52 protein-coding genes and 1 pseudogene (2 of these 53 cut by a window edge) are annotated in these 56904 nt (G+C 72.3%); 20 read left to right on the forward strand and 33 right to left on the reverse strand.

The window, feature by feature from the left end:
- The 3 genes from O7602_RS25545 to O7602_RS25555 all read left to right on the forward strand — a co-directional run.
- Nucleotides 1–376, forward strand: partial view of a sensor histidine kinase gene (locus O7602_RS25545; protein WP_281585149.1) — the end only. 782 nt of this gene lie to the left of the window's left edge; the window shows 376 of its 1158 coding nt (coding positions 783–1158); the start codon falls outside the window, past its left edge; it ends in the stop codon at nucleotides 374–376.
- Nucleotides 373–1041, forward strand: a complete 669-nt coding sequence (locus O7602_RS25550) for a response regulator transcription factor (protein WP_281585150.1) — start codon at nucleotides 373–375, stop codon at nucleotides 1039–1041. Before O7602_RS25545 ends, O7602_RS25550 begins: the two co-directional genes overlap by 4 nt.
- 62 nt (nucleotides 1042–1103) lie before the next feature.
- Nucleotides 1104–1670: a hypothetical protein gene (locus tag O7602_RS25555; RefSeq protein ID WP_281585151.1), complete on the forward strand. Its 567-nt coding sequence runs from the start codon at nucleotides 1104–1106 to the stop codon at nucleotides 1668–1670.
- A 333-nt stretch (nucleotides 1671–2003) separates the two neighbouring features.
- Here O7602_RS25555 and O7602_RS25560 read toward each other — a convergent pair whose 3' ends face one another.
- From O7602_RS25560 to O7602_RS25570, 3 genes are read right to left on the reverse strand one after another with little or no spacing between them, the layout of a single operon-like run.
- The gene (locus O7602_RS25560) at nucleotides 2004–2543 is read right to left on the reverse strand and encodes an SRPBCC domain-containing protein (RefSeq protein WP_281585152.1); all 540 of its coding nucleotides are present in this window, start codon (nucleotides 2541–2543) and stop codon (nucleotides 2004–2006) included.
- Complete coding sequence (locus tag O7602_RS25565; protein ID WP_281585153.1) at nucleotides 2540–2920, reverse strand: metalloregulator ArsR/SmtB family transcription factor; 381 nt, start codon at nucleotides 2918–2920, stop codon at nucleotides 2540–2542. Before O7602_RS25565 ends, O7602_RS25560 begins: the two co-directional genes overlap by 4 nt.
- On the reverse strand, nucleotides 2917–3441 hold the full coding sequence (locus O7602_RS25570; protein WP_281585154.1) for a TIGR03086 family metal-binding protein: 525 nt from the start codon (nucleotides 3439–3441) through the stop codon (nucleotides 2917–2919). The genes O7602_RS25565 and O7602_RS25570 overlap by 4 nt, the downstream gene beginning before the upstream one ends.
- Nucleotides 3442–3616: 175 nt before the next feature.
- Here O7602_RS25570 and O7602_RS31065 point away from each other — a divergent pair.
- The 4 genes and pseudogenes from O7602_RS31065 to O7602_RS25585 form a co-directional block, all read left to right on the forward strand.
- A pseudogene (locus tag O7602_RS31065) lies at nucleotides 3617–3868 on the forward strand (hypothetical protein); the annotation flags it as partial.
- A gap of 203 nt (nucleotides 3869–4071) precedes the next feature.
- Nucleotides 4072–4608 (forward strand): TetR/AcrR family transcriptional regulator, encoded by a 537-nt coding sequence (locus tag O7602_RS25575; RefSeq protein WP_281585155.1) that lies wholly within the window; start codon nucleotides 4072–4074, stop codon nucleotides 4606–4608.
- A 3-nt stretch (nucleotides 4609–4611) separates the two neighbouring features.
- Nucleotides 4612–5805 carry an FAD-dependent oxidoreductase gene (locus O7602_RS25580; RefSeq protein ID WP_281585156.1) on the forward strand — a complete coding sequence of 398 codons (1194 nt, stop codon included), beginning with the start codon at nucleotides 4612–4614 and terminating at the stop codon, nucleotides 5803–5805.
- Nucleotides 5802–6146, forward strand: coding sequence for a nitroreductase family deazaflavin-dependent oxidoreductase (locus tag O7602_RS25585; protein ID WP_281585157.1), 345 nt, complete (start codon nucleotides 5802–5804; stop codon nucleotides 6144–6146). Before O7602_RS25580 ends, O7602_RS25585 begins: the two co-directional genes overlap by 4 nt.
- Before the next feature lie 174 nt (nucleotides 6147–6320).
- Here O7602_RS25585 and O7602_RS25590 read toward each other — a convergent pair whose 3' ends face one another.
- Nucleotides 6321–6623, reverse strand: coding sequence for a hypothetical protein (locus tag O7602_RS25590; protein ID WP_281585158.1), 303 nt, complete (start codon nucleotides 6621–6623; stop codon nucleotides 6321–6323).
- A gap of 130 nt (nucleotides 6624–6753) precedes the next feature.
- Here O7602_RS25590 and O7602_RS25595 point away from each other — a divergent pair, with 130 nt between their 5' ends.
- The 7 genes from O7602_RS25595 to O7602_RS25625 all read left to right on the forward strand — a co-directional run bounded on the left by O7602_RS25595 (nucleotide 6754) and on the right by O7602_RS25625 (nucleotide 18012).
- Nucleotides 6754–7314: a hypothetical protein gene (locus O7602_RS25595; RefSeq protein ID WP_281585159.1), complete on the forward strand. Its 561-nt coding sequence runs from the start codon at nucleotides 6754–6756 to the stop codon at nucleotides 7312–7314.
- A 126-nt stretch (nucleotides 7315–7440) separates the two neighbouring features.
- Nucleotides 7441–9012, forward strand: a complete 1572-nt coding sequence (locus O7602_RS25600; protein WP_281585160.1) for a TIGR02677 family protein — start codon at nucleotides 7441–7443, stop codon at nucleotides 9010–9012.
- Nucleotides 9009–10400 carry a TIGR02678 family protein gene (locus O7602_RS25605; RefSeq protein WP_281585161.1) on the forward strand — a complete coding sequence of 464 codons (1392 nt, stop codon included), beginning with the start codon at nucleotides 9009–9011 and terminating at the stop codon, nucleotides 10398–10400. The genes O7602_RS25600 and O7602_RS25605 overlap by 4 nt, the downstream gene beginning before the upstream one ends.
- Nucleotides 10401–10411: 11 nt before the next feature.
- On the forward strand, nucleotides 10412–14536 hold the full coding sequence (locus O7602_RS25610; protein WP_281585162.1) for a TIGR02680 family protein: 4125 nt from the start codon (nucleotides 10412–10414) through the stop codon (nucleotides 14534–14536).
- A complete protein-coding gene (locus tag O7602_RS25615; RefSeq protein WP_281585163.1) occupies nucleotides 14536–15822 on the forward strand; it encodes a TIGR02679 family protein in 1287 nt (428 codons plus the stop codon). The genes O7602_RS25610 and O7602_RS25615 overlap by 1 nt, the downstream gene beginning before the upstream one ends.
- A 247-nt stretch (nucleotides 15823–16069) precedes the next feature.
- On the forward strand, nucleotides 16070–17569 hold the full coding sequence (locus O7602_RS25620; RefSeq protein WP_281585164.1) for a SulP family inorganic anion transporter: 1500 nt from the start codon (nucleotides 16070–16072) through the stop codon (nucleotides 17567–17569).
- Entirely contained in the window at nucleotides 17569–18012 is a 444-nt protein-coding gene (locus O7602_RS25625) for a MerR family transcriptional regulator (RefSeq protein WP_281585165.1), read from the forward strand. The genes O7602_RS25620 and O7602_RS25625 overlap by 1 nt, the downstream gene beginning before the upstream one ends.
- A 33-nt stretch (nucleotides 18013–18045) precedes the next feature.
- Here O7602_RS25625 and O7602_RS25630 read toward each other — a convergent pair whose 3' ends face one another.
- Nucleotides 18046–18666 (reverse strand): TetR/AcrR family transcriptional regulator, encoded by a 621-nt coding sequence (locus O7602_RS25630; RefSeq protein WP_281585166.1) that lies wholly within the window; start codon nucleotides 18664–18666, stop codon nucleotides 18046–18048.
- 137 nt (nucleotides 18667–18803) lie between these two features.
- Between O7602_RS25630 and O7602_RS25635 the strand changes: the two genes are divergently transcribed.
- A complete protein-coding gene (locus O7602_RS25635) occupies nucleotides 18804–20063 on the forward strand; it encodes a hypothetical protein (RefSeq protein ID WP_281585167.1) in 1260 nt (419 codons plus the stop codon).
- A gap of 66 nt (nucleotides 20064–20129) precedes the next feature.
- On the opposite strand, the gene O7602_RS25640 is transcribed toward O7602_RS25635, so the two are convergent.
- Entirely contained in the window at nucleotides 20130–21029 is a 900-nt protein-coding gene (locus O7602_RS25640; protein WP_281590520.1) for a hydroxymethylglutaryl-CoA lyase, read from the reverse strand.
- A 78-nt stretch (nucleotides 21030–21107) separates the two neighbouring features.
- On the opposite strand from O7602_RS25640, the gene O7602_RS25645 reads away from it, so the two are divergent.
- Complete coding sequence (locus tag O7602_RS25645; RefSeq protein WP_281585168.1) at nucleotides 21108–21764, forward strand: GntR family transcriptional regulator; 657 nt, start codon at nucleotides 21108–21110, stop codon at nucleotides 21762–21764.
- 58 nt (nucleotides 21765–21822) lie between these two features.
- Here O7602_RS25645 and O7602_RS25650 read toward each other — a convergent pair whose 3' ends face one another.
- The 18 genes from O7602_RS25650 to hydA form a co-directional block, all read right to left on the reverse strand.
- Nucleotides 21823–22782 (reverse strand): oligopeptide/dipeptide ABC transporter ATP-binding protein, encoded by a 960-nt coding sequence (locus tag O7602_RS25650; protein WP_281585169.1) that lies wholly within the window; start codon nucleotides 22780–22782, stop codon nucleotides 21823–21825.
- Nucleotides 22779–23780, reverse strand: coding sequence for an ABC transporter ATP-binding protein (locus O7602_RS25655; RefSeq protein ID WP_281585170.1), 1002 nt, complete (start codon nucleotides 23778–23780; stop codon nucleotides 22779–22781). The genes O7602_RS25650 and O7602_RS25655 overlap by 4 nt, the downstream gene beginning before the upstream one ends.
- Nucleotides 23777–24643 (reverse strand): ABC transporter permease, encoded by an 867-nt coding sequence (locus O7602_RS25660; RefSeq protein ID WP_281585171.1) that lies wholly within the window; start codon nucleotides 24641–24643, stop codon nucleotides 23777–23779. The genes O7602_RS25655 and O7602_RS25660 overlap by 4 nt, the downstream gene beginning before the upstream one ends.
- Nucleotides 24636–25649, reverse strand: a complete 1014-nt coding sequence (locus O7602_RS25665) for an ABC transporter permease (RefSeq protein ID WP_281585172.1) — start codon at nucleotides 25647–25649, stop codon at nucleotides 24636–24638. Before O7602_RS25665 ends, O7602_RS25660 begins: the two co-directional genes overlap by 8 nt.
- Nucleotides 25649–26284, reverse strand: coding sequence for an isochorismatase family protein (locus O7602_RS25670; RefSeq protein WP_281585173.1), 636 nt, complete (start codon nucleotides 26282–26284; stop codon nucleotides 25649–25651). Before O7602_RS25670 ends, O7602_RS25665 begins: the two co-directional genes overlap by 1 nt.
- Nucleotides 26285–26295: 11 nt before the next feature.
- On the reverse strand, nucleotides 26296–27507 hold the full coding sequence (locus O7602_RS25675; protein ID WP_281585174.1) for a CoA transferase: 1212 nt from the start codon (nucleotides 27505–27507) through the stop codon (nucleotides 26296–26298).
- A gap of 152 nt (nucleotides 27508–27659) precedes the next feature.
- Entirely contained in the window at nucleotides 27660–29081 is a 1422-nt protein-coding gene (locus tag O7602_RS25680) for an FAD-dependent oxidoreductase (RefSeq protein WP_281585175.1), read from the reverse strand.
- Nucleotides 29078–29884: an alpha/beta hydrolase gene (locus O7602_RS25685; RefSeq protein WP_281585176.1), complete on the reverse strand. Its 807-nt coding sequence runs from the start codon at nucleotides 29882–29884 to the stop codon at nucleotides 29078–29080. The genes O7602_RS25680 and O7602_RS25685 overlap by 4 nt, the downstream gene beginning before the upstream one ends.
- Nucleotide 29885: 1 nt before the next feature.
- The gene (locus O7602_RS25690) at nucleotides 29886–30476 is read right to left on the reverse strand and encodes a BMC domain-containing protein (RefSeq protein ID WP_281585177.1); all 591 of its coding nucleotides are present in this window, start codon (nucleotides 30474–30476) and stop codon (nucleotides 29886–29888) included.
- A 1-nt stretch (nucleotide 30477) separates the two neighbouring features.
- A complete protein-coding gene (locus O7602_RS25695; RefSeq protein WP_281585178.1) occupies nucleotides 30478–30765 on the reverse strand; it encodes a EutN/CcmL family microcompartment protein in 288 nt (95 codons plus the stop codon).
- Nucleotides 30766–30784: 19 nt separating this feature from the next.
- The gene (locus O7602_RS25700) at nucleotides 30785–31417 is read right to left on the reverse strand and encodes a hypothetical protein (RefSeq protein WP_281585179.1); all 633 of its coding nucleotides are present in this window, start codon (nucleotides 31415–31417) and stop codon (nucleotides 30785–30787) included.
- 1 nt (nucleotide 31418) lies between these two features.
- A complete protein-coding gene (locus tag O7602_RS25705; RefSeq protein ID WP_281585180.1) occupies nucleotides 31419–32579 on the reverse strand; it encodes a class I SAM-dependent methyltransferase in 1161 nt (386 codons plus the stop codon).
- Nucleotides 32576–33349 carry a hypothetical protein gene (locus O7602_RS25710; protein ID WP_281585181.1) on the reverse strand — a complete coding sequence of 258 codons (774 nt, stop codon included), beginning with the start codon at nucleotides 33347–33349 and terminating at the stop codon, nucleotides 32576–32578. The genes O7602_RS25705 and O7602_RS25710 overlap by 4 nt, the downstream gene beginning before the upstream one ends.
- A gap of 34 nt (nucleotides 33350–33383) precedes the next feature.
- Complete coding sequence (gene eutM / locus O7602_RS25715; protein ID WP_104114777.1) at nucleotides 33384–33683, reverse strand: ethanolamine utilization microcompartment protein EutM; 300 nt, start codon at nucleotides 33681–33683, stop codon at nucleotides 33384–33386.
- Between the two features lie 90 nt (nucleotides 33684–33773).
- Complete coding sequence (locus O7602_RS25720; protein WP_281585182.1) at nucleotides 33774–35780, reverse strand: hydantoinase B/oxoprolinase family protein; 2007 nt, start codon at nucleotides 35778–35780, stop codon at nucleotides 33774–33776.
- The gene (locus O7602_RS25725) at nucleotides 35777–37837 is read right to left on the reverse strand and encodes a hydantoinase/oxoprolinase family protein (protein WP_281585183.1); all 2061 of its coding nucleotides are present in this window, start codon (nucleotides 37835–37837) and stop codon (nucleotides 35777–35779) included. The genes O7602_RS25720 and O7602_RS25725 overlap by 4 nt, the downstream gene beginning before the upstream one ends.
- A 117-nt stretch (nucleotides 37838–37954) precedes the next feature.
- On the reverse strand, nucleotides 37955–39568 hold the full coding sequence (locus O7602_RS25730; RefSeq protein ID WP_281585184.1) for an ABC transporter substrate-binding protein: 1614 nt from the start codon (nucleotides 39566–39568) through the stop codon (nucleotides 37955–37957).
- Nucleotides 39569–39704: 136 nt separating this feature from the next.
- Nucleotides 39705–41084: a dihydropyrimidinase gene (gene hydA / locus O7602_RS25735; RefSeq protein ID WP_281585185.1), complete on the reverse strand. Its 1380-nt coding sequence runs from the start codon at nucleotides 41082–41084 to the stop codon at nucleotides 39705–39707.
- 268 nt (nucleotides 41085–41352) lie between these two features.
- Here hydA and O7602_RS25740 point away from each other — a divergent pair, with 268 nt between their 5' ends.
- From O7602_RS25740 to O7602_RS25750, 3 genes are all read left to right on the forward strand, one after another.
- Entirely contained in the window at nucleotides 41353–42156 is an 804-nt protein-coding gene (locus tag O7602_RS25740; protein ID WP_281585186.1) for a DUF4437 domain-containing protein, read from the forward strand.
- Complete coding sequence (locus tag O7602_RS25745; RefSeq protein ID WP_281585187.1) at nucleotides 42153–42611, forward strand: dimethylsulfonioproprionate lyase family protein; 459 nt, start codon at nucleotides 42153–42155, stop codon at nucleotides 42609–42611. The genes O7602_RS25740 and O7602_RS25745 overlap by 4 nt, the downstream gene beginning before the upstream one ends.
- Before the next feature lie 97 nt (nucleotides 42612–42708).
- Nucleotides 42709–44190, forward strand: a complete 1482-nt coding sequence (locus O7602_RS25750) for a CoA-acylating methylmalonate-semialdehyde dehydrogenase (RefSeq protein WP_348651343.1) — start codon at nucleotides 42709–42711, stop codon at nucleotides 44188–44190.
- A 29-nt stretch (nucleotides 44191–44219) separates the two neighbouring features.
- Here the strand turns inward: O7602_RS25750 and O7602_RS25755 are convergent, their stop codons facing one another.
- A complete protein-coding gene (locus tag O7602_RS25755; protein WP_348651299.1) occupies nucleotides 44220–47132 on the reverse strand; it encodes a BTAD domain-containing putative transcriptional regulator in 2913 nt (970 codons plus the stop codon).
- Between the two features lie 279 nt (nucleotides 47133–47411).
- Here O7602_RS25755 and O7602_RS25760 point away from each other — a divergent pair, with 279 nt between their 5' ends.
- Nucleotides 47412–48557: a hypothetical protein gene (locus O7602_RS25760; RefSeq protein ID WP_281585189.1), complete on the forward strand. Its 1146-nt coding sequence runs from the start codon at nucleotides 47412–47414 to the stop codon at nucleotides 48555–48557.
- A 325-nt stretch (nucleotides 48558–48882) separates the two neighbouring features.
- Here the strand turns inward: O7602_RS25760 and O7602_RS25765 are convergent, their stop codons facing one another.
- The 8 genes from O7602_RS25765 to O7602_RS25800 form a co-directional block, all read right to left on the reverse strand.
- Complete coding sequence (locus O7602_RS25765) at nucleotides 48883–50838, reverse strand: tetratricopeptide repeat protein (protein ID WP_281585190.1); 1956 nt, start codon at nucleotides 50836–50838, stop codon at nucleotides 48883–48885.
- Nucleotides 50839–51084: 246 nt separating this feature from the next.
- On the reverse strand, nucleotides 51085–51465 hold the full coding sequence (locus tag O7602_RS25770) for a hypothetical protein (protein WP_281585191.1): 381 nt from the start codon (nucleotides 51463–51465) through the stop codon (nucleotides 51085–51087).
- 529 nt (nucleotides 51466–51994) lie between these two features.
- Nucleotides 51995–53233, reverse strand: a complete 1239-nt coding sequence (locus tag O7602_RS25775) for a hypothetical protein (protein ID WP_281585192.1) — start codon at nucleotides 53231–53233, stop codon at nucleotides 51995–51997.
- Nucleotides 53220–53717, reverse strand: a complete 498-nt coding sequence (locus O7602_RS25780) for a SigE family RNA polymerase sigma factor (protein WP_348651300.1) — start codon at nucleotides 53715–53717, stop codon at nucleotides 53220–53222. Before O7602_RS25780 ends, O7602_RS25775 begins: the two co-directional genes overlap by 14 nt.
- A 123-nt stretch (nucleotides 53718–53840) precedes the next feature.
- Entirely contained in the window at nucleotides 53841–54431 is a 591-nt protein-coding gene (locus tag O7602_RS25785; protein ID WP_281585194.1) for a hypothetical protein, read from the reverse strand.
- On the reverse strand, nucleotides 54428–55765 hold the full coding sequence (locus O7602_RS25790; protein ID WP_281585195.1) for a hypothetical protein: 1338 nt from the start codon (nucleotides 55763–55765) through the stop codon (nucleotides 54428–54430). Before O7602_RS25790 ends, O7602_RS25785 begins: the two co-directional genes overlap by 4 nt.
- Complete coding sequence (locus O7602_RS25795; RefSeq protein ID WP_281590526.1) at nucleotides 55762–56562, reverse strand: ABC transporter ATP-binding protein; 801 nt, start codon at nucleotides 56560–56562, stop codon at nucleotides 55762–55764. The genes O7602_RS25790 and O7602_RS25795 overlap by 4 nt, the downstream gene beginning before the upstream one ends.
- 37 nt (nucleotides 56563–56599) lie before the next feature.
- On the reverse strand, nucleotides 56600–56904 hold the 3' portion of the coding sequence (locus O7602_RS25800) for a hypothetical protein (protein ID WP_281585196.1). 499 nt of this gene lie beyond the right edge of the window; 305 of the gene's 804 nt are visible here — the last part of the coding sequence; its start codon lies off the right edge, out of view — the gene reads right to left on this strand; its stop codon occupies nucleotides 56600–56602.

Genomic DNA, 56904 nt, shown 5'->3' on the forward strand with positions numbered 1-56904 from the left:
ACTGCCCGCGCTGGCCCAGCAGGCGGCGATCGCCGGTGTCGACGTACGGCTTGACGTACGGCAGGAGGAACCGGCCGCAGCGGTGCCGGAGTCGGTGGGTCTGGGGGTCTACCGGATCGTGCAGGAGGCGGTGACCAACGTGGTGAAGCACGCGGCACCGGCCACCTGCAGAGCAACGGTGACCGTCACGCCTCGCGAGGTCAGGATCGAGGTGACCGATGACGGCCGCCGTCCGGTCCTGATCGGCGGGGAGGGGCACGGGCTGATCGGCATGCGGGAACGGGCGACGTTGCACGGGGGCGAGTTCCGCGCCGGGCCGCGCTCCGGCGGCGGCTACGCGGTGACCGCCACCCTGCCCTACCGGGTGGCCGCGTGATCCGGGTGCTGATCGCCGACGACCAGGCGCTGCTGCGCGGCAGCTTCCGACTGTTGGTCGATTCGACCCCGGATTTCAATACAGTCGGTGAGGCGGGCACCGGCGTGGAGGCCGTGGCGCTGGCCGCCGAGCACCGCCCGGACGTGGTGTTGATGGACGTGCGGATGCCGGAGATGGACGGCATCGAGGCGACCCGACGCATCTGCGCCGAGCCGGCGACAGCCGGCACCCGCGTCGTCATCCTGACCACATTCGACTTGGACGAGTACGTCTACGGGGCACTGCGCGCCGGAGCCAGCGGCTTCCTACTCAAGGACACCCCGCCGGCGGACCTGCTGACCGGCATCCGGGTGGTGGCCGCCGGCGAAGGGCTGCTCGCGCCGACGGTGACCCGCCGGCTGATCGACGAGTTCGCGCGTCGGCCGGAGCCGGCCCGGCCGCTGCCACGGCGGCTGGCGGAGGTGACCGAGCGAGAACGGGAGGTGCTCACACTGATCGCCCGCGGCCTGTCCAACGCGGAGTTGGCCGAGCATCTCCATCTCAGCCTGGCCACCGTCAAGACACACGTCGGACGACTGTTGACCAAGCTGGCGGTACGCGATCGGGCACAACTGGTCATCATCGCCTACGAAACGGGCTTGGTCGGGCCGGGCGGTCCGCGCTGAGGGCATCGCCCTCCGTGGGAAGACACCAAGCGTGCTTGGCCTAGCGTAGTAGGCATACCGGCATGGGCCGGTTCTCCGAGGATGAGCTGCAGGCGGTTGTCTCCCGGTACGAGGCGACGCGTGCGGCCGCGTTGACCGAGCGGGACGAGCAACTGCGGGCCTTCCATGCGGCCGGCTGGCGGCCGGTGGATCTGCAACGCGTCACCGGCTACAGCCGGGAGACGATCCGTCAGGCACTACGACCGGAAGTCCGACGGGCGACCAACCTCAACCGGCGCAGGACGTCACCCCAGCCGCCGGTGGACTACCGGCCCTACGGTGACCGGAAGCCCTACGTCGTGGCCGAAACCCTCACCGAACTGCACGGCCCGACCGAGGGAACGGTGACGCTTCCGCGTCACCTCGACTGGTCCGGGCGCGCCGAGTACGACCTGAACCGGCCCGCGCGCCTGGCCAGCATGTACAAGGTGGTGCTCACCGAAGCCAGCACGGTCGAGGACCTGAACACCTGGCTCGATGCCGACCTGCTCCGGCGGCTCTGGCCCACCCTCTGGCTGCCGCCCCAGCTCCGCCAACGCTGGGAGGAAGCCTTCCCCGAACTCGCCGCCACCCGCAGCGACGCGGCATAGCGGTGGACCCCTTCCACGAACGCCTCGCCCGTACCGGACTCGCGGCCGCCGACCGATACGGCTTCGCGCTGGCCGGCGGCTACGCGGTCCAGGCCGCCGGGTTCGTCGAGCGGCCCAGCGAGAGCGGCGGCCGGCCGGCGCGAAGGGACGGGCCTGTCCGGCGTCGACGAGTGCGGTGACCCGGGCGGCCGGCGGTTTGACGAGCAGGTTGCCGGGGCGGTGGTCCCAGGCGGCGAAGAAGACGCCCGACAGCCGCAGGCAGGGCAGGCCCGTCATCGTCGAGCCCATGACGCAGGCAGGTCCCGCACCTGCTCCCACAGCGCGCGCGACTTGTCAGTGCTCGTGCCGCGTCGTCTCCCTGGGGACAGGTCGGGCGCTGGGCACGCGTTGGTGCGCCAGCAGGTCCGGGCCGGGGTCGTGCCCTTCGGCCACGAGAGCGAGTCGGGCGAGGTAGTTCCCCCAGCCGCCGTCATGGGTGCTCGCCATCGGTCCGGACAGGCCGCGGTGGACGAGGTGCAGCTCGGTCCGGTCGCCGTCCGGGCCGGGTAGCGGTGTCAGGGTGATCTCGACGGTGGTCGAGCCGGGCGGAATGCCGACGTCCTGGCGATCCCAGCCGTAGGTGAAGACCACACTCCGGTCCGGGACAAGGTCGACGAACCGGCCGGACACTCTGTCGCCGTTGGCGTGCCGCCAGGTGATAACTCCGTCGACGACGCCGTCGACGTCAGCCTGCGGGGCCATCCACCGTACGAGGCCGTCGGCCGTGGTCAGGAGCAGGTAGACGCGTTCCGGGGCGGCATCGATGACGAGGGTGCGGTCGACAAGGCGGACACCGAGCCCCGGGTGCGAGGGCTCGTTGGATTCGATGGTCATCCGTCCGTCCCCGTGCGGCGAGCGGGGCGGCCGCGGCGGCGGTCGATCGTCTCGTCGTGCTCCGCGACCGTCTGGAGCCGTTCAAGGGCGTCGCCCCAGATCTCGTCGAGGACGGCTCGGACCTGCGCGAGTCGCGTGAAGTCGACCCGGTACAGCCGACGTTGCGCGTCCACCCGGACGCGCAGCAGACCGGTCTGCCGCAACAGCTTCAGGTGCGGGCTCGCGGCGGCCGGGGACAGTCCCGCGGCCTTGGCGAGCTCGGTCGCTGTGCGTTCGCCGTCCCGTGCCATCGCGAGCATCGCCCGCCGTCCGGCATGGCCCATCGCGCGGACGGCCTCTTCCACCTCGTCGTCACGTGCGCCGCCGGTGGGAGTCACGGCGTCCGGCCCATGGCCGCGAGCAGCCGGTCCTGCACCGAGGCGTCGGCGGCGACGGTGACTGCGGGGCCGACCAGACCGCGTGCCCGGCCGCGTTCGGGCATGTCGGGTAGGAACATGGCCACGCACGCCTCGACTAGCGCGGGGTCGAGAGTGCGGTTCTGTCCGGTCGCGACGGCCAGGTCCCACGAGTGGACGAGCTGGTCCATGAACGTGCCGGCCGCGGCCTCGCCGACGGACCACTCGAAACCCAGCGGCGACATGCACCGCCGCTCCAGCGCGCCCGGCTGGCGCAGCGCCGCGAGGCACTGCGCGACAACGGTCCGGTACGAGGCGTCCGCGTCAAGGTCGTGGCCGGTAGCCGCGAGCAGGTAGGCAGGCCCGCCCCGCAGATGGTCCAGCAGCGCACGCACGTCCCACTGGGCACACGGCGTCGGGCCGGCGAGCTGCTCGTCGCCCACGTTCTCGGCGAGGCCGACCGCACGCCAGGCCGCCGCCTCGAACAGTTCCACCGGTCCCATCCGACCCTCCTCAAGAATTTCCTTAATTAAGCTAATCCTTGATTACGGTGACCTGTGGTGTCAAGGGACGGCCCAGGGCATCCGTGAGGGCGCCAGAGTCCCCGGGTTGGCATGACGTCGGCCACCGTCGGCGTCGGTCGAACCCTGTCACGGAGCGTGAGTGGTCAACCCGCCCCGCGACGCCCTCCTCACCCTCGTCCAGCGCGCCGACCGTAACTTCGACCCGCGCATCTTCGCCGACGCCCTCGGACAAGCCACCCAGCTCGATCCCGACGACTTCGCCCAGTACGGCGTCACCGGCCCAGCCCAGGCTCAGCGAGCAGGTGGCGCGCGGCGAAGGCGGGACGGGCCCGGAGTAGCGAGACATCGGAGGCCGCCAGCGGCGCGTGCCGGCGAATGGTTGCGGTCGGGACGACAGGGTCACTAAGATTTGGTCATATGCACAAGGCGGACGCCCAGGGCACTTGTACAGGGCAATCGACCAAGGCGCCTGGCCGACCAAACGGAACGGCCGCACCCATCGACCAGGTCGGTGGAGCCGGCCGAACAGCGGAGGAACTCATGCCGGACACCGCGTCCACTCGCGGCCAGCGCACCAGGGAGGCTCTGTGCTCCGCCACCGTGGCGCTGGTGGCGGAGGTTGGCTGGGGCAACGTGACCACTCGACTGGTGGCCGATCGGGCCGGGGTGCCGGTGGGTGCGGTTCACTACCACTTCCGGTCGCTGAGCGAGCTACTCATCGAGGCCTGCACGCCGGTGCTGTGGCAACTCATCGACGAGGTGCGGGCCGGGTTGGGCAGCACGGCCGACCTGGAGACCGGGCTGGACTGGTTCGTCACCAGCCTGACCGGATACGCGGGCGACCCGACCGCTCTGCGGCTGCCGAGCGAGATCTTCCTGGCCGCCACCCGGAACGAGAGCCTGGGCGCTCGCATCGACGAGGCGATCAGGACGTTCCGGGAGGTCGTCACGGCGTGGCTGGACCGGTGCGGGCATGGGGCCGACGCGGAGGCGGCCGCCACGGTGCTCGCCGCGGCCATGGACGGCCTGCTGCTCTACCGGGCGGTGGGCGTCGCCGTCGAGCCGGCCGCGCTCGCCGGGATCCTGCGGCGGATCGTCACCCCGCCGTCATCGACATCGAATCCGATCGAGCAGAGAGGTACGTGAGAAATGCGGGCAATCATCTGTGGAGCCGGCATCGCCGGGTTGACCGCGGCCTGGTGGCTCGAGCGGGACGGTTGGCAGGTCACCCTGGTCGAGCGGGCGGCCGGGCTTCGCCACGAGGGCTATCTGATCGACTTCTTCGGCTCCGGCTATGACGTGGCCGAGCGCATGGGGCTGGTCCCCGCGCTCCGCCGCGCCCAGACCAGAGCGAAGGCCATCGAGTACGTCGACCCCGATGGACACGGCCGGGGCAAGCTGCGCTACCAGTCCTTCGACGTGGCGTTCCGGGGCCGGATCGCCACGATCATGCGCGGCCACCTGGAACGGGTGCTGCACGACTCGTTGGGCGACCGGGTGCCGATCCGGTACGGGACCACGATCGACGCGGTCCGCCCGGACATCCACGGTGTCGACGTGACGCTGAGCGACGACACGCAGCAGCGGGCGGACCTGCTGATCGGCGCGGACGGGATCCATTCCCGGGTACGGCGACTCGTGTTCGGCCCGGAGGAACCGTACCTGCGCTATATCGGGTACCACACCGCCTCCTACGTTTTCACCGATCCGCAGCTGCGGGACCAGATCGGCGACCGGTTCCTGGCGGTTGCCGTACCGAACCGCCAGCTCGGCCTGTACCCGATCGACGACCGGCGGCTCGCCGCCTGGCTGGTGCACCGGTCGCCGCAACCGGCGCTGCCGGCGGAACCGGCGGCGACCATCCGGTCCACCTACGTCGGCCTCGGCGAGCTGGCCGACCGGGCGCTCGCCCACTGCCCTACGGGTGCCGAGCTGTACTACGACCAGGTGGCGCAGATCGAGATGGCGGGCTGGAATCGCGGGCCGGTGACCCTGGTCGGCGACGCGTGCCAGGCCGTATCGCTGATGGCTGGCCAGGGCGCCGCGATGGCGATGGGCGGCGCCTACGTACTGGCTGAGGAGCTGCGGCGGGGCGGTGGGGTGCCGGCGGCGATGGACCGGTACGAGAAACGGATGCGGCCGTTCGTCCGGGCCAAGCAGCGAGCCGGCCGGCGAACCGCGCACTGGCTGGTCCCCAACACCGGATGGCGGCTGTCGGTGCGGGCCGCCGCGTTCGCCGCGGCCGCGCTGCCGGGCGTGCCGGCCCTACTGCGCCCCGCGCTGGCGACGTCGAGCAGCAGCGTTGTCACCTCTTCCGCCGAGCCGGTCGGAACGGCCCGATGAGACGGCTCGCCGCTCCCGCACCGCCCCACGGCCTGTTCCGGCTGCCCATCCTGCTCTACCGCGCCCACCTGGGCCGGCTGCTCGGCCGCCGGTTCGTGCTGATCGAGCACGTCGGCCGGCGCACCGGCCGGCTCGGGCACACCGTGGTCGAGGTGGTCGACCCGTCCACCGAGGGCTACGTGGTGGCCGCCGGCTTCGGCGCCCGGTCCGACTGGTACCGCAACCTCCGGGCGCATCCGCGGGCGGACATCCAGCTGGGCGGGCAGCGCCTGGCGGTCACCGCCGTGCCGCTGCCGGCCGTCGCGGGGGCCGAGCGAAGCGGCACAGGTCGACCCGGGTGACCTCCGCTGGAGAATCGCACACCGCACACATCAGCAAGATCGATAGCGGCCCACCGTGACCCCGGGCCCACCTCGCACCTGATCCCTCGCCACGCCCCGCACCGTAGGCGGCGATCTTCGACAGGTGCATCGTCAGGGCACCGGCCGCCTCGGTGCCGATGTACGCCGCCCGCGTCAGCCCGTAGCGAGGAAGAAGGGCGCCGTCAACGGCCCCACCGAACCCAGCAGCGCCGAGCTCAGCCCAGATGCGGCGCCCACCGCGGCGAACCACAGCCGCACCCGCACCCCGCCCGGCAGGCTCTTGTCGCCGGCCAGGCGTTTCAGCAGGCGCAGCAGGTCCGGCAGCAGCCGCAGCATCTCACCGAGGTCTGGGCGCGCATGGCGCCGCCCGGCCGACAGCAACGCCGCGATCAGCGCCAGCCACACCACGAGCATACCGACGGTGGCACCCACGGCGATCTTCCACACGGCGTCCATCAGATGCCAACTGTAGGGCGCCGGGTGGGTGCAGCAGCTCGGCGGTGGCTGCGCCGGCAGCCATGCCGGTGGGTCCCCGCGAGACCCGATTTTCGCGCCAACCCTTCATCGCAGCGGCTTGAATGGCTAGGTGCGGGTTGACCGGGACAGGCGGGACTGGCGCATCGGCAGCGCCGCCGACGTGGATTGGATCGCCGGTCACACCACTGCCGGCGTCTCGATCACCACCGCCATCCCGCCGATCTTCGACGCCTACGCCACCACGTACCAGGCCGACGACGTCACCGCCGCCGCCTACGAGCGGGCCCTGGTCGAGGTTCTCCTCACGCACACCCCCGACCAGCCCTGGTGGCTGGCCTATCTCGACACCGGCGCCCACGACGTCGTCCTTCCCCACGCCCCGCGGGTGTTCCTCTACTGGAACTGGCCGTACGTGCTGGTCGAGGCCGGACCCGAGGCGGCCCTCACCTGGCGCGCCGGCGGTCACATGCGCCACGCGCACGGCGCGCTACCCGACCTGTTCTTCCCCGCCGACCGGTCATGGCTGGTCTCCGCCCTCTGGGACGACACCTGGACCTGTGTCGGTGGCCCGGAACAACTGATCGACAGTCTCGAACGCGACCCGGTGGCCAACGCCCGCCGGGTCCGACCCGACGAGGACGCGCTGCCACCGGGGCTGACCCGCGAGTGACAGATTCCGCCGCGAGGGTGCCGATCACGACCACGGGACAGGCCGCCGCCGATCCCTCGCGCGTCCGGCCGCCGTGTCGGCTCTCCTGAGTAGGGTGGGAGGCTGTCCGCGCCCGGTGGGAGGTAGATGATGACGGCGCAGCCATCCCGACCGACGTTCGGGCTGGACGATTTCGCGCTCGACGACCGGATGCGACTGTTCGGTTACGTGACGGCGGAGAACCGGTTCGCCTACCTGTGGCTGCTGCGGGCGTTCGATTCGGCCCGGTCCAGTTACCACGTGGTGCTGCACACCTCCGACGTGGCCGCGGCGCTGGCGACGTTGCACGAGGCGGACGCGGACTGCCCGGATCCGGCGGGGCTGGAGTTGCCGCGGCTGCTCGACGCCCTGGTGGAGTGGGGGGTGCTCGACCGGGGGCAGGACGGTTCCCGGGCCACCACGCTCGCGGAGTACCGCAACCGGCACTCGGTGTACCAGTTCACCGAGGCCGGATACCGGGCGCACCGGGCGGTGGAGGCGGTGTTGTCGGCGAGCATGGCCGACTCGACGCTGTCCCGGCTGGTCTTCGCCGACCTCCTGGCTGACCTCGACGCGCTCGCGGTGGCCAACGAGGCCGGGGACGCCGAGGAGGTCTACCGCAAGTTCAACCGGCTGGACCGGGCGTTGGCCGACATCGCCGAGCGGGCGGCGCGTTTCTACCACATGCTTGGTGACCTGGGGCGGACCAACGACGTGCGGCCGGAGGTGTTCCTCGCGCACAAGGACGCCCTGCTGGCTCACCTGCGGGACTTCCACGACGAGTTGCAGCGCTACACGCCTCGGCTGCGCGCGGCGGTGCACGAGGTCGAGGCGACCGGCCTGGACCGGCTGATCGAGGCCGCCGCCGAGGCCGACGAGCGGCTGTTCCACACCCCGGTGCAGCGGTTGGAGGACTGGCGGCGGCGCTGGGCGGGGCTGCGGTCCTGGTTGGCGCCGCCGGGCCCGGAGCAACCAAGCGAGGCGGACCGGTTGTCGGACGCCACCATCGCCGCGATCGGTGACGTCCTGGCTCTGCTGCGCCGGGTCACCGAGGCGCGGCGCGGTGGGGTGAGCCGGGAGTCGCAGTTGCGGCACCTGGCCGCCTGGTTCACCCGGACCGGCACGCAGGAGGGCGCGCACGCCCTGTTCGATGTCGTGTTCGGCCTCGGCGCGCCGCGCCATGTCGGGGTGGCGCACCCGGATCCGGAGGCGATCGCGAGCCGGCTGTCGTGGTGGGAAGCGCCGGCGGTGGAGCTGTCCCGCACCCTGGTGACCACCGGCCGGGCACCGGGTCAGGGCCGGGGGCGGCCGGCCCGGCTGGACCGGGTCGACGAGCGGCGGCACCGGTTGCGCGGCGATCAGCTCGCCCGGGAGCGCCGGTGGGCCGACGCGGCGACGGCGCTGGCCGCCGAGGGCGTGGACGACCACCGGTTGGACGGGTCGCAGACCCAGGTCCTGCTGCGCCTGCTGGACATCGCGCTGGCTGCCCGGGTGGGTGGCCGGGCCGGGGTGCCGCTGGCGGCCGCCGCGCACGGCGTCCGGCTGACCCTCACCCCGACGCCGGGCCGGTTCACCACGGTGCGCACCGCCGAGGGCCGGCTGCATCTGGACGGGTACGCGTTGACGGTCACCGCAGCGCAGCACACCGCGGTCCGCCGTCCCGACCTGGTGCCGGCGTGACCGTGGAGGCCGGCGCGCCGCGACCGGCGGCGCACCGGGTCGCCGTCGACGTCCCGGAGTTCGAGTTGGCGGACTACCAGCGGGCGGTCCGGCTGGTCCTGCGTCACCCGCTGATCACGGCGACCTGGCCCGACGAGCGGGCGTTGCCCCGGGTACGGCGGTTCTCCGCCACCCTGCGCCGGGATCTCGCCGAGGCGTTCGGGTACCGGCTGGAGCTGCACGGTGCCACGGCCCGGCTGGTCCGCACGAAGGACCGGCTCGACGGCAGCCAGCCGGCGGTGTCGCGCACCGGGCGGCCGTTCGACCGGCAGCGCTACGCGTACCTGTCGTTGTGCCTGGCGGTGTTGGGTCGGGCCGGGATCCAGATCACTCTCAGCGAGTTGGCCGACTCGGTGGCCGCGGACGCCAACCGGATCTCCGGCCTGGGGTTGGATCCGGACCACGGCCCGGACCGGCGGGCGTTCGTGGACGCGGTCGGCTGGCTGGAGGAGCGGGGTGTGCTGCGGCTGGCCGACGGCTCCAGCGCCGCCTGGGCGAGTGACCCGGGGGCCGGGGAGGCGTTGTACGACGTGGCGCGGGACGTGGTGTTCGCGCTGTTCCGGCCGCCCCGGGTGCTCCAGCACGTCGAGTCGGTGTCGGCGCTGCTGGGCCGGGCGGTGGGCAGCAGCGGCAATGCCGAGCGACGGCAGGCGGCCCAGGCGGCCCGGCGGGCGGTGGTGGAGTCGCCTGTCGTCTACCACGCCGATGTCGAGCCGGCGGTCGCCAACCATCTGCGCGGCCCGGCGCTCGCCACCGACCTGGCCCGGCTGACCGGGCTGCGGGTGGAACGGCGGGCGGAGGGCGTGCTGCTGGTGGACACCGCCGGGTTCACCGGGGAGCGGTTCCCGGGCACCGGCTCGGTGGCGCAGGCCGCGGTGTTGCTGGGGGTGGAGATGGCCGACCGGGTGGCGGATCCCGACGGCCGTCGGGTCAAGCGGCTGGCCCCGCCCGACGGTCAGGCCCGGCAGCAGGCGCTGTCGGGCCATATCGACGCCGGGCTGCCCACGGCCACCCTGATCCGCCTGGACGACGCCGGTCCGGGCGAGCCGTGGACCGCCGAGGACCGGGGTGACCACGACGAGGCCGACGGCGCCGGCCGGTTGCCGTTCATCACCGACAGTTTCCTGCGCACCGCCGTCGGGGAGATCCTTCAGCGGTACGGGACCGCGTTCGGCGCCCAGTGGCACGCCGACCCGGAGCGGCTGCGGGTCGAGGCGGTCGCGCTGCTGGAGCGGTTCGGCGCGGTCACCGCCGTGCCGGGCGGGGTGGTCGTCCGGCCGCTGGTCGGCCGCTATCGCCACACCGTCGCCACGGTCAAGCCCCGCGCCGCCACCGAAACCCTGTTCTGAGGTAGTCGATCGTGATCGAGCAACGTACCGTCCGCCGGTTCGCCCCCACCCGGGCCGGGATCATCAACCTGTGGGACTACCGGGACGAGGAGTTCAGCTTCGTCGACGGGTGGCTGGTGCTGCGCGGGCCCAACGGGTCCGGCAAGACCAAGGCGCTGGAGGTGCTGTTCCCGTTCGTCCTCGACGGGCGGATCGAACCGCGCCGGCTCAATCCGTTCGCCAGCGAGGACCGGACGATGAAGTCGAACCTGCTCTACCGGGGGCAGGAGGTCACCCACGCGTACGTGTGGATGGAGTTCGGCGACGGTGAGCAGCACGTGACCGTCGGCATCGGGTTGCGGGCGCACCGGCACGTCGACCGGGTCACCCGCTGGCACTTCGTGGTCGACGGCCGGGTGGGGGTGGACTTCTCCCTGCTGGACGCCGACGACCGGCCGCTGACCCGCCGCGACCTGATCGACCGGCTGGGCGCCGACGCGGTGCGGGACTCCGCGGAGGACTACCGCCAGCTCGTCGACGCCCGGCTGTTCGGCCTCGGCCCGGCCCGCTACGAGCAGTTGCTGGATCTGGTGCTGACCCTGCGCAAGCCGCAGTTGGCCAAGGACCTGAACCCGGTCGAGCTGTCCCGCACGCTGCAACGGGGACTGCGTCCGGTCGAGGACCACCTGCTGGTGGAGGCAGCCCGCTCGTTCGACGACATGGAGGCGGTCGCCCGTACCCTCGAAGGGCTGGTGGCGGCGGACGGCGCCACGGTCGCGTTCCTGACGGTCTACTCGACCTACCTGCGCACCCACGCGCGGGCCGCCGCCGACGCCCTGACCGCCCGCCGCGACGCGGTCGCCACCCGGTCGACCGCACTCGACGACGCCCGTGGCGCGGCCGACGCGGCGGCGGAGGCGGAGTCCGCGGCGGATGCGGGGCTACGGGCTGTCGAGGGCGAGCCCGGACGGCTCCGCGCCCACCTGGACAGCCTGAAGTCCTCGGCGGCATACCAGTCCCACGAGCAGCTCGCCGACCTGCAACGGCACGTGCACGACCTGGCCGAGGCGGCCGGGCGGGCCGACGAGGCCGTCGTCGCCGAGGAGAGCGCGGCGGCTCGGCGGCGTACCGAATCGGAACGGGCCACGGTCGCGGCCCGGGACACGCGGGCGGCGGCCGACCGGCTCGCCGCCGATCTGCTGCTCGACGCCGAGGCGGCCGGGGTCGTGTGGGGCGCCGACGACGCCGGCGCGGACGACCTGGCGGCCCGGATGACCGCGCGGGCCGCCGCCCGCCGCGACGACGTGCGCGCCGTCCGCGCGCAGGTGGCGCGGCACGACCAGGCCGACCGGGACCATTCCCGCGCCGCCGCCGACGCGGCCGGCGCCACGGCCGCCGCCGCGGACGCCGAGCAGGCGGAGCGGCGCGCCGAGGACGCCGTCACGCAGGCCCGCGCCGGGCTGCGCGACCAGCTCGATCAGTGGGCGCGGAGCAACGCCGGGCTGCTGGCCGACGTCGCGCGCCCGGACCTGGCCGCCGCGCTGGTTGCCGCCGTGGACACCACCGGCGAGCCGGGAGCACGGACCTTGCGCGAGGTGTACGCCGAGGCCACGGCCAGCGCGGTGGCCCAGCGGCGGGACCGGCTCGCGGCGTTGGCGGCGCAGCGCGCGGCGCTTGCCGACCGGCGGGCGGAGGTGGCCGCCGAGCGGGACCGGATCGCCGCCGAGCACGACGACGCGCCACCCGTCCCGGTGACCCGGCCGGCGCCGCGCGCCGGGCGTCCCGGCGCGCCGCTGTGGCGGTTGGTCCGGTTCGCCGACGCGGTGACCGGCGCGGACGCGGCGGCCGTCGAGGCGGCACTGCACGCGGCCGGGCTGCTGGACGCCTGGCTGCACCCCGACCCGGGGACGGCGACGACCGCGCTGGCCGGCGACGACCTCGACGGCTACCTGCTGCCGCTGCCGCCGCACCGGCGGCCCACCGGGGCCACCCTCGCCGACGTGCTGGCCCCCGAGGTGCAGGACGACGTGCCCGCCGCGCGGATCACCGAGGTGCTCACGTCGGTGGCGCTGGCCGACGTGACCACGTCCGACGCCTCGCCGGTCACTGTCGGCGTGGACGGCCGGTACGCCCAGGGCATCGCCGCCGGCCGGTTCGCCAAGACCTCCTGCGAGTACATCGGCGCGACCGCCCGGGCCACCCGACGCGCCGTCCGGGTCGCCGAGTGCGAGCGGGTGCTCACCGCCGTCGACGCCGACCTCGACACGGTGGACCGCGACCGCGCGTCAGTCGAATCGCTGTTGGCGGCGGTGGACGCCGCCGCCGCGCAACTCCCGGCCCTCGCGCCGGTCCACGCGGCGCTGCGCGAGCTGGACCGGGCCGCCGCGACGCTGCGCGCCCGGCAGGAGGCCAGCGAGGTCGCCGCCGCCCGCCTCGACCAGGCCCTGGCCGAGCAGGCCGCCGCCGCGGCCGCGCTGCGGCGGAGCGCGGCCGAGCGGTCGCTGCCGGTCGACCGGCTCGACGACACCGCCGAGGCGCTGAGCCGCTTCGAGAAGCGTGGGGTACGCCTGGAGGGCGCGCGGACGGCCGCCGCGCGCGCCGCCGAGCAGGAGGACCAGGCCCGGCAGCGGCACGACGAGGCGGTCGACCGGGTCTCCGGCGCGGCGGAGACCGCACGCACCGCCCGCGCACGGCACCAGGAGAAGGCGGAGGCGTACCGGACGTTGCGCGACAGCGTGGGCGCCGACGCGGAACGGGTGCTGGCCGACGTGGCCCGGACCGCCGACGCGATCGTGGAGGCGGAGCAGTCCGTCGAGCGGGCCCGCACCGCTCTCGGCACCGCCCGGGAGCGGCGGGTCGCCGCGCTGACCCGGGTGGAGCTGGGTGAGCAGGCCCTGGTCGGGGCCGTCGCCGAGGCGCAGCACGACGCCCACCGGCTGCGCCCGTACGCCCAACCGGACCTGCTGGGCCTGCTGCGCTGCCCCACCGACCTGCGCTGGCCGGCGCAGACCCCGGACGACGAGCTGCATCCGCGGGTGGCGGCCCTGCACGAGGCGATCCTCGCCGCCACCCGGGAGCTGAGCCCCACCGAGACCTCGCTGAAGCAGAGCGCCACCCGGCTCACCAGCGCGCTCACCGAGCTGCAGGCGCAACTTCCCGCCGCCGGCCTCGACCACCGGCCCGAGTGGGACACCGACGACGGGGTGATCGTGGTCCGAGTCGCCGACGAGCAGGGCCTCACCCCCGTCGCCCACTTCGCCGACCGGATCGCCCGCGAACGTCGCGACCAGGAGCAACTGCTTACCGACTCCGAGCAGCGGGTGCTTGAGGACGCCCTGCTCGGGCAGCTCGCCCGGCAGATCCACCACCGGACCATCGAGGCCCGCGACCTGGTGGCGGCGATGGACAGCCAGATGCGCGCCCGGCGCATGTCCTCGGGGCTCACCGTCGGTGTCGGCTGGCGGCTCGCCGACGACCTCGACGCCGAGCAACGCGACGTGTGCAAGCTCCTCGAACGCGACCCGGCCCGGCTCGGTCCGGCCCAGCTCACCACCATGCGCCGGCACTTCGCCGCGCGGATCAAGACGGCGCGGGCCGCCGCGCCCGAACGGCCGTACCGGGAACTGCTCGGTGACGTCCTCGACTACCGGCAGTGGCGGACGTTCGCGTTCACCCTGCACCGGCCCGGCGGCGGCACGGAGGCGCTGACCCGGGCCCGGCACAGCCAGCTCTCCGGTGGTGAACAGTCGGTTTCCCTGCACCTGCCGCTGTTCGCCGCCGCCAACGCGCTGTTCGGCTCGGCGCGACCCGACGCACCCCGGTTGCTCGGCCTCGACGAGGCGTTCGCCGGCGTGGACGACACCGGCCGGGGCGAGCTGATGGCGCTGGCGAAACAGTTCGACCTGGACCTGTTCATGACCGGCTACGACCTCTGGGCCACCCACCCGGCGGTCAGCGGCGCCGCCCACTACGACCTGTCGCACTCCGCCGTGGAGCACGCCGTGTCCACCGTGCTGCTGGTCTGGGACGGCACCACCAACATCGCCGACTTCGACGGCACCCTGGCCCGTGCGCTCGGCTCCCCGGAGACCCGCCGCGCCCCCGGCGGCCCGGGCGATACCGACCGGGCCGGCGTCCTGCTCGACCTCACGGACTGATGACCGTCGGGCGCGGCGAGCAGCCGCCGGACCGCTCCGCCGCGCACCCGTCGCCGGCGCCGACCGGGCGGCGCCGGCCGGGAAGTCCGGCGGATCTCGTCGATCAGCCCGGCTGGCGTCGGTTGCTGACGGCCGCCCGGCGCAGCCTGGAACGCACCGGCGGCCGGCTCGACGCCACCGTGACGCTCGCCGCCCCCACCGACGACGAACGCCTGGTGGTCATCGGCATCACCGGCACCCACCGCTCCGCCGCGGCGGCCCGCCTCAGCGTCCGGCTCAGCGACCTGGACGAGCACCTGCACGCCGCGTACGGGGTCGGCCTGGTCGACGTGCTCACCACGACGGCCCCGCTGCGCGACCGGCCGTCCGACCGCAGACGCGAGGCGGTGGCCCGCGACGCCGTCCTCGCCGTGGCCGACGACGGCCGGCACGCCGGCACCGCCTGGTACGCCGAATGGCTCGACGGCCTGCGCCGCGACGGCACCCTGACCCGCGTCGTCCGCACCGGACTGCCGTTCGGGGACGTGATCCGCGTCCTGGACGCGCTGCCCGCGGCCGACGAGCCGATACCGGTCTTCGCCGACCGGGTGCTGGCGGACACGAAGGCCCTCACCGACGGGCCGCTGCGCGGGCTCGTCCTCCGTGCCGTCGCCACCTGGCAGCAGGCGGCGCTCCCGGTCGACGGTGAGCGGGAACGGGCGTTGTGGGAATCGGTCGGTCTGGTCCCGGACGACCTGGCCAGCCAGGTGCTGGTGCTCAACGTACCGGCCAGCGGCGGGCTGGTCGGGCGGTGGCTGACCGAGGCCGCGCGGGCCGGCGTGCCGATCCGGGTCACCCTGCACCAACTGCGCCTGGCACCGCTGGCCCTGGCCTGCGACGAGGTCCACGTCTGCGAGAACCCCGCCGTGCTGCGCGCGGCCACCGCCGCGCTCGGCGCCCAGGCCCCGCCGCTGATCTGCACCGAAGGGGTGCCGTCGGTCGCCGTGCACACGCTGCTGCGCGCTGCTCGGGCAGCGGTGATCCGGTGGCGCAACGACTTCGACTGGACCGGCGTACGACTGACGGGGGCCGCTCTTCAGCGTTATCCGGGCGCGGTTCCGTGGCGGATGACCGCGGCTGACTACCTGCCGGCGGCGGGCACCGGCACGGCTCTGCTCGGCGCGCCCGCCCGGACGCCGTGGGACGAGTCGCTGGGCGAGTCGATGCGGCGTACCGGCCGAGCGGTGATGGAGGAACGGCTGCTCGACCGGCTCATCGCCGACCTACGGGCGGCCGGAGCCGGATAACGCCGGGTATCCGGGCAAGGCCATCGTGATGATCACCACGTACGGGGAAATCTCCCCTGACGGAAGAGTAGGGTCGGCACCTGTCATCCCGGCGTCGCCCGGTGGTTCCTGCGGCGACCCCGACGGGTCCAGGTGGCGGGGTCCCCGGCCCGGCAGGTCCGACTGTCGCTGGTCGTCGTAGCCGCGCCCCGTCGGCGCGGGATGGAACTGTGCGCGTCCGCGTGACGCCCCGAGTGGAAATGGCTGTATGTCTTCTGTGCTGTCCGCGGTCTCCCGGCCGCGTCTGTCCCGTCCGTCCTGGCTGTCGCCGAAGGTGTTCCGCACCGAGGTCCTCGCCGGCCTGGTCGTCGCCCTGGCCCTGATCCCGGAGGCGATCTCGTTCTCGATCCTGGCCGGGGTCGACCCGCGGGTGGGACTGTTCGCCTCGTTCACGATGGCGGTCACGATCGCGATCTGCGGCGGCCGACCGGCGATGATCTCCGCCGCGACCGGAGCGATCGCCCTGGTGGTGGCGCCACTCGCGAAGGAGTACGGGCTGGACTACCTGATCGCGGCGGTGATCCTCGGCGGCGCGATCCAGGTGCTGCTGGCGGTGCTCGGCGTCGCGAGGCTGATGCGGTTCATCCCGCGCAGTGTCATGGTCGGCTTCGTCAACGCCCTGGCGATCCTGATCTTCGCCGCCCAGGTCCCGCACCTGCTCGGCGTGCCGTGGCTGGTCTACCCGCTCGTCGTCGTCGCGCTGGCGATCATGGTCGGGCTGCCCCGGCTCACCCGCGCCGTGCCGGCGCCGCTGGTCGCGATCGTGGTGCTGACCGTGGTCACGGTGGCCGCGCACGTGGCGGTGCCCACCGTCGGCGACGAGGGCGCGCTGCCGAACAGCCTGCCCACCCTGGGCCTGCCTGAGATCCCCTGGACCATGGACACCCTCACCCTGATCGCCCCCTACGCCCTGGGGATCGCGCTGGTCGGGTTGATGGAGTCGCTGATGACCGCGAAGCTCGTCGACGACATCACCGACACTCCGTCCAGCAAGACCCGTGAGTCCTGGGGGCAGGGTGTGGCGAACATCGTCACCGGGTTCTTCGGCGGCATGGGCGGCTGCGCCATGATCGGGCAGACGATGATCAACGTGAAGGCGTCCGGCGCCCGCACCCGCCTGTCGACGTTCCTGGCCGGCGTGTTCCTGCTGGTCCTGGTCGTCGCGCTCGGCGATGTGGTCGCGGTGATCCCGATGGCCGCCCTGGTCGCCGTCATGATCATCGTGGCGGTGTCGACGTTCGACTGGCACTCCGTCGCCCCGGCCACCCTCAGGCGGATGCCGTACGGCGAGACGACCGTCATGGTGGCCACCGTCGCCACCACCCTGGCCACCCACAACCTCGCCATCGGCGTCGTCGTCGGTGTGCTCACCGCCATGGTGATCTTCGCCCGGCGGGTCGCCCACCTGGTCGAGGTCACCAGCGTCCTGGATCCCGACGGCGGCACCCGGATCTACTCCGTGCACGGGGAGTTGTTCTTCGCCTCCAGCAACGACCTGGTCGGCCAGTTCGACTACGCGAACGACCCGGAGAACGTGGTGATCGACATGACCCACGCCCACGTCTGGGACGCCTCCTCCGTGGCCGCCCTGGACGCGATCACCACCAGGTACGCCGCCCGGGGCAAGACCGTGGAGATCGTCGAGCTGAACCAGCCCAGCGCCCGCATCCACGACACCCTCGCCGGGCAGCTCGGCGTCGGCCACTGATGGCCCCCGCCGACAGCCGGGGCGCCGGGCCGGAGCCGCACGCCTCCGGCCGCCTCATGCAGATCGGCGAGGCCGCCGAACGGGTCGGGCTGAGCATCCGCACCATCCGCCACTACGAGGAGGCCGGCCTGATCGTCCCCTCCGCCCGCAGCGAGGGCGGCTTCCGCCTCTACACCGAGCCCGATCTCGACCGACTCGCCGTCGTCAAACGCATGAAGCCTCTCGGGTTCACCCTCGACGAGATGCGCGCCCTCCTCACCGTCCTCGACGCCCTCGACACCACCACCGGCGCCGACCGCGCCGAACTGCTCGACCGGCTCGCCGCGTTCCACACCGCCGCCACCACCCGCGTCACCGCCCTGCGTGACCAACTCGCCATGGCGGAGGGCTTCGCCGGCACGCTCCGCGCCAAACTCGACCACCACGGCGGCCCTACGCGCTGAGCACCACCCCGCCGGCCCCGAGGTGGCTGCGGCTCATGTGGCATCCGACGCCGGATCGACCACGCCGTGCAGGAACACGTCGACAAGCGTCTCGACCGGAGTCTCCGCGCCGCCGTGCTCCCCTCGCCGGCCCATGAGAATGCCGAGGAACAGGGCGGCGAGCTGTTCGACAGGCAGTCGCAGCGCGGCCCGGTCGGGTTCGAGCAGTCGAATCACCGCCTGGCGGGTGCGCTCGACCGCCGCCGCCCGACCGCCGGTCGCGCTGTTGTCGGCCGGCCCGCGACGCTCACCTCGGCGACCGCTGCCGTGCAGCGCCCCGATCACCGCGCCCATCCGATCCAGGTAGGCATGCAGGGTCGCGGCGGCCTCGGTCAACCTGGCAGCCAGGGGCTGGTCCAGCGGCACCGCGTCGAGTTCGGCCAGCACGAGGTCGTTACGCAGGGCCGCCGACACACAGGCGTCCAACAGCTCATCCTTGTCGGCGAAGGCCCGAAAGACTGTGGCCTCACCGATCCCGGCCGCTTTCGCGATCTGCAGGGTGGTCACCGCGGAGCCGTGCTCGACCAGTAGTGGCAGCGCCGCTGCCACGATCATCTCGCGTCGATCCTGCGCGTTCATCCCCGGCGCTCTGCGCCGGCCGGGCGTCTCAGTCATGCCCACCAAGGTACGGAGTGAAGACTCACTCCGTCAATGAGCTTTCCTCGGCCATTGACAAAGGATCGACACCCGTGGAAGCCAAATGCCGATAGTGTTCTGCACCACACCGTCCGCGCGTCCTGAAGGGTCATGCCATGAGCGTTGGTCGTCGGCGGCGGCCGGGAACTGTCGCCGCCACACTGCTTCTCCTCGCCGGGGTGACGATCCCCGCCGGCCCCGCCGAGGCGGCGAAGAGGGGTCCGGACCTCGCGGTCGACGCCTCCGGGACCAGGATCCCGCTGGGCGTTGCCAAGAAAGTCGTCTATCTGAAGATCAGCAACCTGGGGGACGAGACCCCCGGCGACGTCGTCGTCAATGTCCGCCAGCCGCAGGAGGGCCCGGACCCACTGCCGGTCGCCCTGCTCTGGCATTCAGGGGGTGGTGTGGGCGAGTGCGACGGCGACTTCGGTGGGTTCTACTGCCGACTGTCGCCGGAGCTGATTCCGGGGCCGGGTGAGACCGTCGACGTTCCCATCGACGCGAATGTGTTCGGGGGTGCGGGACCCTACGAGGGCAGGTTCGAAGCCTCGGTCAGCATCAGGCCGGAGAAGGACGCGAATCCGGCTGACAACACCAGGTGGTTCCCGTTGACGCTTGTCGACGAGCCCCGTGCCGACCTCTCGTTGGTCGCCCGGGACGTGAAGCAGTCGGTGCGGCTCGGCGCCGACGGCCGGCCCCGGCCCACCGGGACGCTGAACCCGGGTGAGACGGGTGCGGTGTGGCACACCGTCGCCAACCAGGGCCGGAAGGCGGTCCGCGGGGTACGGGTCACGCTGCGCCTGCCCAAGGGCGTGACCTTCACCAGGCCGCCGACCCAGTGTGTGGTGGCCGACGCCGGGCGCTCGGCGGTCTGCACCTACGCGGGCCTCACCCTCGTTCCGGCTGCCGAGGACACCGATCCGAAGGACGCGATCTACTCGGCGGTCGAGCTGTACAACCTGGTGACGACTGCGGCATCCGCCACCGCTCCGGCGACGTTGCGGGGCGGAACCGTGCAGGTGGAGGGCCTCGCCGAGCGGGCGACGAACGACCGCTCCGAGCCTGCGCGGGCCGAGTTGCCGGCGAACGCCGTCGCCGTACGGGTGGCCGACGTGGACCACAGCGACAACCGGGACGGGTTCGCCGTGGTGCTGGCCGCGAAGAGCGGCGGTGGCGGTGGCGATGGTGGCGTCGGCGGCGGTGACGGTGGTGGCGGCGGTGACGGTGGCGGCGGGTTGCCGGTCACCGGGCCGCAGGCCGGGCTGATCGGCGGGATCGGCGTCGCGGCGCTGGCGGTCGGAGGTGCGTTGTTCCTCGCTGCCCGGCGTCGCCGGATGGTCCTGGTGACCCCCGAGGACGAGCGGCCGACGACCTGACCTGGCCTGCCGATGCGGTCCGTCTACGGTGGACGAACGATGGGCGGGCACGGTGTCCCGGTGGTCTCAGGCCGGCTCGCCCGGGAACCAGCCGGCCCGGCCGAGGGCGCCCGGCAGGCTGGCCTTGCCGAGCCGGTCACCGATCCAGGCCGCCGTCTCGATCAGCCCGCGGGGGTCGAGGCCGGTCTGGTGGCCGGAGCGGTGCAGGGCGTAGACCAGGTCCTCGGTGGCGACGTTGCCGGTGGCCGCCGGGGCGAAGGGGCAGCCACCGATGCCGCCGACGCTCGCGTCGAGGACGCTCACGCCGGCCTCGACCGCCGCCAGGGCGTTGGCGATGGCGGTGTTGCGGGTGTCGTGCAGGTGCAGGCGCAGCGGCACTCCGGGCGCCGCCGCGCCGGCTGCGGCCACCAGGTGCCGCACCTGGGCGGGGACTCCGACACCGATGGTGTCGGCGAGGGCGATCTCGTCCGGCTCGCCCTCGGCCAGCCGGGCGACGAGCTCGCCGACGGTCGACGGGGCGACGTCGCCCTCGAAGGGGCAGCCGAACGCGGCGGCGACGGTGACGCTGGCCCGGCGGCCGGCGGCGTGGGCGGCGGTGGCGATCTCGGACCACGCCTGGACCATGGTGTCGACGGAGGCGCCCTGGTTGCGCCGGCTGAACGTCTCGGTGGCGACCACGACGCAGTTCACCTCGTCCACCCCGGCGGCGAGGGCACGGTCGAGGCCGCGCCGGTTGAGCACCAGACCGATGTACGATACGTCGCTGCGGCGCGGCACCTCGGCCATGACGGCTTCCGCGTCGGCCATCTGGGGCACCCGGTCGGCGCGGACGAACGACACCGCCTCGACCCGCCGGGCTCCGGCGTCGACGCAGCGCCGGATCAACTCGATCTTGCTCGCTGTCGGGAGGATCTCGGACTCGTTCTGCAACCCGTCCCGGGGGGACACTTCCACCACGCGCACCATCATGTGTATACAATCTCAGACCGGCGGGCGGGCGGCAAGACACCGGCCGCGACATCGCTTCAGACCACGGAGGCACGGGTGACCAATGCCGGGCAGGACGCCTACGAGGCGTTGCGGAGCGCGATCCTGAACGGATCCATCCGCCCGCGGGAGCGGCTGGGCGAGGTGGAGCTGTCCTCGCAGTTCGGAGTCAGCCGGACCCCGATCCGGGAGGCCCTGCGCCGGCTCACCGCGGAGGGGCTCGTCGTCTTCCAGCCCAACCGGGGGGCCCGGGTGGCCGAGTGGTCGCTGAGCGACCTGGAGGACACGTACGAGATCCGGGCCCGGCTGGAGAGCTACGGCGCGGCCCTGGCCGCCCAGCGCATCGACGCCGACTGCCTGCCGAGGCTGAGCCTGCTCTGCGACGAGATGGAGCAGCGGGCGCAACGGATGACCCCGCAGGACCTGGACGACATCGCCACCCTCAACGCGGAGCTGCACGGTCTGGTCATCGGCGCCGCCGGCAGCCCTCGGTTGACCTCCCTGCTCTCGGCGGTGGTGGAGGTCCCGCTCGTCGTCCGGGCGTTCCGCCTCTACACTCCGGACGCGCTGGCCCGCAGCATGGCCCACCACCGTGACCTGGTGGCGGCCCTCGGTGCCCGCGACGCCGAGTGGGCGTCGAGCACGATGCGCGCGCACGTGCTGGCCGCCCGGCGGGTGCTGCTGGCCGCCATGTCCGACAACCCGGAGCTCTGAGCGCCCCGGGGCACGCCGCTCCGACCGGCCCGGCCCGGCCATCGGGCCGCCGGGCCGGTCAGCTCCCGGGTGCGCCCGGCTTGATGCAGGCCACCGCGCGGTCGGCGTCGAACGGGGTCAGTCGCACCTCAGTTTGTACACATCGGTCCTCCCCAACCGGGCACCGGCCGTAGAGGACGCAGCCGCTCGCCTTCTCCGTCGGGCTCAGCGGGTCGCCGATCAGGCGGGCCGGCGGCAGCTCCTGGTCGGGGTCCACGGGCAGCGCCGCGGCCAGCAGGGCTCGCGTGTAGGGGTGCTGCGGGTCGGCGAAGACCCGCTCCGAGGGGCCGGTCTCCACCACCCGCCCCCGGTACATCACCGCGATCCGGTCGCTGACGTAGCGGACGGTGTGGATGTCGTGGGAGATGAACAGGTAGCCCATGCCGAGTTCGGTCTGCAGGTCGGCCAGGAGTTGCAGGATCTGGGCGCGGACCGACAGGTCGAGCGAGGAGGTGGGTTCGTCGAGGACGATCAGGGACGGCTCGGTGACGATGGCCCGCGCGATGCCGACCCGCTGCTGCTGTCCACCGCTGAGCTCACCGGGGTAGCGCCGGGCCATCTCGGGTGCCAGCCCCACCTGGTCGATGACCCGGGCGACCCGGCTCCGGCGGTCGGCCGCCGGGGTCTTCGGCTGGTGGATGGCGAGTGGCTCGCCGACGATGTCGGCCACCCGCATGCGCGGGTTCAAGGACTCGAACGGCTCCTGGAAGATGATCTGCGCCTTGGCGCGCAGCCGGCGCAGCCCGGCCGCGGGCAGCGCGAGCACGTCGGTGCCCTGGAAGCGCACCGAGCCCCGGGTCGGCTCGATCAGGCGCAGGGCCAGCCGCCCCAACGTCGACTTGCCCGAGCCGCTCTCCCCGATGATGGCAAGCGTCTCGCCGGCGTTCACGGTCAGCGACACGTCGTCGAGGGCGTAGACCGTGGTGGTCCCGCCGACGGGGAACTCCTTGCTGACGTTCGTCAGCTCCAGCAGGCTCACCGGACCGCCTCCCTCTCCTGCGACAGGTGACACCAGTACGTCCGGCCCGAGGCGGTGGTCGTCGGCTCCGGGAACACCTGCCCGCAGGGCTCGAAGGCGTGCGGGCAGCGGGCCCGGAACGGGCAGCCGGCCGGATAGTCGACCAGATCCGGCAACCGCCCGGTGAGGTGCACCAAGGGCTGGCCCGGCCGGGGAACGGCCCGGACCAACGCCTGCGTGTACGGGTGCTGCGGGCTGGTGAGCACGTCACGGACCGTGCCGTGTTCGATGACCTTGCCGGCGTACATGACGACCACCCGGTCGCAGTACTGGGCCACCACCCCGAGGTCGTGGGTGACCAGCAGCATCGAGCGGCCGTGCTCCTGGACCAGGCCCCGGATGAGGTCGAGGATCTGCCGCTGCACGGTCAGGTCGAGGCCGGTGGTCGGCTCGTCGGCGATGACGAAGGCCGGGTTGAGCAGCATGGCCATGGCGATGACGACGCGCTGGGCCATCCCGCCGCTGAGCTGGTGGGCGTAGCCGTCGAGGACCCGGTCCGGGCCGGCGATGCCGACGTCGGCCAGCGCGTCGCGGGCCCGGTCCCGGGCGGTGGAGTCGGAGCGGACGCCGTGTGCGGCGAGGATGTTGGCGAACTGCCGGTGGATGCGCATCACCGGATTCAGCGCGCTGAACGGGTTCTGCGCGATGAAGCCGATCTCGGCGCCGCGCAACCGGCGCAGTTCGGCCGCGCGCAGGCCGAGCAGGTCGACGCCGTTGAAGCGGGCGGTGCCCCCGACCACCCGCCCCGGTGGGCGGACCAGGCCGAGGATCGACCGGATGGTCACCGACTTGCCGCACCCGCTCTCGCCGACCACGCCGACGATCTCGGCCCGGTCGACGTGGAAGTCGACGCCGTTGACCGCGTGCACCAGCCCGTCGGGGGTGTCGAAGCGGGTGGTGAGGCCGTTGACCTCCAGCAGCCGGGGCTCCCGGTCCGCGACCGCGCCGGGGGCGCTCATCGCTGCCTCGCCCGGCCGAAGGAGTCCTGCAACTCGTCGCTGATCGCGTTGAAGCAGAGCACGGTCAGGAAGATGGCGAGTCCGGGGAAGACCGATACCCACCACTGGCCGGTCGTCATGTTCTGCGCTCCTGTCTGGATCATCGCGCCCCAACTGGCGTCGGCGGCGTTGATGCCGATGCCCAGGAAGGACAGCGAGGCGATCACCACGATCGAGTGGGCCACCGCCAGCGACGCCTGGGCCAGGATGATGCCGGTCATGTTCGGCAGCACGTGCCGGAACATCACCCGGGGTCCGGTCGCGCCGATGGCGTGGGCGGCCTCGACGTAGCGGCTCTCCCGGATGGTCAGCCCCTCGCTGCGGACCAGCCGGACGAACCGCGGGACGTTGATGATGGCGATGGCCACCACGACGTTCTCGATGTTGTTGCCCATCAGGGCGACCAGGGCGATGGCCAGGATCAACAGGGGGAACGCCTGGAAGACGTCGAGCGCGCGGACCACGCGCTCCCCCCACGGTCCCCGGTGCAGGGCGGCCAGCCCGAGCATGACGCCGACCACGAGCGAGATCAGCATGCCGGCGAGGGCCAGCGGGATGTCCACCCCGGCCGAGGCCACCAGGCGGCTGAAGACGTCGATACCGAACTTGTCGGTGCCCATCCAGTGCGCGCCGTCGGGCGCGGCGAGGGTGTCGGGCAGCGGCTCCGCCGGATCGTACGGCAGCGGCGCGAGGTAGGCCGCCGCCAACATGCCGGCGAGGATGCCGGTGGGTACCCACAGGCGCAGGCGTCGACGACCGCGGCGGGGCTTGCGGGGCTTCGGCGCGGTGACCGTGGTGGGGTCGGCGGCCAGGGTCTCAGTCATAACGCACCCTCGGATCGAGCACCGCGACCAGGATGTCCAGTGCGGTGAATGCCAACAGGGTTCCCAGGCCGGCGGCGAGGATGAAGCCCTGCACGGCCGGCATGTCGAGCTGGAGGATGGAGTCGATCGCCCACTCCCCGAAGCCACCCCACGAGAAGATGGTCTCGATGATCGCCGCGCCGCCGAGCAGGGCAGCCAGCAGGATGCCGCCGTAGGTCAGGATCGGGGTGCGGGCCTGCCGGAAGGCGTACGCCAGCACGGTCCGCTCGGACAGGCCGCAGGCCCGGGCGAACTCGACCTGCTTGGACTCCAACGCGGGCACCAGGGAGGCGTAGGTGCTGCGGGCGAAGTACGCCGAGTAGTAGATGCCCAGGGTCAGCACCGGCAGAATCGAGTGCGCCACCGCCGAACGGAAGATCGTCATGTCACCGGCGATCAGCGAGTCGACGAGCAGGGCCCCGGTCACCGTCGGCGGCGGCTCGTCCATCAGACCGAGCCGGCCGACCGGGGCCGGCGCCCACCCGGCGAGATAGAAGCAGAGGTAGATCAGCAGCAGGGCGAGGAAGAAGTCGGGGATCGACTGGAACGTGGTGACCACGAAGCGGGAGCCCCGGTCGGCCAGGCTGCCCTTGTAGTACGCGCCCAGGGTGCCCAGGCCCACACCGAGCACCGCGGCCACGATGAGCGAGAGGATCACCAGCTCCAGGGTGGCCGGGGCGAAGCGCAGGATCTCCGACAGGATCGGCCGGTCGGTGTAGTACGACGATCCGAGGTCGCCGTGGACCAGGCCGCCGAGGTAGTCGACGAACCGCTCCCACAGGGGCCGGTCCAGACCGAGGCGTCGCTCGATCGCGGCCAGTTCCTCCGGGCCGGCGGCCGGTCCGGCGATGACCCCGACCGGGTTGCCCGGCAGCGCGTTGACCAGAAGGAAGGCCAGCACGATGACCGAGAGCAGCCCCACCGGCAGGAAGAGCAACCGCCGTCGGGCGTAGCCGAGGACCCGCATCACATACCTCCCGGTCCGAGCAGCGCCATGGCTTCGTCCAGGGCCAGCACCTCGGCGTACTTGGCGCCGAGGTCGAACAGTGCGGCCTGGTGCGGGCGCGGGTCGCGGTCCAGGCACGCCTCGGCGACGACGAGGGGGACGAAGCCGTGTTGCAGGGCGTCCACCGCGCTGGCCCGGACGCAGCCGCTTGTCGAGGCCCCACCGACGACGAGGGCGTCCACCCCCAGAACCCGCAGGGTGCTGGCCAGGCTGGTGCCGAAGAAGGCGCTGGCGTACTGCTTGGTCACCACCGTCTCGCCGGGGGCCGGGGCCAGGACCGGCGGGGCGGCGGCGAATGCGCTGCCCTGTTCGAAGACCCGCAGGGCGGGCACCTTGCGGGCGAAGAGACCGCCGTCCGCTCCGCCCGGGCTCAGTTGCACCCGGGTGTGGATCACCGGCACGCCGTGGCGGCGCGCGGCGTCGAGCAGTGTGGCGCAGGCCCGCAGGGCCGGCGGGTCGGTGTCGCCGGCGTAGAGCGGCGAGGCCGGGTCGAGGTAGGCGCGGACGAGGTCGACCAGGAGCAGGGCCCGGCGCGAGCCGCGACCCAGGTCGCCGCCGAAGCCGGCCCTGCGGTAGTCGCCCTGGAGGTCATCCACCGTGGCCGCCCCTAGATGACGCCGCTGGTACGCAGCGCGTCGATCTCGGCGGTCTCCAGCCCGACTATGTCGCTGAGCACCTCGTCGGTGTGTTCCCCGAGCTGCGGCCCGGCCCACTTGATCCGCCCCGGGGTCGCCGACAGCCTCGGCACCACGTTCTGCATGGGGAACTCGCCGAACTCGGGGTGGGCGACGCGGACGATGGCCTCCCGGGCGGCGAAGTGCTCGTCCGCGAGCATCTCCGGGGCGCGGTAGACCCGGCCGACCGGGACGTCGTGCTTGACCATCACCGCCATCAGCTCCTCGGTGTCGTGCTGCGCCGACCAGTTCGCGATGATGCCGTCCAGCTCGACCTGGTGCCGGCCCCGGCCGGCGTGGGTGGCGAAGCGCTCGTCGGTGCCGAGTTCGGCCATGTCCATGGCCGCGGCCAGCCGCCGGAAGACGGTGTCCTGGTTGGCCGCGATGAGCACCAGTCCGTCGTCGCGGGTGGGATAGACGTTCGAGGGGGCGATGTTGGGCAGGATGGCGCCGGTGCGTTCGCGGACGTGACCGGCCAGGGCGTACTCGGGCAGCAGCGACTCCATCATCGCCAGCACCGCCTCGTAGATCGCCGAGTCGACCTTCTGGCCCCGGCCGGTGCGGTCGCGGACCCGCAGCGCCATCAGGGCGCCCAGGGCGGCGAAGGTGCCGGCCAGGGAGTCGCCGAGGCTGATGCCGACCCGGCTGGGTGGCGTCTGCGGGTCGCCGACGACGTAGCGCAGGCCACCCATGGCCTCGCCGACGGAGCCGTAGCCGGGGCGGGCGGAGTAGGGCCCGTCCTGGCCGAAACCGGAGACCTGGACCATGACCAGCCCGGGGTTGGCCTCGGACATCTGCTCGTAGCCCAGGCCCCAGCGCTGCATGGTGCCGGGCCGGAAGTTCTCCACCACCACGTCGCACTGGGCGATCAGCCGCCGGGCCACCGACTGGCCCTCGGGGGTGCGCAGGTCGACGGTGATGGACTTCTTGTTGCGCGCCACGATCGGCCACCACAGCGACTTGCCGTGCGGCTTCTCCTGGCCCCACTCGCGCATCGGGTCGCCCTGACGCGGGGGTTCGCACTTGATGACCTCGGCGCCGAAGTCCGCCAGGAGTTGGCTGCAGAACGGCCCGGCGAGCAGGGAACCGAACTCGACCACGCGTACGCCGTGCAGCGGTCCCTCGTGGTGCAGATCGCTAGACATGAACACCTCTCATAGCAGCCACCAAGTGGTTGTTGTATACAACAGGCAGGCGGGACTCGATGTCAACAGCGGTTTCTTCCGGCCAGATTCAGATTCGCGCCCACATTCGGACGTTCATGCATACACAGAACGGTAGGGAGGCTCGACGTCCGTCACGCCCGTCCGCCCAGCCGCCGGCCGAGCAGCCGCCCGAACGCCAGCGCCGGCGTCACCGCCATCCCCCCGCAGAACGCCGCGCCGCTGGTGGCCCCCATGCCGATGGCCTCACCGACGGCGTGCAGCCCGGCCACGACCGCGCCACCGGGCCGCCGGACCCGCAGGTCGGTGTCGACGTCCAGCCCGCCGAAACTGCACAGCAGCGCGGCCACCGAGCGAAGGGCGTAGTAGGGCGGCCGGACCAGGGGGTACGCGGGCGCCCGGCGGCCCAGCGGGTCCACCCCCTGCCGCACCGCGAGGTGGTACGCCCGTACCGTCTCGACGAGCCCGTTCGCGTCGATGCCCGCCCGACGGGCCAGGTCGGCCAGGTCGTCGGCGACCCAGGCCACGTCCCCCCGCCGCGCCTCCGCCCGGAACCGCTCCTCCCCCCAGGCCGGCACCAGGGGTGGCCCCGCCGCCAGGGCCGCCGAGTCGCAGACGATCCAGAACTCGCCCCCCGGCTGCTCCTGCACGGCCCGCTCGTGCCCGGTGACGTCGTCGAGGTCCTCGGCGACGAACCGGCGCCCGGCCGCGTTGACCCAGATCTCCCGGGGCGGGCGCTCGACCGGCGCGAGGTGCGCCAACTCCGACCAGAAGTCCACCCGCCCCGGCTGGGAGCGGCGTTCGAGCAGGCCGAGCCGGGGGGTGTGCAGATCGGCGAAGCGGACCTCGGCCCCCAACGGCGTGGCCATCTCGATCGCCGCGCCGGTGGAGGTCGGCACCGCGTTGGTCACCAGCCGGGGCCCGCCCGGGGTCAGCTCACGGAACAGGTCCGGGTTGGCGCCGTACCCGCCGGAGGCCAGCACCGTGACTCCGGCGCGGACCTCGCGGGGGCCCTCGGGCGTGTCCAGGAACGCACCGGTGACCGCGCCGCCGGCGCTGGTCAGCCGGGTGGCGCGCGAGCGCAGCCGCAGGGTGACCCGGCCGGCGGCCACCTGCTCGTCCAGCAGCGGACGCAGCGTCTCCCGGATCGACCGGCCGTGCCCGGTCCCCCAGTAGGTCCGGGGCCGGGAGTACGGGGAGTGCCCGTGATAGACCACAGGTGTGCCCGGGGCGAACGGGAAACCGTGCTCGTCGAGCCAGTCCACGACACCGGCGGCCTCGTCGACCGCCAGCCGGATCAGCGCCGGGTCACCGCGGTGGTGCCCGATGCGCAGCACGTCGGCGTAGTGCCGGTCCGGGTCGTCGTCGATACCCGCCTGGCGTTGCCGCCGGGTGCCCGCGGCGCTCATGTGCCCGGCCGAGACGCTGAGCGTGCCGCCGATGTCGGTGCCCCCGTCGACAAGTTCGACGCGGAGCCCGGCCCGCGCCGCCTCGATCGCGCACGGCAGGCCGGCGGTGCCGGCCCCGATCACCAGCAGGTCGGCCTCCCCGCTCATCGCGCGCCCGCCCGGTCGTGCCCGACCCGGCCGGTGGTGACGAAGGACGACACCACGGCGGCGTACTCCTCCGGCACCCGCCAGGGCAGTTGGCCGGTGGTGTCGGTCAGCCGCACGGCGACGGCGTCGGGACGGATCGCCTGCGCCAGCGCGTCGCCGTCGGCGAGCATGTCGCGGGCGGCGGTCAGCAGCAGCACCGGGCAGGGCAGGGCGCGCAGTGGCTCGGTCGGGTCGTAGGCGAACGCGGCCCGGTACGCCCAGTTGTACCGCTCGAAGACCGAGGCAATGTTCGCCACCGCGAGGTTGACCAGCTCCGGCGGCCCCTCCCAGATGTCGAGGTAGCGGGCCCAGAGCTCGTCCAGGTGCCGTCCGGCCGGGTCGATCGGCTTGTCCGGCGCCCAGGAGGCGCCGAGGCGTTCCCGCTCGGCCCGGTCCAGCACCAGCCCCGACAGGATGGCGTGGGTGACCCGGTCGGGGCCGGCGAGCTGGGCGACGGCCAGGGCCAGCGAGGCTCCGGTGTGCTGCCCGGCGACGGCGAACTCGGTGACTCCGAGGGCGTCGACGGCGTCGAGCAGCAGGCGGGCGTAGCCGGGGATGTCAAGCGACTCGCGGGGCGGGTCGGAGAGCCCGTACCCGGGGGTGTCCAAGGCGAACGCGCGCAGCGTGCGGCCGAGGGCGGGCAGGGCCGGGGCGAAGACGTTCGACGCCTGCGGCGACTCGTGGAACAGCACCACGGCGGGTCCACCGGTGCCGGCGGTGCGGTAGTGGATCTGCGCTCCGGGCGGGCCGACGTATCCGCGCATGTCACTTCCCTCGGGGTCGGGGGGTGGGGGGTTCGGGGGGTGGCTCGGACGGGCCGGCGGTGGGCGGACGCCGTTTCGGGGCGGTCGAGCGCGCGGCGCGCCGGGTCGGGCCCCCGCCGGCCTTGCGGGCCGGTCGGCCGGCAAGCTCGGTGGGCGGCGACGCGGCGGGTCCGCTGGGCGGCGACGCAGGGGCGGGCTCGCCGGGCGGCGACGCGGCGGCGGGCCCGGGGTCGGGGTCGGGCGACTCGGCCCCGTCGGCGGCGGGAGGTGGCGCGGTGGTCGGTGGCGCAGGCGGCGGCGTCCCGCCGGCCCGGGGTTCACGCAGCAGGTCCGTCGGCACGGTGGGTCGACCGATCACGGTCGTCACGGCGGTCCCGCCGATCGCGGCCACCGCCCGCCGGGCGCTCTCCACCGCGGCCGTGACCGAGGCCATGTCGCCGACGAGGGAGACCGTGACGAGTCCGTCGCCGATGCGTCGTACGCCGATCAGCCGCACCTCGGCCGCCTTGCCCATCACGTCGACGGCGACGATCGAGGCGGTCAGTCCCCGTGTCTCGACCATGCCGAGCGCACCCGCATCCCACAGATCCACGTCAGTCCTTCACGTAGTTGAGCCACGCCTCGGTCTCCAGCCGGTCGACGATCGCGACGATGCTGGAGTCCACCGGCGCCTGACCGGGTTGCCGCAGCGCCAGCCGCGCGGCGCCACCCGTGGCGATCAGGACGACCTCGCCCCTGCCGGCGCCGACGGTGTCGACGGCGACGTAGGGCTCCCCGGCGGGCGTCTCACCCAGGGGCGCGACGACGAGCAGCTTGGCCCCGGTCAGCGCCTCGGACTTGACGGTGCTGACCACCGAGCCGATCACCCGGGCGACACGCATGCCGAACCACCTCGTTTCTCTAGCGTCGCTGCGACCAGGGCTTCGTCTCGAACGCCCGACGGACCGCCTCGCGGGCCGACTCCACCTCCGAGTGCAGCCCGGAGACCCACAGCCGGCCGAACTGGCCGACCCCCCGGACGTCGATGATCTTGACGCCGGCGGACTTCTCCACCTCGTTGCCGACCGCGGAGATGTAGGCGGCGGGCTGGCACTCGACCACGAGCATCGACTCGCCGGCCACCAGCAGGGAGCCCTTGCGGGACCGGTTGACCAGTTGCGCCTGGTAGGCGTCGATGTTGGAGACGACCTTCGCCGAGACCAGCTCCGCCGGCTGCGCGTCCGCCTCGGTGATCCCGAGCAGGTCCAGGATGGTCTGACCGGCCTGGCGCACGGCGTCCTGCGACATCGAGTGCAGCTCGGTCATGCCGTACTGCCGCTCGACGACCTGGGAGCCGGGGCGGACCCCGGCGGCCTTGACGGCGGCGTCGACCAGGGCGTAGACGTCGCTGCCCGGGGAGATCTCCAGGTAGAGCTCGGACATCCCCTCGACCACCGGGTCACCTGACATCACGCTGCCGAGCAGGGCGGCCATCTGCGGTTGGAGCCGGTCGACGAACGCGAAGGTACGCAGCTCGACGTCGTTGCGGGCCATCTCAGCGCCGGCCCACGAGCAGCGCGAGGGTGCCGCTGCTGCGCCGCTCACCGCTCTGCAGCACCCGGCCGGTGGGGGTGGAGACCTCCTCGACGCACTCCCGCTTGCAGGACAGCTCGGTGCAGTCGCCGGTGAACCCGGCGTCCCGGGCGGCCTGGACCAGGTCCATGTCCCGCATCGGGCCCCAGAACGGCTCGTTGTTGTTCCAGGTGTCCCAGTCGATGAGGAACTGCACGAGCGGGTCCAGCCCGGCGTAGCCCGGGAAGTCCGCGTGGATCATCATGCCGCCCGGGGCGAGCAGCCGGTGGCACTCCCGCAGCACGGCGCGGACCGCCTCCGGCGGCATCTCGTGCAGCAGGATGTGCGAGACGACCAGGTCGAAGTGCCCCGACGGGAAGCCGGTGGCCTCGGCATTGCGCTGCGCGAAGTGCACCTTGCGACCCAGGGACTCCGCCCGGCCGTGACCGTAGCGCAGCAGGGCCGCGCCGACGTCGATGCCGTGCACCTCCGCCTCGGGATAGGCGTCGACGTAGGGCAGCGTGGAGTTGCCGACGCCGCAGCCGATCTCCAGGATGCGCTTGGGACGGAAGTCCTTGTGCGTGGCCTTCAGGTAGTTGTTCACCACCGACTGGCCGTAGTCGTCGTTGAGCTCGCCCATCTGGCCGGTGGCGTAGACGTAGACGCCCCGGTCGTAGAGCGCCCCGGCGGTGACGTCGCCGGGGACGTACTCGCCCCGGTAGCCGCCGGGCATGGCGTGGATGTCGATGCCCCAGAAATACCAGGGCAGGACGAAGTCGGGGTCCAGCTCCAGCGAACCGAGGGTGCGTCCGGTCCGCTCCGCCCTGGCCCGCAGGTCGTCCAGTTGCCGGGCGATGCTGTCGGCCACCACGTTCCAGAGCAGGTCCTGGCTCGCCCGCCGCACCGAGCTCCAGAGCTGGTAGTACGGCTCGGGTTCCATCGCCCGGCGGACCGTCTCCCGGTCCCGGGGCGGGACGCCCATCTCCTGCTGGTAACGGGGCACGACGCGGTGCGCGTACAGCTCCCGTACCCCCGGGGTCACCTCGGTCGAGATGTGCGACTTCAACGCCCGGACGAACGTCTCCCGGGCCAGTTCGTCGTGGTTCTCCGTCGGCAACAGGCCGTGCCGCTGCTGTTGTTTCACTTGTCCTCCCCCACCTGCGCGAAGGCCTGCCGGATGACCTCCCGGTAGGACTCCGGGGTCTCCTCCCGCACGATCTCCTCGCGCCACTCGTAGAAGACCCGCAGCACCCGGGCGACGAACGCCGCCGCCTCGGCGTCCCTGGTCTCGGCGTCCCCGGCGGACGGCGTGAAGTCGTCCACCGCGCCCCGCTCCACCACCCGCCGGTCGGCCAGCAGCTGTTCCAGGGTCATCACCCGCTCGCGCAGCACCCACACCTCAGAGGTGAGGGTCACCATCGTGGAGACCAGGGCCTCCATGCCCGGCTCGGCGAAGAACTGGGGACGGGCGCCCTTGGCCTTCTTGGGCAGCAACTGTCCGGGCAGCGGTTGGGCCTGCTCGGGGCTGCCCACCCCGGGCCCGCCGTAGGCGCCGAGCGCCCGTAGCGTCTCGGTGGCGACCGTGGACGCGTCCGCGTCGGGGTTGGCCGACACGACCGCGGCGGCGATGGTACGGATGGTCCGCTCCGCCTCCTCCGCGGCCTCGCAGCCACACGAGCAGCCGTCGGCGTCGTCGCAGCCGCCCTGGGGCGCGCCGGGGGCGGTGCCGACGGGGGCGGTCGGCGCCGAGGCCGACGACGCGCCCGCCGGGCCGCGCCGGACGTCGACGCCCAGCCCCTGGGCGATGTCCTGGGCGTGCGGCGAGATCAGGTCACCCGGGCCCAGCAGGACCTCGCGCGGCCCGTCCGACCGGGCGACGTCTTCGATATCGACAGCAGTCCACACCCGACTCATGTCTCAACTCCTTCGATGAGCACGCGGGCTCTGGTCAGGACTTTGTTCCGCCTCGGCTCGACCCGGTCGGCAGGATCGCCTCGACCTCGTTGTGCGGGCGGGGGATGACGTGCACCGAGACGACCTCGCCGAGCCGGGAGGCGCTGGCCGCCCCGGCGTCGGTGGCGGCCTTGACCGCGCCGACGTCGCCACGGACGACGACGGTGACCAGGCCACCGCCGATGTACTCGGTGCCCACCAGGACGACGGTGGCGGCCTTGACCATCGCGTCGGCGGCCTCCACCGCCGCGACCAGGCCCCGGGTCTCGATCATGCCCAGCGCGGACATCTGCAGGTCAGCCATGACAGTTCTCCTCTGCGAGTTGGTCGGCGGGCGGGTGCCCGCCGTTGCCCAGGACCGTGGCGGTCTGGAAGTGGGGTGGTCTCATCGCACGGTCACCTGCCGGGCGATGTGGTGCACGAGCGCCTCCAGCGGGGACTGCGCCGGTCGCTTGTCGGGGGTCGGCGGCCCGCCGGCGTCGCGGCGGTGGGCGGGCGTCGCACCGGCCCGTGGGCCGGGAGGCGTCGACTCCTGCCGCGCCCCGGGGCCCGCCGGTTCCCGGGGTGGGGCCAGGCCGGTCTCGGTCAGGCAGCGCTCCCGCAGTTCCGCCAACGTGCCGCCCCGGTCGAAGCGGGGCAGGTCGCCACGGCCGGCCGCGAGTTCGGCGCGTAGCGCCCGGGTGCGCTCGGCGTCGACCCGGCCGTCGGCCAGGACCACCCCGTAGCGCCGAGCGCCGTCGACGGTGACCAGGCCCCGCTCGACGTCGTGGCGGACCTGCTCGGGGTCGCGTTCGAGCGGATCGCCCCAGCCACCGCCGCCCCAGGTGACGAAGTGCAGCAGGTCGCCGGGGCGGACCGCGACGTGGTCGCACTTGGCCGGGACCACCTGCCGGGAGCCGTCGGCGCGTTCCAGGAGCTTCGTGCCGCGTTCGCCGGGCTCGCCGCCGAGCACGCCCCAGGGTTTGGTGAACCACCTGTCGTCGTGGATCGAGACCTCGCCCGGTTCGAGGAACCGGTAGCCGACCCGGATGCCGTTGCCGCCCCGGTGCCGACCGGCGCCCCCGGAGTCCGGGACCGACTCGTAGGACTCGATGCGCAGCGGGTAGTACGCCTCCAGGTACTCGTTCGGCACGTTGGTGAACGAGGGCCACATCGAGTGTCCGTCGAAGCCGTCACCGACCGGCCGGGCGGGCACCCCGCCGAAGCCGATCTGGTAGAGCTGGAACCACTTGCCGTGCCGATCCAGGCCGGAGTACATCAGGTGCGGGCTGGAGGAGAAGCCGGCGGCGGCGAGGAAGTCCGGCTGGCACTGCCCGAGCAGCCCGGCGAGCACGTCGAAGAGCCGACCCAGGGCATGGGTACGACAGGAGATGGCCGCCGGTCGCCGGGGCTTGAGCAGGCTGCCCTCGGGGATGCGGACGTCGACCAGGGGATAGAACCCGTCGTTGAACAGGATCATCGGGTCGACGGCCATGATGGTGTAGACCCCGAAGAACATCCGCAGGACGTTCTCGTTGAGCAGGAAGTTGATCGAGCCGTCGGCCTGCTCGCTGGTGCCGGTGAAGTCGAGCACCACCCGGTCGCCGTCGCGCCACAGCGAGCAGCGGATGCGGAACGGCCCCTCGCCGCGTCCGTCGTCGTCGACGAAGTCCTCGAAGGTGACCGGCTGCTCGGGCACGACCTGGCGGAACAGCTTCGCCATCGCCTGCCGGTTGCGCTCCAGCAGCAACTCCAGGGTGGACAGGTAGGTGTCGGCGCCGAAACGCTCGCAGAGTTCCCGGACCCGGGTCTCGGCGGTGCGGCAGGAGGCCAGGACCGCGTTCAGGTCGGCCCGGTTCCAGCTCGGCAGGCGCACCTGGTTGAGCACGGTGTCCAGGAGTTGCTGGTCGAGCGTCCCGGCGCGGAACAGCTTCACCGGCGGGACGATGACGCCCTCCTCGTGGATCGACACCGCGTCGGTGGGCAGGCTGCCGGGGACCTTCCCGCCGACGTCGCTCATGTGACCGAACATCGCCGCCCAGCCGACCAGCGCCTGCTCGAAGTAGATCGGCAGCAGCACCAGCCAGTCGTTGGCGTGGCTGATGGCGCCGTCACAGGCGTACGGGTCGGAGGTGAAGAAGACGTCGCCCTCCTCGACCGTGCCGTCGTAACCGGAGAGGAAGCCGTCGATGAACGAGCCGAACTGTCCGGCGACCATCCGCCCGCGCCGGTCGGCGATCAACGGGAAGGCGTCGTGCTGCTCGCGGATGCCAGGTGACATCGCGGTACGCAGCACCACGGCGTCCATCTCGAAGCGGGCGTTCCGCAGCGCGTTCTCGACGATGTCGAGCACCGCGGTCTCGACCTCGACGCCGCGCGCCGGGCGTGCTGTCTCGACGATGACCGCACTCATCGGTTCCCTCCCTGCTCGGCGGGCAGGATGAGCAGGTTGCCCAGCCTGTCGACGCGCGCGACACAGCCCGGCAGGACCAGGCTCGTGGAATCCATCTCGACCACGATCGCCGGCCCGGCCAACTCGTTGCCGGCCCGCAGGGCGGTGCGGTCGTAGAGCGCGGCCTCCTGCCAGCCGCCGTCGACGTAGACCTGCTGCCGGCCGACGATCGCCTGCGCGGCGTCGCGGTCGCCGGATTCGATCTCGACGGGGGTGATCCGTTCCGCGTGGGACACCCCGACGGCCCGGATGTTGACGATCTCGTGCCGCTCCTCCAGGGCGAAGCCGAACAGGCGCTTGTGGGCCTCGTCGAAGCCGCCGCGCAGGTCGGGGATCATGGCCGTGCCCCGGCCCGCGTCGACCTCGACGGAGACCTCGAAGCCCTGGCCGTGGTAGCGCACGTCGGCCTCGTACCGCACCGAGCGGGCGTCGTCGGGAACTCCGGCCCGGTCGAACTCGGTGTCGATCTGGGCGGCCAGGTCGGTGAACTCCCGCCGCAGCAGCTCCTCGTCGACGTCGTCGAGCGGGCGGACCAGGGACCGGTTGGCCTCGGCCCGCACCCCGGTCGAGGCGTCGCCGTACGCGCAGAGCACCCCCGGCGACTGCGGGATCACCACCGGCCAGGAGCCGAGGAGCTTGGCCAGGGCGTTGACGTGCAGCGGGCCGGCGCCGCCGAAGCCGAACAACGCGAAACGCCGGGGGTCGTAGCCGCGCTGCACCGACACCAGCCGCAGCGCGCCGAGCATGTTCTCGTTGACGATGTCGATGATCGCGGCGGCGGCGGCCTCCACCGACACCCCGAGCCGGCTCGCGACCGTGCCGACCGCCGTGCGGGCCTTCTCCACGTCCAGCGGCATGGCGCCGCCGAGCAGGGCGTGCGGCAGGTAGCCGAGCACGACGTTGGCGTCGGTGACGGTCGGCAGTTCGCCGCCGCGTCCGTAGGTCGCCGGGCCGGGCAGGGCGCCCGCGCTGGCCGGGCCGACCCGCAGCGCGCCGGTCAGTTCGGGGACGTGGGCGATGGAGCCGCCGCCGGCGCCCACGGTCTGCACGTCGATCGACGGGGCGCGGACGGCGAGGTCGGCCACGGTCGTCTCGCGCCGGATGGCCGGGGTGCCGTTCTCGATCAGGGCCACGTCGGTGGAGGTGCCGCCCATGTCCAGGGTGAGCAGGTCCGGGTGGCCGGCGGCCGGGCCCAGGGCCACGGCGGCGGCGACCCCGCCGGCGGGTCCGCTCATCAGCAGGCTGACCGGGATGTCCTCGGCCCGCTCGAAGGTCATCAGCCCGCCGTCGGAGCGCAGCACCCGGCGCTCGCCCAGGAGCCCTTCGGCGACGAGTTTCGCGCTGAGGTTGCTCAGGTAGGAGCTGACGCCGGGGCGGACGTAGGCGTTGGCGACGGTGGTCAGGGTCCGCTCGTACTCGCCGAGTTCGGGCAGGACCCCGGCGGAGGTGGAGACCGGCACGCCGGGGGCCTCGGCGGCGGCGATCTCGGCGGCCCGCTGCTCGTGGGCGGGGTTGGCGTAGGAGTTGACGAAGCCGATGGCGAGGGCGTCCACGCCCTGGTCGACGAGCTGGCGGACGGCGGCCCGCACGGCCGCCTCGTCGAGGGGCTCGACCTGCTCGCCCCGGGCGTCGACGCGGCCCCGGACCTCACGGACGTCCTCCAGCGCGACCAGCTCGGCCGGCCGGTCCCACACGATCCAGCCGCCCAGGCCGCCGGGGACGAACGAGCGGGCGATGTGCAGGACCTGCCGGTAGCCGACGGTCACCACCAGGCCGACCCGGGCGCCCCGGCGTTCCAGGACGGCGTTGGTGGCCACCGTCGTGCCGTGCAGGAACTGGCGGATGTCCGCGGCGCGGGCCCGGGCGTCCGCCAGCACCCGGGTGACGCCCTCGATGACGCCGACGGACTGGTCCTGAGGCGTCGAGGGCACCTTGGTCCGGCGGGTCTTCCCGGTCGCCTCCTCGATCAGAAGAACGTCCGTGAACGTGCCACCGACATCGACTCCTAGGCGGTACATCAGTGCACATCCTGCTTTCTCTCGGCTTGCCGTTTCTCCGTCGTCGCGGCGTGGTCCCCGGCCCGGGGGTGCCGACCGGGCCGGGGGGTCACCGCGCCGGTGGGGACGCCAGCGGGGTCAGGAGACGCTGATGTCGTAGTAGTTGACGTGGCCCTGGGAGTAGCTGACGAACCCGGTCACGCCCTTCTTGAAGATGTAGTACTTCTGGGAGTCGACAAGCGGGATGGCCGGCATGTCACCCACCAGGAAGTCGTTCACCTGCTTGATCAACGCATCCCGGTCGGGACCCGGCTGGGTCTCCAGGATCTTGCGGGAGAGCTCGTCGACGGTCGAGGAGCTGTAGTTCTGCAGGTTGGTCAGCCCACCGGTGGAGTAGAAGACCTGCAGGTAGTAGGCGGGGTCGGGCACCAGCGGGGTGCTGGTGGCCAGCCAGCTCTGAAGCTTGCCCTCACGCTTGGCGGTGTCGAAGTCCGCGCCGGAGGCGACGTTGTTGAGCTTGACCTCGATGCCGACCTTGGCCAGTTGCGAGCGCAGCAGGACGGCGACCTGCTCGCTGTGCGCCCCGACGTTCGCCGCGTTGTAGGCCAGCTCCATCGGGAAGCCGTTGGGCAGACCGGCCTCGGCCAGCAGTTGCTTGGCCCGGTCGAGGTTCTGGGCGAAGGGCTGGCTGGCCGCCGGGGCGCCGAAGTCGTCGTGGATGAAGTCGTTCGAGGGCGTCGCATAGCCCTGGTACGCGGAGTCGACGATCGCCTTGCGGTCGACGGCGTAGGAGATGGCCTCGCGGACCCGCTTGTCGTCGAAGGGCTCGGCCTTGAGGTTGGGCACCAGCACGTCGATGTTGGGGTAGAGCACCCGTTCCAGCCGGGCCTGGTCGCTTTCCTCAAGTGAGGAGAGCTGGTCGAAGGTCATCGCGGTGGCGATGTCGACCTGCCCGCTCTGGGCCAGCTGGAGTCGGTTGGAGGTGTCGGCGACGGCGCGGACCACCACGTCGGTGACCTTGGGCTTGCCCCGGAAGTAGTTCTCGTTCGCGGAGAGCCGGACCTCCTTGCCCGGGTCGAACGAGCGCACCTGGTACGGCCCGAAGGTGGCGGTGTTCTCCCCCAGCCACTTGTAGGCGTACGGGTCGTCGGCGGTGGCGTGCTTCTTGGCCTCCACCGAGTCGTACATGGTCATGAAGAAGGTGCTCAGGATCGACACGCTCACCGCGTTGGGCTTGGCGACGTTGATGGTGAAGTTCTTGTCGTCGGTGACGGTGATCGGGTTGGCGGTGTCCCAGCCGCCGATGCCCATCAGGATCTTGGCGATCGGTACGCCGGTGCTGTTGACCATCCGGTCGACCGACCACTTCACGTCCGCGGAGGTGATCGGGTTGCCGAACTGGCTCTTGGCGTCGCGCAGCGTGAACGACATCTTCTTGCCGCCGTCGTCGAGCTTCCAGGACTCGGCGAGCTCGGGCTCGATCTGGTCCGGCGTCTGGAGTTTCGTCGCGCCGGCCTCGGGCTTCTTGAAGCGCACCAGGGTCCCGGCGGTGTTGGGGAGCAGGTCGATCGAGATGAAACCCTGATAGCGCTCGGAGTCGAGACTCGACAGGACTCCGGGCGCGGCGATCGTCAGCGCCTGGCCGGCGCCGGCGTCTGACTTCTCCGCATCGTCGGCGCCGCAGGCCGCGAGAGCCAGGCTCGCCACGGCGAGCACTGCCACGGCCCGCACCCGCACGGAACGCATTCCCATGCCGACACCTCCATATTGTGTGCAAGCTTGAATATGTCTAGCGCAACGAACCTGGTAAAGCGGATAACACGAGCGATGCTTGTATACAAATTTGGCCCTGTCAAGGCTCCATGCAGTCAGAACCCGAGCCCGGCGCTCACGCCGGGCGACGGGCCAGGAACCGACCGGCGTCCGGCCGGCCGACGAATCGCCCACGACGGGCGATCAGCTCCCCCCGCAGGTAGACCGCCTCGATCCGGCCGGGCACGTGCCACCGTTCGAACGGCGTGTAGTCACAGTTCTGCGTCATCGTCTGGGCGAGCACCACCGAGGCCGCCTCCGGGTCGAGCACGACCAGGTCGGCGTCGGCGCCCCGCCTGATGACCCCCTTGGTCGGGTACAGCCCGAACCGGCGGGCCGGCTCGGTGCAGGCCACCTCGACGAAGCGCGGCAGACTCAGCCGCCCGGGGCGTACGCCGTGGCCGTAGAGCAGTGGCACCCGGTGTTCGATGCCCGGCGCCCCGTTGGGGATCCGGCGGAAGTCCTCGGCTCCCAGGCTCTTCTGCCCGGCCATGCAGAACGGGCAGTGATCCGAGCTGACCACCCCGAGGGTGCCCTCCCGCAGCCCCTGCCAGAGCGCCTCCCGATGCTCGGCGGTGCGCAGCGGCGGGCTGACGACGTACTTGGCCGCCTCGAACCCGGGCTGGTGGTAGAGGTCGGCGTCGAGCAGGAGGTAGTGCGTGCAGGTCTCGCCCGCGACCGGCCGGCCCGCCCGCTGGGCCTCGGCCACGGCGGCGACCGCGCCCGCGGTGGACAGGTGCACGAAGTACAACGGGGCGTCGGCCAGGTCAGCGAGCATGATCGCGCGCCGCACCGCCTCCACCTCGGTCTGGGGTGGCCGCGACAGCAGGTGCGCCAGCGGTCCGGTACGGCCGGCCCGGACCAGCCGCTCGGCGAGGACATCGATGACGTGACCGTTCTCGGCGTGCACGCAGAGCGTGGCGCCGAGGCGGGACGACTCGGTGAGGATGGAGAACAGCTCCGCGTCGTCGAGCATCGCCAGGCCCTTGTAGGCCATGAACACCTTGAAGCTGGTCACGCCGTCGGCCACCGCGAGCGCCATGTCCGCCACCAGGTCCGGGTAGGGCGAGGTGACGGCCAGGTGGAAGCTGAAGTCGATGGCGGACCGACCGCCGGCCCGCCCGGCCCACCGGGCCAGCACCTCGGGCAGGCGCTCGCCGGCGCGCTGGAAGGCGTAGTCGACGTACGTCGTGGTGCCGCCCACGGCGGCGGCCCGACTGGCCGAGGCATGGTCGTCGGAGGTGATCGCCCCCATGAACGGCGTATCCATATGTGTATGCACATCGACGCCACCGGGGATGACGATCTTTCCGCGGACGTCGACCTTCTCGATATCCGCCGATGCGGGAATCCGGCCGACACTCTCGATGCGCCCCGAGTCCACGAGCAGGTCAGCCCGGTGGACGCCGTCCTCGGTGACCACCGTGCCTCCGACGAGACCGAACCTTCGCGGCATCTCTTCCCCGTTCAGTGCAGATGAGGAAACGCGAGTGACAGGCAGGCTAGGCAGTGGACCGTATACAACTCGATGGGGACGGCACAAGGAGTCGACCCGACCCCGTACCGACGCCGACGGGCCTGGTCACCATCCCGACCAGCCGCCTTCTTGCATACATAACGCTCCGCTGCGCTCAGTAGATGCAGTGGAACCCGCTGCTCAGTCCGGTAGGTTCGCCTGACACCCCTAGACGGGCTCCGCCAGATTACATACAATCTGGCGCAACGTGAAGGAGGTCGCCGTGACTCATACCGGCAAGCGACGGGTCACCATCGAGCAGGTACCCCAGCGGGTGTGGCGGGCACCGGACCTGCCCTTCGGACTACTCGTGCGGGAGATCAACGCCGACCCCGAGACCGGCGCGCAGACGCTCGTCGTCGACGTCCCGCCCGGCTGGCAGATGCCCGAGCACTGGAACAGCGCCGACATCGAGCTCCTGGTCCGCGACGGCGACCTGTCCATCGCCGGACGCCAGTGCCGGCGCGGGCACTACCTCTTCCTGCCCACCGGCACCGGGATCGGCCCGGTCTCCTCGACCGAGGGCGCCACGTTGATCTTCTGGACGGACTCGCCGTTCGAGGTACGCACGGACGAACGGCCCCCGCCGTCGAAGCCGCTCGGCGAGACCGTCGACCTGTTCGACAAGGCCAACTGGCTGCCCGTCCAGGAGGCGTTCGCAGGAGTGACCGACACCAGCAGCCACGGCGACCTCGAGGTCCCCACCCAGTGCATCAGGTTGCGCAAGGTCGAGGAGACCGGCAAGGACACCATCCTGTTCGTCCTGCCGCGCAACTTCGCCAAGACCGCGCTGGAGTTCCACCACAGCACGGAGGAGATCTTCTTCCTCGGCGGCTGGTGCGCCACCGACCCGGAGCACGTCTACCGCACCGGGGAATACCTGTGCTGGGAGCCGGGCGTCATCCACGGCGTGGTCACCGGCTGGGATGCCATCTGCCTGTCCAAGCACCACGGCCCGCTGACCAGCCCACAGATCCCGCTCGGGGCGACGAGCGTGGACGCCGAGCGGTGACGGCGCTGCCCGGCCGTGGCCGCCGGATCGCCGCCGCCGACGCCGGAGCGGGCGTCGCACGCCCGGCGTTCGTCGTGCACCGCGACGAGCTGGCCTACGAGCTGATCTCCAGCCTCAACCACAACGCCGACGACGAGGGGCTCGTGCACCGCCTCGTCGACCGGCAGCTCACCGGCGACCCGGACTGCGAGTTCCTCACCGGGGTCTACCGCATGGAGCCCGGCATGACCCACCCGCTGCACCTGCACGCCGACTCGGCCGAGTTCTACTACGTGCTGTCCGGCACCGCGCTGTTCCGGGTGGCCGACGAGGAGTTCGAGGCGGGCGCCGGCACCGCGATGTACATCCCCGCCGGTGTCGCCCACGCCATCTCCACCGGCGGCGGGCACGACATGGAGTTGCTCTACTCCTTCAGCACCCCGGACCTGAGCGGGATCGGCACCCGGTGGTTGTAGCCGCCGCGGACGGACCCGGCACGGAACAGGCCAACCGCAGGAACGGATCCGGCGACGCGCGGCGCGTCGGCTGACGAAGGGAACTACGGTGCGCAGCATCGAGCACTGGATCGCCGGGGCGCCCGTCACCGGCACCGACTACGCCACCGTGCACCAGCCCGCGACCGGGCAGCCCCAGGCCCGGGTCGCGGTCGGTGGGCCGGCCGAGGTCGACCTGGCCGTCGCGGCGGCGGCCCGGGCCTACGAGTCGTGGAGCGAGATGTCGCTGTCCCGGCGGACCAAGGTCCTGTTCCGGATGCGGGACCTGGTGGAACGGCACGAGGACGAGCTGGCCCGGCTGGTCACCGCCGAACACGGCAAGACCGTCGAGGACGCCCGGGGCGAGGTGATCCGGGGCCGAGAGGTCATCGAGTTCGCCTGCGGCATCCCGCAACTGGTCAAGGGCGCCTACTCCGACCAGGTCTCCACCGGCGTGGACTCGTACTCGCTGCGCGCCCCGCTCGGGGTCTGCGCCGGCATCACCCCGTTCAACTTCCCGGTCATGGTGCCGATGTGGATGCACCCGATCGCCATCGCCTGCGGCAACACCTTCGTGCTCAAGCCCAGCGAGCGCGACCCGTCGGCGGCCAACCTGGTCGCGCAGCTCTACGCCGACGCCGGCCTGCCCGACGGGGTCTTCAACGTGGTGCACGGCGGCAAGGCTGCCGTCGACGCGCTGCTCGACCACCCGGACGTGGCGGCGGTGTCGTTCGTCGGCTCCACCCCGATCGCCAGGTACGTGCACGAGCGCGCCGCCACCTCCGGCAAGCGGGTCCAGGCCCTCGGCGGGGCGAAGAACCACGCCGTGGTGCTGCCCGACGCCGACCTGGCCGACGCGGCGCGGCAGATCACCTCCGCGGCGTACGGCTCGGCCGGGCAACGGTGCATGGCGATCTCCGCGGTCGTGGCGGTCGGCCCGGCCGGCGACGAGCTGGTCGAGCTGCTGGACAAGGAAGCCTCGACGATCGTGGTGGGCCCCGGCGACCAGGAGTCCGCCCAGATGGGACCGGTCGTCACCGCCGAGGCCCGCGAGCGGGTCATCAGCAGCGTCGACGAGGCGCAGCGGGCCGGGGCCACGGTCGTCGTCGACGGCCGCGGGCTGCGGGTGGACGGACACGACGGCGGATACTTCGTCGGCCCGTGCCTGCTCGACCGGGTGACCCCGCAGATGTCCGCGTACCAGCAGGAGATCTTCGGACCGGTCCTGGTGGTGCTGCGGGCGCAGAGCCTGGACGAGGCCGTGGCGATCATCAACGCGAACCCGTTCGGCAACGGCACCGCGCTGTTCACCTCCGGCGGCGCGGCGGCCCGCCGCTTCGTCCGGGGCGTCACCGTCGGCATGATCGGCGTCAACGTCCCGCTGCCGGTGCCGATGGCCTACCACTCCTTCGGCGGCTGGAAGGCGTCCCTCTTCGGCGACACCCACATCCACGGCCCGGAGGGGGTGGCGTTCTACACCCGGGGAAAGGTCGTCACCAGCCGGTGGCCGGGCGGCACCGAGACGTTCCGCTCGGACTTCCACTTCCCCACCGCCACCTGAGGCGAGCACGACCCGGTCGGGCAGCGCCGTCACCGATCCTGGTGGGCGTGGTACGCGGAGATCCGCTCCCGAATGGCCAGCCGCTGCGGATCGTCGGTGTCGTCGAGCAGGTCGAGGGCCTCCCGGCCCCGACGGAGAGCGTTGTCGTGGTCGCCGACGGCGCAGAGAGCCTCCGCCAGTACGGCGAGGGCACGCGCCTGACGTAGCGGGTCGGCCAGTTCGTCGCCGATCGCCCGGGCGAGGGTGGCGTCGGCCAGCACGTCACGGTGCCGCCCCAGGCGGAGTTGGGCCTCGGCCGAGATGATGAGGGCGTCGCACCGGATCGTGTCGTCGGTGACCCGGTCGTGCAGGTCCAGAGCGGCGCGGCCGAGGTCGAGCGCGGTCTCGGGGTGGCCCGTGTCGAGGCTCAGTTCGGCGAGCCGAACGTGGTGGAGGCTCCGGCCCCGAAGCGAGCCGATCCGGTCCCAGATGGCGAGTGCCTGCTGGTAGAGAAGACGGGCCTGGTCGTACCGTCCGAGCTGGCGGTGGGCGTCACCGAGGTGGTAAAGCGTGTACGCCTCACCTGTCGCGTTCTCGGCCGCGCGACAGTCGGTCAGGACCTCCTCGAAGGTCTCGATGGCGGTGGTGGTCGCCCCGGTCCGTAGGTGCACGGAGGCGAGATTGTGCCGGCAGGCCGTCTGCAACTCGGCGAAGCCGTTCTCCTCGGCGAGACGCAGAGCCTCGGCGAACAGTCGGCCGGCGCGGTGATAGTCGTGGGTGGTGAAGTAGGTGGCCCCGAGGTTGACGAGGGTGCCCGCCCGGCCCGGGTCGTGACCGTCGGCAGTCGCGGCGTCGAGTGCGATGCGCAACATCTCCCGCATGTCCTCCTGACTTCCGGAGCGGTCGAAGACCTCGTGGACCGTGTCGACGGTCTGCCAGGCATGCCTGTGGAACCCCTCCACCGCCGCGCTGCGGACCAGGTTGAGCACGTTGGTCCGCTCCGTCTCGAACCATCGCAGGGCGGCGCCGTCCGAGGTGAACGTCATGGGTGGCACCACGCCCGGCTCGGGCAGGTCGGGCACGGGTGCACGGGTGGGCTCCAGGATGGCGACGGCGTTGACCGCCGTGAGCAGGTACCAGTCCAACAGCCGGCGCAGTGCCGCTCGCCGCTGCTCGGCGGGCTCCTCCGCCCGGGCCCGGTCGGCGGCGTACCGGCGTAGCAGATCATGCATCCGATATCGGCGGACGGTGTCGTGGCTGACCAGGTGGGCGCGGGCGAGCCGGTCGAGGGCCCGCTCGGCACCGGCGACGTCCACCGCCAGCATCGCCGCCGCGGCCTCCGCTCCGATGGTGCCGCCCGGAAAGAGGCCGAGGCCCAGGAAGAGCCGAGTGGGTATCGGAGCGAGCGCGTTGACCGACCAGGCGAAGACAGTCCGAAGGGTCATCTCATCGGTGTCGTCGCCCTCGATGTCGAGTAGTCGACCGGTGAGTTCGTCGGCGAGGTCGCCGAGTCGTGCCTGGGGCCGGGAGACCACGTGCTCGCCGATGACCCGTAACGCCAGCGGCAGACCGCCCGACAGCCAGGCCAGCGTCTCCAGTGCCGCGGGTTCGGCGTCGGTGCGTTCGGGTCCGATGATGCGGCCGAGCATGTGGTGTCGTTCCAGGTGCGACAGGGGTGCGACGGTGAGGCTGCGGATGCCGTGCCGAACACTCAACCCGCGGAGTCGATTGCGGCTGATCACCACTGTGAGGCTGGTGTCGGAGCGGGGCAGGAGCTGCTGCGCCTGGTCGGAGTCGACGACGTTGTCCAGCACGACGAGCATGTTCCGCCCGTCCATCAGCCGGTGGTACAGCTCGACGCGTCGATGGGCGTCGGCGGGCACCCGATCCGCCGGGACACCGAGGGCGACGAGAAAGCGGTGCAGCGCTTCCTGCGTGTCTACGGGCGGTACCGGGCCGTGTGCTTCGGCGTTGAGATAGAGCTGTCCGTCGGGGAACCACCCCTGCCTGCGATGTCCCCAGTGCCCGGCGAGGGTGGTCTTGCCCACTCCGGGCATCCCGGTCAACACCACCACCTTCGAAGTGCTCTCGCCGGCGGCGAGGGCGTCCAGCTCGTCCAGTAGGCCGCGGTGCCCGGTGTAGTCGGGCACGTCGTTCGGCAACTGCCGGGGCACCGGTACCGCCGCGCCCTCGGCGGTGAGGTGGTTCCCGGCGGACGTGCCGGGCAGGAGATCCGCGATGGTGAGCACCGGATCGGCTCGCATCGCACGGCGGTAGCGGCGGCGGTAGGCGGCGAGGAAGTCCCGCGCGTCGTAGGTGCGCCCGGCCGCATGCAGTGCGGTGATCCACAGCCTTGCCAGGCCCTCGTCGAGTGGGTTCTCGATCAGCAACGGTTCCAGCCGAGCCAGCACCCGGTTGTGCTGACCGATGGCCAACTCGCTTTCCGCCAGCATTTTCACTGCGCTGAATTGCCTTTCGCGCATATCCCGTCGAAGGTGTTCGCACCGCGCCCCGCGCAGGTCCGCGAGCGGATCTCCCCGCCACAGCTCGTCCGCTTTGGTGAGCAGGGCGACGCACCGGTCATGCTGATTTCGGTCGACCGCCTTCCTCGCCTCGGCGGCCAACCGCAGGAATCGGTGGTAATCCACCAGATCGGGATCGATGGCCAGCCGGTAGGCGCCGGTCCCGGGCACTCGAACCAGGGAGTCCTGCAGGTCGACCACCCTCAGGGCGGCCCGCAGACGACTGGCCAGTGTGTAGAGCAGCGGGCGGCGAGCATCGACAGCCGAGTCCTGCCACAGAAATTCCACGATCGTCTCCACCCGCACCGGATTGTCGGCGTGATAGAGAAGGACGGCGAGCAGGCCGCGCTGCTTTGCCGCACCCAGCGGGATCGACCGCCCCTCGACCGTAAGCTTCGTGGGACCCAGAATCGCGAACTCCATCAGCTCCGCCCCCACCATTCTTGATCGACATGTGCCTATTTCATTCTCGTTCCAGCGGTCAAGGGCTTCAAACCCTCCTCCGCGGAATCAAAAATCAGACACCCCACTTCCCAGCCTTCTGCAAGCCCGCTGCAAGGCGACCGGCAAGCTGATCCGCAACCGGCTCTTCGACGCTGAATCCCGCCGACATTCAATGCTGGAGGGACACCAATGACGTCGCTGGAATGGTCATCCACCCCCGTTGGCATCGACGCCCACCGCTGGGCAACCCGGTCGGGCTGCCGGACGGTGCTCGTCGTGGCGCACACCATCGCGAGCTGCCGGCGGCTCCTGGACGTGATCGAGTACGTCGAGAGCGACCCGAGGGTGCAGCTGGTCTTCACGGTGGCGCCGGACGTCTTCAACCATCAGGTGAAGCGATTCCTCGACCGGCTGGGCGCTCTCGTCCTCCCCTGGCACCAGGCCGTCCGGGAACGGTTCGATCTGGGTCTCGCCGCCGCCCACGGCGGACTCCACCACCTGCACGCGCCTCTGCTCCTGATGGCCCACGGCGCCGGGCACGGCAAACGGGTACGCCCCGGACCGCACGGCGGACCGGTGCTCGCCGAGCCGCCGGTGTACGGTCTCGACGCGCAGCGACTGACCCATGGTGGGCGGGTCCTCCCGACGGCCCTCGCCCTCTCCCACGATCACGAGTTGGAGGTGCTGCGCCGGCAGTGCCCGGAGGCGGTCGAGGCCGCCGTGGTGGTCGGCGACCCCTGCGCCGATCGGCTCGTCGCCAGCCTCCCCCGGCGGCGGGACTACCGGCGGGGCCTGGGGCTGGGCGAGCGGGAGAAACTCGTCGTGGTCTCCTCCACCTGGGGCCGGGACGGCGTCTTCGGACGGTGGCCCGACCTGCTTCCGCGGTTGATGACGCAGCTCCCGGCGGGCCGGTACCGGATCGCCGCGCTGCTGCACCCGGCGGTCTGGGACGCCCACGGACACCGCCAGATCCGCGCCTGGCTCCGGGACTGCCTCGACGTCGGGCTGCTGCTGTCCGACCCGACCGAGGACTGGCGCGGCCCGGTGGTCGCCGCCGACCACGTCATCGGTGACCACGGCTCCGTCACCGCGTACGCCGCCGCCATCGGACGTCCGACCCTGCTGCTACCCGCGCTGCGGTCGGTGCCGGCCGCCGGCACGCCTCAGCACCTGCTGGCCGCGGGCGCCAACCGCCTGGATCCGCGCCGGCCGATTCCTCCCCAGCTCTCCCTCATCACGGGAGTCGACGAGCAGGCGGTGATGGCCGCGCTGACCAGCCGTCCGGGGGAGGCCGGCGTGTTGTTGCGGCGCACCATGTACCGCCTGCTCCAGCTGACCGAGCCCGGCCGGCACCGACAGTCAGGCCCCGTGCCGGTGCCGAGCCTCGACCGTCGGGAGGCCCGGCATGACCTCGCCGGCTGAGCCCGTCGTCGTGGCACTGTCGGCCGGTGGGCAGGCGCCGCGCCCGGCCCGGTTGGCCGACATCGTCGTGGCCATCGTCGACGGCGACGACCCGGCCGAGGTCGGTGCGGGCCTGCTGACGGCGTATCCCGGGCTGGCCCTCGCAGTCGTCGGCACCCCGGCGGGGGAGGTCGCCGTCGGGGTGCGCGGCGATCCGCCGCTTCGCCTCGGCCGGTTGGCCGCACCCGGCCGGCTGACGATCGGGCTGCTCACCGTCACGGGTCGGCTGCTCCACCGCCGGTGGGTCACCGGAACCCTGCGCCACCGGCGCACCCGCGCGGAGGTGCTATCGCTCGTCCGCGTCGCCACCCAACTCGTCCAGCCGGCGGAGCACGTCGGGCAGCCGAGGCGCGGCGAGTGCGGCGAAGACGCTGGCGGCCTCCCGGTAGTGTCGTCGTGCGGTCTCGTCGTCGCCGCGCCGATGGGCGATGCGGCCGAGCAGGAACACCGCCTCTGCCCGTTCACTGTCGGCGCCGAGTCCGGCCATCCGGCGTACCGCCTCGGTTGCCGACTCCTCGGCGGTGCCCAGGTCGTCGGTGCCGAGGCGGGCATCGGCCAGGCCGATCAGCACCCGGGCGGCGTTGTAGGGGTCGACCTCGGACAGCTCGGCGAAGATCTGCCCGGCCTCCACCAACAGCGGTAGCGCTTCGGCCGGCCGGCCGGTCCGGGTCCGGAGCATGCCCAGGTTGAGACAGGACAGGCCCACACTCCGGACGTTCGGCAGCGTCCGCCGTCCGGCGAGGACCCGGGTGTACGCCTCCGCCGCCAGTTCCTCCCGGCCGGTATCGGCATAGAGGGTGGCCAGCCCCTCCTCGGCGTCTATGACGCCCTGGGCGTCGCCCACCTGCCGATACCTGTCGACCGCCGCCCGACCATGTCGCTCGGCCGCGTCATGGTCGCCGAGGCGGCTGTACGCCCGACCCAGCCGCTTGAGCATGACTGCCTCGGCCCACACGTTGCCCCAGGCCCGGGCGGCCAGCACCCCGCGCTCGTCGATCGCCAGCCGGTCCTCGTAGCCCTTGAAATAGAGCAGGAGTGGCCAGACCACGTCGCTGAGCTGCCAAGCCAACTCGTGGAGGCCCAGGTCGAAGGCGACCCGGCCGGCCTCCAGCAGGTTGCTCCGCTCCCGATCCAGCCAACCGAGGGCGGCAGCCCGGTCGGCGAACTCCGGTGGCCCGTCCAGGTCCTGTTGATAGGCGTACGGCAACCGTCGCCGGTAAGGGGTCACCACGAGATCCGCCCGACGGGCGGCGGCGAGGTAGAACTCCAGCATCGTGCGCACCGCCGCCAGCCGGTCGTCGGGCCGATCATGCTGCTCCGACATCTCCCGCGCGTACAGCCGGAGCAGATCGTGGTAGCGGAAGCGTTCCTCGGCCACCTCCTCCACCAGGTTCGCGTCCAGCAACTCCCCCACCACGGCGCCCACCCGGGCCCCGTCGGCGCCGGCCACCGCCGCGACCAGATCCATCCCGAACTCCGCCCCCGGGTGCAGAGCCAACCTCCGGTACAACATCGACGCCTCCGGCGTCAGCGCCTCGTACGAGAACTGGAACGTCGTCCGGACCGACAAACCGTCCACCACCGAAAGCCGGGTCAACCGCTGCGCCTCGTCGGCCAGCTCGGCGACCATCCGTCGTACTGTCAACTTGGGACGGGAAGCGAGCCGTCCCGCGGCCACGACGAGCGCGATGGGCAGACCGCCGCAGATGCCCGCCAGTTCCTCGGCCGGCGCGAACTCGCGGAGAATCCGCTCCCGGCCGACGGCCCGCCCCAACAGTTCCACCGCCTCCGGGGCCGGCAACGGACCCACCTCGACCAGGCGGGCGCCGTCGGGCAGCAACCCGGTCAGTCGCCGGCGGCTGGTCACCACGACCACCGCCGACGCCGACGCCGGCAGCAGCGCTCTGACCTGAGCCGCCGAGAACGCGTCGTCGAGGACCACCAGCAGGGACCTGTCCGCGGTCACCGTGCGGTAGAGGGTGACCTGTTCGGCCAGGTGCGGGGGAATCCGGTCCGGGGCAACCCCCAGGGCCCGGAGGAAGGCGGACAGCACCACGCCCGGGTCCAGAGGCTCGGTGCCGCTGAACCCCCGCAGGTCCGCATAGAGCTGCCCGTCCGCGAAACGGTCCAGCCTGCCGTGCGCCCACTGCCTCGCCAGTGCCGACTTTCCCACGCCGCCCGGACCGAACAGAACGGCGACGAGGTTTCCCCGCTCGGCGAGATACCCGTCCAGCGCGCACATCTCGCTGGTTCTGTTGGTGAAGTTCGGCGACGGTGCCGGTAGCTGCCGGGGGATCGGAGAACGGTCGACGGGAGCACCACCGAAATGCACGCCGCCGTGGATGACACCGGCCTGGACGCTCAATCCGGACACGTTCCCGGACTGTTCGTTCGACGTACCGGACGGCATCGTTCGCTCGGTTCCGCTGGAATCCGTTCCCAATCGCCGCGCCCCAACCCGCCCGCCGCACGTCCGACCCGGCCGGACCTAGAAGTTGATGTCCCCCTGTATGTCGCGCGCCTGCACGACCTTGCCGGCCGTCCCGCTGAAGTGGTTGACCACCTGGCCCTGGACCGCTACGACGCCTGTCCTCGCCAGCCTGCGCCACTCGTCGTCGAGGGCGGCGGCGAAGTTCGGGTCCCGGGCCATCACGTCCGCCAACGCTGAGGCGAGCGCGGCGTGCCGCCAACGCTCCTGCGGATGGGTGATCGCGGCGTCGAGCACCGCCGACTCTCGCGTCCCCGATCCGAATCGGCCGCGGACCAGACTGAACAGCGAACCGATCGCGCTCCGGGCGCCGACACCGAGCGCCTCCGCACCCTTGGTCGCCAGTGCGGTCGCGACAGCGAGGACGATCTGGTCATCCATGCACGGCCTCCCACGAACCACGACTCACATAGACGCTTCGCATTGCCGTTACCGGTGAGCCTAACGCCAGAGCGCACCCGGCAAGGGGCTCCCGCAGTCGACACAGATCGCTAGAATCGCTGCCATCCCCCGCATGTCATTTAAAAAATACACTTAATGGTACATAAAAGATACGTCCCAGAATGCGAAATCCGCTCGCACCCAATGTCGATCATGGGTACGGTGCCTCATGCAATTGATAAGCTTGCTTCAGGGCGCTGTCGACATCGCCCCCTCGTTACCCGTCCACCTCTTGGAACCGCTCGCCGACTCCGCGCTCACGATGCTCAGTTCCTGCGTGACGGGTTGGGATGACGCCGCGATGTCGACCCAGTGGTTCAAGTGGGTGGCCTTCCCGACGATGATCTAACGCACGGCTCGTCCACCCGTAACGCGTGCGCCGTCGGCGGCCGGCCACCCGAGTCGACCACAGATGGGCGGTGCCGGCACCTGTCGAGGTGCCGGCACCGCCTCGTTCCAGGAGACCGTGTCAGGGCCGCAGGGCATCCTCCGCGGCGGTCCAGGTCGACTCGTCCCCGACGTCGGCGACCGTGATCCCCCTGGCGATCTTCTCCAGCTCGGCCCGCCGCAGCTTGTTGTCGGAGCCCGTGGCGCTGACCTGGAGGACGACCTTGCCGTCGGCGCTCCAGATGTTGCAGAAGTCCCCGACCGACAGGCCGGCCTCCCGGACGCGACGGCGGTCCACCTCGTAGCACTTCGTCGCGCCCGGCTCCGGCGACTGGTTCGCGCTGGTGCTCGGTGTGAGGAAGATGTGGAACCCGTCGGTGATGACGCCCCTGGTCGCGTCGTAGGGCGCGGTCAGACCGGCGGTGGGCAGGGCCGGCCGGGTGTACGTGGCGCCGCCGTAGTCACCTTCGCGGGCCGTGGCGACCCCGACGAGACCGGGCATGGCGTGGGTGCCGGTCTGGAGCGGCAGGTAGCCGTCCGGCACATAGCCGACCGTGAACGGCACCAGGGCCGGCTTCGGACGGCTGGGTTTCAGGCCCTGGACCAGGCCACCCAGGTCCTCGAAGCTCGGCGTGGCCGCGTCGCCGGAGAACGAGGTGACCGCCGCCCAGGCGTTGTCGGCGTACTCCCAGGCGAACAGCTTGTTGCGCTCGTCCACCGGCTTGCTCGGGTCGAGGTCGACCGGCAGCGTAGCCCGCACGGCCCGGTGCCCGGCCACGGTGATGTTCGTGCCGCCGGAGACCCCGGCGGGGTCGAAGACGCCCGGCCGGTAGACGGTCAGGTACGCCCACAGCGACGGCTTCCCCCCGGCCTTCTTCTTCCGCTCGACGATGTTGCCCTGCGCCTCGGCCTCCTCCGCCGTCTGGGGCTTGTCGTTGGAGGTGTGCTTGTCGGAGTAGACGGAGGCGATCTGGTAGCCGGTGGACGTGACGATCGGGTCCTGCACGTGCAGCGTGCCGGCGTCGTACCCGCGGAAGGTGAAGGCGAACGGCGCGGCGTCGGGCCAGCCGGCGTCGACGGCCCTCGGCGGTGCCGCGCCGGCCGGGGCCGGCGTGGCCGAGGTGTCCCGCTCGCCGACCAGGGCCGGCAACAGGAACGCGCCGGTGACCGCGACCACGACGAGCCCGGCCGCGCCGGCCGACGCGAACCCGGCGCGGCGACGCCGCTGCGCCCGCCGCCCGGCCGCGACGATGTCGTCGGCGGTACGGGTCATCGGCGGCTCGCCGTCCGTCACGGCGTCCACGAACTCACGCAACTGCATTTGTCCACTCCTCCATCGGCTTCCCGGTGAGATTGACGTGTTCGCCGCCGAGCGACTCGCGCAGCTTCGCCAGGCCACGGGAGACCTGGCTCTTGGCCGTGCCCACCGTGCAGTCGAGGACGCGGGCCGTGTCCTCCAGGCTCAGGTCCAGGTAGTGCCGGAGCACCACCGCGGCCCGCTGCCGGGCCGGCACGGCGTCGAGCGCCGCCCGTAGGCGCATCCGCTCGTCGGTCCCGCCGGCCGGGTCCCGGAGCGCGACGTCGGGCATGGCGTCGCCGGCCGACCGCTCACGCCGCCAGGGGCGGCGGGTCTCGTCGACCGCGGCCCGATAGACCATGGTCTTGACGTACAGATCGGGCCGTTCCAGCTTCCGCCACCGCGGATAGAGCTTGACCAGCGCGTTGGCCACGGCGTCCTCCGCCGTGTGCCAGTCGCCGCAGGTCATGTACGCCAGCTTCCGCAGCGACGCCATCTGTGACGTCACGAACTCGCGGAATGCTTGCTCGTCTTCGGCTCTCACGTCGCCTGCCTCCTCGTGACGGAGGTAGAACGGAGGCGGCCCGCCGGAAAGTTGCACCGGGTGCGGAAATTTTGTCGCCGCTTCGCGCTACTCGGCCGGCTCCCTGCGGGCCGGGCCGGCGATCGAGTAGGCGACCAGCCCACCGACGGCGAACACCGCCGCCGTCAGCGCGGCGACCCGGCTGCCGGGTGGCTGGCCCTGCCACGTCGCGGCCGCCCCCCAGGTGCCGCCCTGCGGGTAGAGGGCCGCGACGGTGGTCCAGGCCAGCGGCAGGAACCACGACCGGGCGGTGCCGAACGTCGTCGCGCCGAGCGCGGTCAACCCGAGCAGGCCGGCGGCGTCGCGGGCCACCAGGGCGGCGGGTCCGAACCGGGCGCCGGTGTGCCGAGTGGCGAGCAGCGCCGCCAGGACGACCAGGAAAGCGGCGAGCAGATGCGCCGCGCGCCGCCAGGGCCAACGCATCGACGCGGTCCGGTCCAGGTTCTCGTCCGGGCCGCCGAGGGTGGACGCGAGCGCCGCGACCATCAGCACGACGGTCATGACGACGGTCATCGCGCTGGCGTCCCGCTCCTCGGCGAACGCCAGCCACAGCGCCCAGACCACGGCCACGCCGCCGATGGCCGCGGCCAGGGCCAGGGGTACGCGCCGGGAACGCAGGTACAGCAGCGTCCCGGTCACCCGGCCCTCCCGGAGAGCAGTCCGGCGGGGTCCTGGCAGGTCCGGAGCGCGTCGCGGACGGCCGTGACCCGGGCCAGCGCCTCGCCGTCGGGCAGCTCACGCAGCCCGCGCCACAGGGTGACCGCCTCGGGGTTGATCCCGGGATCCTCCTCGACCAGACCGGGCACCAGCCCGACGTCGGACCGCGGCTCGCGGCCCAGGAGCCAGGCGGCTGCCGCGCGTTCGACCACGTCGTTGCGGTTGCGGCACTGCCCGTCGTACCCGACTCCCAGCCCCCTGACGACCTCCGGCGCCACGGCGGCCGGGTGGGCGAGCCCGCCACGCTTGTCGATCCGGACCTCGATCGTGACGACGCCGTTCCGGGGGGCGGGCCAGTCCCCGTCGTGGGAGATCACCCGGGTGTCCTCGTGCACGGCGGTCGGCGCGTCCGGCAGTTTCGCCAACGTCGTCAGGCCCTCCCGGGCCAGCGGGGCAAGCGTGTCGAGCACCTGGGCGTGGACCCGGCTGACGCAGACCGTCGGGGTGTCGTCGGTGCAGACCAGTTCCCGCGCGACCGGGTCGACCGACCAGTTGAGCACGTCCGGGTCACGGGGGACGACCGCGGTCGCCGTCACCAGCCCGAGTGCCAGCGGCACCACCGCCGCGGTCCGGGTACGCCAGCCGCCGGCGAGGAACAGCAGCAGGCCGGCGCCGGCGAGCCCGGTCAGCCAGATCGCGAGCGCGCCGCTGACCCGGTTGTCGATCGTCTGGTAGTCGTTGAACTGGCTCGAGCCGTGGACCGGGGAGATCACCGCGGCCAGCCGGTCGGGCGGCCCGATGGCGGTGAAGAAGACGACGAGCACCCCGGCCACCCCCAGTGCCGGGGCGGTCACCAGGGCGGGCAGCATCCGCCCGATCCCCAGCCCGAGCCACCCCGCGGCGATCAGGGACAGCGCGCCCACCCCGGTGACCACGGTGAAGGTCAGCAGCGGCCGGTACGGGGCGGTGGTGACGATCCCGGCGAGGCCCGCGGCGGTCACCAGCAGGTAGGCGAGCGCGAGGGTGAGGGCCGTCGCGCCGAGCACCGGCAGCATCCGCGCGGCGCGTGGTCGGGCGGTGGTGGCGAACAGCTCGCCGACCTTCGCCCGGTGCTCCCGGCGGCCCTGCCACGCGCCGGCGGCGAGGGCCAGCGGCCACATCAGGAGCAGGTATTCCCTGGTGGTCATGGCCAGTGCCATCCAGCCGGAAGACCACCTGCCGGGTGTCGTGTAGAGCGCGCCGATCCCGACCACCATCGTGATCAGCGCGGCGCCGAGCGCGGCGGACCGGCGCAGTTCCAGGCTGAGAATGTTCATCGTCCCGCCTCCGCGCGATGCCGGCGCAGGAGCGCGGAGTAGCCCCGCTCGGCCGGGCTGTCGCCGGCGTGGCCCTGGTCGCCCTGCGCGCTCAACGCCTCGGGCGTGCCCTGCCACACCAGCCGGCCCTCGTGGACCAGGACGACGTCGGCGCACGCCGCCACCACATCCTCGACCAGGTGGGTGGAGACCAGTACGCAGCTGTCGGTGCCGAGGTCACGCAGCAGTTCGCGGAAGTCGAGGCGCTGTTCCGGGTCGAGGCCGACGGTCGGCTCGTCGAGCAGCAGGAGCCGGGGGTCGTTGACGATGGCCTGGGCGATGCCGGCCCGGCGCAGCATGCCACCGGAGAGCGTCTTCAGCCGGGCGTCGGCCTTGGCGGTCAGCCCGACCCGGTCGATGGCCCGCTGCACCGCCGCCGGGACACCGGCCTTCGGCATCTCCTTGAGCCAGGCCAGGTAGCCGACGAACTCGCGCACGGTGAACCGCGGGTAGTAGCCGAAGTGCTGCGGCAGGTAGCCCAGGGTGCGGCGGACCTGGCGCAGGTCGGAGCGGCCGTCGACCGGGTGCCCGAGCAGCGTCAGCCGGCCACCGGCCGGGGCAAGGACGGTCGCCAGGGCGCGCATCAGCGTGGTCTTTCCGGCGCCGTTCGGGCCGAGGAGGCCGTGCACGCCGGTGGGCAGGGCCAGATCGAGGCCGTTGACGGCCAGGTGCCGTCCGGCCCGGACCCGTAGCCCCTCCGCGTGGATCGCCCAGGGATGGGTGGTGGCGGTCGTCTCGACCGCGCTCACGGCGCGCATCGTCATGATCTCCTTCAGGGATCGCGATCTCGGGTGGTCAGTCGTGGTGGGCGAGTCGCCGGAATCCGTTGACCCGAAGCAGCGCCAGGACGGTCAGCAGTGCCGTGGCCAGTGCCCAGGCGCGCACGCTCCCCGCCGCCAGCACCACGGGCATCCGGGCGGCGGCCAGGCTGGGCGCGATCACCACGACCGTCCAGGCCGCCATCAGGCCGATCGCGGCCCGGCGTACCCCGGCGAGCGTGCCCAGCAGCAACGCGGCAGCGGCGAACGCCAGGCCGGGCAGCAGCATCAGGGCCAACGACACCCCGGCGCCGGCGCCGACCAGGGCGAGCGCGGGCACGA

It is taken from the genome of Micromonospora sp. WMMD1128 (assembly GCF_027497235.1).
Taxonomy (GTDB): Bacteria; Actinomycetota; Actinomycetes; order Mycobacteriales; family Micromonosporaceae; genus Micromonospora.

What these genes read in the sequence shown, in the direction of transcription:
- O7602_RS25555 (WP_281585151.1), top strand. Translation starts at nt 1,104, where the DNA reads ATGGGCCGGTTCTCCGAGGATGAGCTGCAGGCGGTTGTCTCCCGGTAC.
- O7602_RS25560 (WP_281585152.1), bottom strand. Translation starts at nt 2,543, where the DNA reads ATGACCATCGAATCCAACGAGCCCTCGCACCCGGGGCTCGGTGTCCGC.
- O7602_RS25570 (WP_281585154.1), bottom strand. Translation starts at nt 3,441, where the DNA reads ATGGGACCGGTGGAACTGTTCGAGGCGGCGGCCTGGCGTGCGGTCGGC.
- O7602_RS25580 (WP_281585156.1), top strand. Translation starts at nt 4,612, where the DNA reads ATGCGGGCAATCATCTGTGGAGCCGGCATCGCCGGGTTGACCGCGGCC.
- O7602_RS25585 (WP_281585157.1), top strand. Translation starts at nt 5,802, where the DNA reads ATGAGACGGCTCGCCGCTCCCGCACCGCCCCACGGCCTGTTCCGGCTG.
- O7602_RS25590 (WP_281585158.1), bottom strand. Translation starts at nt 6,623, where the DNA reads ATGGACGCCGTGTGGAAGATCGCCGTGGGTGCCACCGTCGGTATGCTC.
- O7602_RS25600 (WP_281585160.1), top strand. Translation starts at nt 7,441, where the DNA reads ATGATGACGGCGCAGCCATCCCGACCGACGTTCGGGCTGGACGATTTC.
- O7602_RS25615 (WP_281585163.1), top strand. Translation starts at nt 14,536, where the DNA reads ATGACCGTCGGGCGCGGCGAGCAGCCGCCGGACCGCTCCGCCGCGCAC.
- O7602_RS25620 (WP_281585164.1), top strand. Translation starts at nt 16,070, where the DNA reads ATGTCTTCTGTGCTGTCCGCGGTCTCCCGGCCGCGTCTGTCCCGTCCG.
- O7602_RS25625 (WP_281585165.1), top strand. Translation starts at nt 17,569, where the DNA reads ATGGCCCCCGCCGACAGCCGGGGCGCCGGGCCGGAGCCGCACGCCTCC.
- O7602_RS25630 (WP_281585166.1), bottom strand. Translation starts at nt 18,666, where the DNA reads ATGACTGAGACGCCCGGCCGGCGCAGAGCGCCGGGGATGAACGCGCAG.
- O7602_RS25635 (WP_281585167.1), top strand. Translation starts at nt 18,804, where the DNA reads ATGAGCGTTGGTCGTCGGCGGCGGCCGGGAACTGTCGCCGCCACACTG.
- O7602_RS25640 (WP_281590520.1), bottom strand. Translation starts at nt 21,029, where the DNA reads ATGGTGCGCGTGGTGGAAGTGTCCCCCCGGGACGGGTTGCAGAACGAG.
- O7602_RS25655 (WP_281585170.1), bottom strand. Translation starts at nt 23,780, where the DNA reads ATGAGCGCCCCCGGCGCGGTCGCGGACCGGGAGCCCCGGCTGCTGGAG.
- O7602_RS25660 (WP_281585171.1), bottom strand. Translation starts at nt 24,643, where the DNA reads ATGACTGAGACCCTGGCCGCCGACCCCACCACGGTCACCGCGCCGAAG.
- O7602_RS25665 (WP_281585172.1), bottom strand. Translation starts at nt 25,649, where the DNA reads ATGCGGGTCCTCGGCTACGCCCGACGGCGGTTGCTCTTCCTGCCGGTG.
- O7602_RS25675 (WP_281585174.1), bottom strand. Translation starts at nt 27,507, where the DNA reads ATGTCTAGCGATCTGCACCACGAGGGACCGCTGCACGGCGTACGCGTG.
- O7602_RS25680 (WP_281585175.1), bottom strand. Translation starts at nt 29,081, where the DNA reads ATGAGCGGGGAGGCCGACCTGCTGGTGATCGGGGCCGGCACCGCCGGC.
- O7602_RS25685 (WP_281585176.1), bottom strand. Translation starts at nt 29,884, where the DNA reads ATGCGCGGATACGTCGGCCCGCCCGGAGCGCAGATCCACTACCGCACC.
- O7602_RS25695 (WP_281585178.1), bottom strand. Translation starts at nt 30,765, where the DNA reads ATGCGTGTCGCCCGGGTGATCGGCTCGGTGGTCAGCACCGTCAAGTCC.
- O7602_RS25700 (WP_281585179.1), bottom strand. Translation starts at nt 31,417, where the DNA reads ATGGCCCGCAACGACGTCGAGCTGCGTACCTTCGCGTTCGTCGACCGG.
- O7602_RS25710 (WP_281585181.1), bottom strand. Translation starts at nt 33,349, where the DNA reads ATGAGTCGGGTGTGGACTGCTGTCGATATCGAAGACGTCGCCCGGTCG.
- O7602_RS25720 (WP_281585182.1), bottom strand. Translation starts at nt 35,780, where the DNA reads ATGAGTGCGGTCATCGTCGAGACAGCACGCCCGGCGCGCGGCGTCGAG.
- O7602_RS25725 (WP_281585183.1), bottom strand. Translation starts at nt 37,837, where the DNA reads ATGTACCGCCTAGGAGTCGATGTCGGTGGCACGTTCACGGACGTTCTT.
- O7602_RS25730 (WP_281585184.1), bottom strand. Translation starts at nt 39,568, where the DNA reads ATGGGAATGCGTTCCGTGCGGGTGCGGGCCGTGGCAGTGCTCGCCGTG.
- hydA (WP_281585185.1), bottom strand. Translation starts at nt 41,084, where the DNA reads ATGCCGCGAAGGTTCGGTCTCGTCGGAGGCACGGTGGTCACCGAGGAC.
- O7602_RS25755 (WP_348651299.1), bottom strand. Translation starts at nt 47,132, where the DNA reads ATGGTGGGGGCGGAGCTGATGGAGTTCGCGATTCTGGGTCCCACGAAG.
- O7602_RS25765 (WP_281585190.1), bottom strand. Translation starts at nt 50,838, where the DNA reads ATGTGCGCGCTGGACGGGTATCTCGCCGAGCGGGGAAACCTCGTCGCC.
- O7602_RS25770 (WP_281585191.1), bottom strand. Translation starts at nt 51,465, where the DNA reads ATGGATGACCAGATCGTCCTCGCTGTCGCGACCGCACTGGCGACCAAG.
- O7602_RS25775 (WP_281585192.1), bottom strand. Translation starts at nt 53,233, where the DNA reads ATGCAGTTGCGTGAGTTCGTGGACGCCGTGACGGACGGCGAGCCGCCG.
- O7602_RS25790 (WP_281585195.1), bottom strand. Translation starts at nt 55,765, where the DNA reads ATGAACATTCTCAGCCTGGAACTGCGCCGGTCCGCCGCGCTCGGCGCC.
- O7602_RS25795 (WP_281590526.1), bottom strand. Translation starts at nt 56,562, where the DNA reads ATGCGCGCCGTGAGCGCGGTCGAGACGACCGCCACCACCCATCCCTGG.